Origin of the sequence: Mesorhizobium sp. M0317, from assembly GCF_040321555.1 — a bacterium.
Taxonomy (GTDB): Bacteria; Pseudomonadota; Alphaproteobacteria; order Rhizobiales; family Rhizobiaceae; genus Mesorhizobium.
Genome location: NZ_JAMYRV010000005.1, coordinates 1 through 57671 on the forward strand (window position 1 = coordinate 1; position 57671 = coordinate 57671).

General features: G+C 63.7%; 51 protein-coding genes and 2 pseudogenes (1 of these 53 running past the window's edge). 25 read left to right on the forward strand and 28 right to left on the reverse strand.

The genetic code is table 11. The annotated features are described in order from the left end of the window. The first annotated feature begins 273 nt into the window (after positions 1–273). From NKI88_RS06370 to NKI88_RS06380, 3 genes are all read left to right on the forward strand, one after another. A complete protein-coding gene (locus tag NKI88_RS06370; protein WP_023742180.1) occupies positions 274–1143 on the forward strand; it encodes a carbohydrate ABC transporter permease in 870 nt (289 codons plus the stop codon). Next, entirely contained in the window at positions 1140–1964 is an 825-nt protein-coding gene (locus NKI88_RS06375; RefSeq protein ID WP_023668609.1) for a carbohydrate ABC transporter permease, read from the forward strand. Before NKI88_RS06370 ends, NKI88_RS06375 begins: the two co-directional genes overlap by 4 nt. Positions 1965–2035: 71 nt before the next feature. Further along, positions 2036–3511 (forward strand): M81 family metallopeptidase, encoded by a 1476-nt coding sequence (locus NKI88_RS06380; RefSeq protein ID WP_352654255.1) that lies wholly within the window; start codon positions 2036–2038, stop codon positions 3509–3511. A 159-nt stretch (positions 3512–3670) separates the two neighbouring features. Here the strand turns inward: NKI88_RS06380 and NKI88_RS06385 are convergent, their stop codons facing one another. From NKI88_RS06385 to NKI88_RS06410, 6 genes are all read right to left on the reverse strand, one after another. Beyond that, complete coding sequence (locus NKI88_RS06385) at positions 3671–5725, reverse strand: M3 family metallopeptidase (RefSeq protein ID WP_352654257.1); 2055 nt, start codon at positions 5723–5725, stop codon at positions 3671–3673. 88 nt (positions 5726–5813) lie between these two features. Beyond that, on the reverse strand, positions 5814–6227 hold the full coding sequence (locus tag NKI88_RS06390) for a hypothetical protein (protein WP_023688839.1): 414 nt from the start codon (positions 6225–6227) through the stop codon (positions 5814–5816). Between the two features lie 67 nt (positions 6228–6294). Beyond that, positions 6295–6939, reverse strand: a complete 645-nt coding sequence (locus NKI88_RS06395; RefSeq protein WP_023668613.1) for a carbonic anhydrase — start codon at positions 6937–6939, stop codon at positions 6295–6297. 147 nt (positions 6940–7086) lie between these two features. Beyond that, positions 7087–7851 (reverse strand): DUF429 domain-containing protein, encoded by a 765-nt coding sequence (locus NKI88_RS06400; protein ID WP_352654259.1) that lies wholly within the window; start codon positions 7849–7851, stop codon positions 7087–7089. After that, complete coding sequence (pdxY, locus tag NKI88_RS06405) at positions 7848–8732, reverse strand: pyridoxal kinase PdxY (RefSeq protein ID WP_023668615.1); 885 nt, start codon at positions 8730–8732, stop codon at positions 7848–7850. The genes NKI88_RS06400 and pdxY overlap by 4 nt, the downstream gene beginning before the upstream one ends. A gap of 122 nt (positions 8733–8854) precedes the next feature. After that, positions 8855–9106, reverse strand: a complete 252-nt coding sequence (locus NKI88_RS06410; protein ID WP_023822002.1) for a hypothetical protein — start codon at positions 9104–9106, stop codon at positions 8855–8857. A 163-nt stretch (positions 9107–9269) separates the two neighbouring features. Here NKI88_RS06410 and NKI88_RS06415 point away from each other — a divergent pair, with 163 nt between their 5' ends. From NKI88_RS06415 to ppa, 7 genes and pseudogenes are all read left to right on the forward strand, one after another. Then, on the forward strand, positions 9270–9902 hold the full coding sequence (locus NKI88_RS06415) for a LemA family protein (RefSeq protein WP_023681434.1): 633 nt from the start codon (positions 9270–9272) through the stop codon (positions 9900–9902). A gap of 167 nt (positions 9903–10069) precedes the next feature. Beyond that, positions 10070–10912, forward strand: a complete 843-nt coding sequence (locus tag NKI88_RS06420) for a TPM domain-containing protein (protein ID WP_352654261.1) — start codon at positions 10070–10072, stop codon at positions 10910–10912. A gap of 49 nt (positions 10913–10961) precedes the next feature. Next, a pseudogene (locus tag NKI88_RS06425) lies at positions 10962–11417 on the forward strand (TPM domain-containing protein); the annotation flags it as partial. 35 nt (positions 11418–11452) lie between these two features. After that, on the forward strand, positions 11453–12343 hold the full coding sequence (locus NKI88_RS06430; protein ID WP_502909434.1) for a TPM domain-containing protein: 891 nt from the start codon (positions 11453–11455) through the stop codon (positions 12341–12343). A 6-nt stretch (positions 12344–12349) separates the two neighbouring features. Beyond that, positions 12350–12988 (forward strand): TPM domain-containing protein, encoded by a 639-nt coding sequence (locus NKI88_RS06435; protein ID WP_023822005.1) that lies wholly within the window; start codon positions 12350–12352, stop codon positions 12986–12988. A 168-nt stretch (positions 12989–13156) separates the two neighbouring features. Beyond that, complete coding sequence (locus tag NKI88_RS06440) at positions 13157–13663, forward strand: GNAT family N-acetyltransferase (RefSeq protein WP_113191959.1); 507 nt, start codon at positions 13157–13159, stop codon at positions 13661–13663. 123 nt (positions 13664–13786) lie between these two features. Beyond that, positions 13787–14320 carry an inorganic diphosphatase gene (gene ppa, locus NKI88_RS06445; RefSeq protein WP_023668623.1) on the forward strand — a complete coding sequence of 178 codons (534 nt, stop codon included), beginning with the start codon at positions 13787–13789 and terminating at the stop codon, positions 14318–14320. Positions 14321–14539: 219 nt separating this feature from the next. Here ppa and NKI88_RS06450 read toward each other — a convergent pair whose 3' ends face one another. After that, positions 14540–15136, reverse strand: a complete 597-nt coding sequence (locus tag NKI88_RS06450; protein WP_023700187.1) for a hypothetical protein — start codon at positions 15134–15136, stop codon at positions 14540–14542. Positions 15137–15391: 255 nt separating this feature from the next. Continuing rightward, complete coding sequence (locus NKI88_RS06455; protein ID WP_352654264.1) at positions 15392–16009, reverse strand: TetR/AcrR family transcriptional regulator; 618 nt, start codon at positions 16007–16009, stop codon at positions 15392–15394. A 73-nt stretch (positions 16010–16082) separates the two neighbouring features. Between NKI88_RS06455 and NKI88_RS06460 the strand changes: the two genes are divergently transcribed. Further along, positions 16083–17366, forward strand: a complete 1284-nt coding sequence (locus tag NKI88_RS06460; protein ID WP_023835196.1) for an MFS transporter — start codon at positions 16083–16085, stop codon at positions 17364–17366. Between the two features lie 263 nt (positions 17367–17629). Beyond that, the gene (locus NKI88_RS06465; protein WP_352654266.1) at positions 17630–19204 is read left to right on the forward strand and encodes an alkaline phosphatase D family protein; all 1575 of its coding nucleotides are present in this window, start codon (positions 17630–17632) and stop codon (positions 19202–19204) included. A 47-nt stretch (positions 19205–19251) separates the two neighbouring features. Here the strand turns inward: NKI88_RS06465 and NKI88_RS06470 are convergent, their stop codons facing one another. Beyond that, on the reverse strand, positions 19252–19530 hold the full coding sequence (locus tag NKI88_RS06470; protein ID WP_245260088.1) for a hypothetical protein: 279 nt from the start codon (positions 19528–19530) through the stop codon (positions 19252–19254). A 197-nt stretch (positions 19531–19727) separates the two neighbouring features. Here NKI88_RS06470 and typA point away from each other — a divergent pair, with 197 nt between their 5' ends. Then, positions 19728–21557, forward strand: a complete 1830-nt coding sequence (gene typA, locus NKI88_RS06475) for a translational GTPase TypA (RefSeq protein WP_023681424.1) — start codon at positions 19728–19730, stop codon at positions 21555–21557. A gap of 55 nt (positions 21558–21612) precedes the next feature. Here typA and NKI88_RS06480 read toward each other — a convergent pair whose 3' ends face one another. Together NKI88_RS06480 and NKI88_RS06485 are read right to left on the reverse strand one after the other, a co-directional pair. After that, positions 21613–22236 carry a DUF1062 domain-containing protein gene (locus NKI88_RS06480; protein ID WP_352654268.1) on the reverse strand — a complete coding sequence of 208 codons (624 nt, stop codon included), beginning with the start codon at positions 22234–22236 and terminating at the stop codon, positions 21613–21615. Between the two features lie 340 nt (positions 22237–22576). Continuing rightward, positions 22577–23611: an L-idonate 5-dehydrogenase gene (locus NKI88_RS06485; RefSeq protein ID WP_352654270.1), complete on the reverse strand. Its 1035-nt coding sequence runs from the start codon at positions 23609–23611 to the stop codon at positions 22577–22579. A 141-nt stretch (positions 23612–23752) separates the two neighbouring features. Between NKI88_RS06485 and NKI88_RS06490 the strand changes: the two genes are divergently transcribed. Continuing rightward, positions 23753–24367: a LysE family translocator gene (locus NKI88_RS06490; RefSeq protein WP_023818262.1), complete on the forward strand. Its 615-nt coding sequence runs from the start codon at positions 23753–23755 to the stop codon at positions 24365–24367. 25 nt (positions 24368–24392) lie between these two features. Here NKI88_RS06490 and NKI88_RS06495 read toward each other — a convergent pair whose 3' ends face one another. Further along, positions 24393–24833: a hypothetical protein gene (locus NKI88_RS06495; protein ID WP_352654272.1), complete on the reverse strand. Its 441-nt coding sequence runs from the start codon at positions 24831–24833 to the stop codon at positions 24393–24395. 3 nt (positions 24834–24836) lie between these two features. Then, entirely contained in the window at positions 24837–25400 is a 564-nt protein-coding gene (locus NKI88_RS06500; protein WP_352654274.1) for a peroxidase-related enzyme, read from the reverse strand. A 131-nt stretch (positions 25401–25531) separates the two neighbouring features. Here NKI88_RS06500 and NKI88_RS06505 point away from each other — a divergent pair, with 131 nt between their 5' ends. Next, positions 25532–30322: an NAD-glutamate dehydrogenase gene (locus tag NKI88_RS06505; protein ID WP_352654276.1), complete on the forward strand. Its 4791-nt coding sequence runs from the start codon at positions 25532–25534 to the stop codon at positions 30320–30322. A gap of 262 nt (positions 30323–30584) precedes the next feature. Beyond that, positions 30585–31964, forward strand: coding sequence for an MFS transporter (locus NKI88_RS06510; RefSeq protein WP_023726112.1), 1380 nt, complete (start codon positions 30585–30587; stop codon positions 31962–31964). Positions 31965–32008: 44 nt separating this feature from the next. On the opposite strand, the gene purH is transcribed toward NKI88_RS06510, so the two are convergent. From purH to NKI88_RS06525, 3 genes and pseudogenes are all read right to left on the reverse strand, one after another. After that, positions 32009–33625, reverse strand: coding sequence for a bifunctional phosphoribosylaminoimidazolecarboxamide formyltransferase/IMP cyclohydrolase (purH, locus tag NKI88_RS06515; RefSeq protein WP_023737927.1), 1617 nt, complete (start codon positions 33623–33625; stop codon positions 32009–32011). 106 nt (positions 33626–33731) lie between these two features. Continuing rightward, entirely contained in the window at positions 33732–35456 is a 1725-nt protein-coding gene (locus tag NKI88_RS06520) for a heparinase II/III family protein (protein ID WP_023732954.1), read from the reverse strand. 217 nt (positions 35457–35673) lie between these two features. Next, positions 35674–36512 (reverse strand): annotated as a pseudogene (locus tag NKI88_RS06525) (helix-turn-helix transcriptional regulator). A gap of 93 nt (positions 36513–36605) precedes the next feature. On the opposite strand from NKI88_RS06525, the gene NKI88_RS06530 reads away from it, so the two are divergent. Further along, on the forward strand, positions 36606–37544 hold the full coding sequence (locus NKI88_RS06530; protein ID WP_352654278.1) for a phytanoyl-CoA dioxygenase family protein: 939 nt from the start codon (positions 36606–36608) through the stop codon (positions 37542–37544). 19 nt (positions 37545–37563) lie between these two features. Here NKI88_RS06530 and NKI88_RS06535 read toward each other — a convergent pair whose 3' ends face one another. Continuing rightward, positions 37564–38949, reverse strand: a complete 1386-nt coding sequence (locus NKI88_RS06535; RefSeq protein WP_352654280.1) for an RsmB/NOP family class I SAM-dependent RNA methyltransferase — start codon at positions 38947–38949, stop codon at positions 37564–37566. Further along, complete coding sequence (htpX, locus tag NKI88_RS06540) at positions 38940–39965, reverse strand: zinc metalloprotease HtpX (RefSeq protein WP_023700198.1); 1026 nt, start codon at positions 39963–39965, stop codon at positions 38940–38942. Before htpX ends, NKI88_RS06535 begins: the two co-directional genes overlap by 10 nt. Before the next feature lie 105 nt (positions 39966–40070). Between htpX and NKI88_RS06545 the strand changes: the two genes are divergently transcribed. Further along, entirely contained in the window at positions 40071–40277 is a 207-nt protein-coding gene (locus tag NKI88_RS06545) for a DUF1674 domain-containing protein (protein WP_023668643.1), read from the forward strand. 111 nt (positions 40278–40388) lie between these two features. Here the strand turns inward: NKI88_RS06545 and NKI88_RS06550 are convergent, their stop codons facing one another. Continuing rightward, the gene (locus tag NKI88_RS06550; protein ID WP_352654282.1) at positions 40389–41054 is read right to left on the reverse strand and encodes an HAD-IA family hydrolase; all 666 of its coding nucleotides are present in this window, start codon (positions 41052–41054) and stop codon (positions 40389–40391) included. Positions 41055–41223: 169 nt separating this feature from the next. On the opposite strand from NKI88_RS06550, the gene NKI88_RS06555 reads away from it, so the two are divergent. Both NKI88_RS06555 and NKI88_RS06560 read left to right on the forward strand, forming a co-directional pair. Then, entirely contained in the window at positions 41224–42093 is an 870-nt protein-coding gene (locus tag NKI88_RS06555) for a transglutaminase-like domain-containing protein (protein WP_023815283.1), read from the forward strand. A 388-nt stretch (positions 42094–42481) separates the two neighbouring features. Further along, on the forward strand, positions 42482–43750 hold the full coding sequence (locus NKI88_RS06560) for a class I SAM-dependent methyltransferase (protein ID WP_023815282.1): 1269 nt from the start codon (positions 42482–42484) through the stop codon (positions 43748–43750). A gap of 66 nt (positions 43751–43816) precedes the next feature. Here NKI88_RS06560 and NKI88_RS06565 read toward each other — a convergent pair whose 3' ends face one another. Together NKI88_RS06565 and acs are read right to left on the reverse strand one after the other, a co-directional pair. Then, on the reverse strand, positions 43817–44554 hold the full coding sequence (locus NKI88_RS06565) for an MOSC domain-containing protein (protein ID WP_023693192.1): 738 nt from the start codon (positions 44552–44554) through the stop codon (positions 43817–43819). A 9-nt stretch (positions 44555–44563) separates the two neighbouring features. After that, positions 44564–46519 carry an acetate--CoA ligase gene (acs, locus tag NKI88_RS06570; RefSeq protein ID WP_023693191.1) on the reverse strand — a complete coding sequence of 652 codons (1956 nt, stop codon included), beginning with the start codon at positions 46517–46519 and terminating at the stop codon, positions 44564–44566. 305 nt (positions 46520–46824) lie between these two features. Here acs and NKI88_RS06575 point away from each other — a divergent pair, with 305 nt between their 5' ends. Next, on the forward strand, positions 46825–47097 hold the full coding sequence (locus tag NKI88_RS06575; protein ID WP_023668649.1) for an usg protein: 273 nt from the start codon (positions 46825–46827) through the stop codon (positions 47095–47097). 184 nt (positions 47098–47281) lie between these two features. On the opposite strand, the gene NKI88_RS06580 is transcribed toward NKI88_RS06575, so the two are convergent. Both NKI88_RS06580 and NKI88_RS06585 read right to left on the reverse strand, forming a co-directional pair. Then, complete coding sequence (locus NKI88_RS06580; protein WP_023736831.1) at positions 47282–48316, reverse strand: aldo/keto reductase; 1035 nt, start codon at positions 48314–48316, stop codon at positions 47282–47284. Positions 48317–48359: 43 nt separating this feature from the next. Further along, complete coding sequence (locus tag NKI88_RS06585; protein ID WP_023749346.1) at positions 48360–49541, reverse strand: MFS transporter; 1182 nt, start codon at positions 49539–49541, stop codon at positions 48360–48362. Positions 49542–49668: 127 nt separating this feature from the next. Between NKI88_RS06585 and NKI88_RS06590 the strand changes: the two genes are divergently transcribed. Beyond that, positions 49669–50577 (forward strand): LysR family transcriptional regulator, encoded by a 909-nt coding sequence (locus NKI88_RS06590; RefSeq protein WP_023736833.1) that lies wholly within the window; start codon positions 49669–49671, stop codon positions 50575–50577. Positions 50578–50628: 51 nt separating this feature from the next. Here NKI88_RS06590 and NKI88_RS06595 read toward each other — a convergent pair whose 3' ends face one another. The 4 genes from NKI88_RS06595 to NKI88_RS06610 form a co-directional block, all read right to left on the reverse strand. Then, on the reverse strand, positions 50629–51678 hold the full coding sequence (locus NKI88_RS06595; protein ID WP_023736834.1) for an aldo/keto reductase: 1050 nt from the start codon (positions 51676–51678) through the stop codon (positions 50629–50631). 132 nt (positions 51679–51810) lie between these two features. After that, positions 51811–52212 (reverse strand): type II toxin-antitoxin system VapC family toxin, encoded by a 402-nt coding sequence (locus NKI88_RS06600; protein WP_023728699.1) that lies wholly within the window; start codon positions 52210–52212, stop codon positions 51811–51813. Next, positions 52212–52466 (reverse strand): type II toxin-antitoxin system Phd/YefM family antitoxin, encoded by a 255-nt coding sequence (locus NKI88_RS06605; protein WP_023684084.1) that lies wholly within the window; start codon positions 52464–52466, stop codon positions 52212–52214. Before NKI88_RS06605 ends, NKI88_RS06600 begins: the two co-directional genes overlap by 1 nt. An 89-nt stretch (positions 52467–52555) precedes the next feature. Beyond that, positions 52556–53218, reverse strand: a complete 663-nt coding sequence (locus tag NKI88_RS06610; RefSeq protein ID WP_352654286.1) for a YggS family pyridoxal phosphate-dependent enzyme — start codon at positions 53216–53218, stop codon at positions 52556–52558. 148 nt (positions 53219–53366) lie between these two features. Between NKI88_RS06610 and leuS the strand changes: the two genes are divergently transcribed. Next, positions 53367–55994, forward strand: coding sequence for a leucine--tRNA ligase (gene leuS, locus NKI88_RS06615; protein WP_352654288.1), 2628 nt, complete (start codon positions 53367–53369; stop codon positions 55992–55994). Next, entirely contained in the window at positions 55981–56577 is a 597-nt protein-coding gene (locus tag NKI88_RS06620) for an LPS assembly lipoprotein LptE (RefSeq protein ID WP_352654290.1), read from the forward strand. The genes leuS and NKI88_RS06620 overlap by 14 nt, the downstream gene beginning before the upstream one ends. An 89-nt stretch (positions 56578–56666) precedes the next feature. Here the strand turns inward: NKI88_RS06620 and fsa are convergent, their stop codons facing one another. Then, positions 56667–57323 carry a fructose-6-phosphate aldolase gene (gene fsa / locus NKI88_RS06625; protein WP_023688874.1) on the reverse strand — a complete coding sequence of 219 codons (657 nt, stop codon included), beginning with the start codon at positions 57321–57323 and terminating at the stop codon, positions 56667–56669. A gap of 90 nt (positions 57324–57413) precedes the next feature. Between fsa and NKI88_RS06630 the strand changes: the two genes are divergently transcribed. After that, positions 57414–57671, forward strand: the 5' portion of a protein-coding gene (locus NKI88_RS06630) for a primosomal protein N' (protein ID WP_352654292.1). The gene runs 1926 nt beyond the window's last position; only the first 258 of its 2184 coding nucleotides appear in the window; it begins with the start codon at positions 57414–57416; its stop codon lies beyond the right edge, outside the window.

Below are 57671 nucleotides of genomic sequence, written 5' to 3' on the forward strand. Positions count from 1 at the left end.
CAAAAGAACACGCCGCCGGCGGCCCCATGGGGCGACATCCCCGCCGCCCACCCCCACTCGGTCTAGCTCCCCCCCACACCTCTCCCCCGATCGACGGGGGAGAGGAATGGCTCCCTTCCGCAACCGTTGCGGAGGATGGGCAGGCAGGTGAGGGGCAGCGCAAACGTCCGCAGGAGATTCAAACCCTGAAGCGCTGCCTTAGACCGATATGCGAGATTGATCCGAGCTGGCGCGCCAGCGCCACTTATGTCCAACACGGTACGAATCCGGCCGATGCAAAATCGTTACCTGCCCTATTTATTGACCTTCCCCAGCCTGTTTCTGGCCGCAGTCGTCATCTTCTGGCCGGTCTGGGACCTGATCCAGATATCGACGCATGATGTCAGCCGTTTTGGGCAGCTGCGGGACTTCAACGATTTCGCCAATTATTTCGCCTTCCTCGCCGATCCCGATTTCCTGGCGGCACTCTGGCGCACCGGCCTGTGGACCGTGCTGGTGGTCGGCGGCGCGCTGCTGTTGTCCGTCCCCGTGGCGATGATCCTCAACACCGATTTCTACGGCCGCGGCATTGCCCGCGTCATCATCATGCTGCCCTGGGCGGTGTCGCTGACGATGACGGCGGTGGTCTGGCGCTGGGCGCTCAACGGCGAAAGCGGGATGCTGAACTCGGCGCTGATCGGGCTCGGCCTGATCCATGAAAACATCCAGTGGCTGGCGCGCGCCGAGACGGCATTCCCGATGCAGGTGCTGATCGGCATATTGGTGACGGTACCGTTCACCACGACCATCTTCCTCGGCGGCCTGTCGTCGATCCCCGACGACCTCTACGAGGCGGCGGCCCTGGAGGGGGCGACGCCGCTGCAGCAGTTCCGCGAGATCACCTTTCCGCTGCTGAAGCCGTTCATCAACATCGCCATCGTGCTCAACACCATCTACGTCTTCAATTCCTTCCCGATCATCTGGGTGATGACGCAGGGCGGGCCGGCCAACTCGACCGACATATTGGTCACCCATCTCTACAAGCTGGCCTTCCGCATCGGCAAACTGGGTGAAGCATCGGCGGTGTCGCTGCTGATGTTCGCCATCCTTTTGATCTTCACCATGATCTATGTGCGGCTTGCCATGCGGGAGCAGCGCACATGACGCCCAAGCTGAAGCGTACGATCATCGCCTGGCTGCTGCTTTCGCCGCTGCTCGTGGTGACGATCTTCCCCTTCGCGGTAATGTTTTTGACCGCGGTCAAGCCGCGGCAGGAGGTGCTGTCGCCGACCTGGTGGCCAAGCGAATTCCACTGGTCGAATTTTGCCGACATGTGGGTGGCGACCGGCTTTGGCCAGGCGCTGGCCAATTCGCTCTATGTCTCTGTTATCGCCACCGTCGGCGCCATCCTGATCTCGGTGCCGGCCGCCTATGCCATGTCGCGGTTTCGCTTTGCCGGCTATGGCGCCTTCCGCCAGTTCCTGCTGATCTCGCAGATGATCTCGCCGATCGTGCTGGTGCTCGGCCTGTTCCGGCTGATGGCGGCCTGGGGTCTGATCGAATCCACGACCGCGCTCGGCGTCATCTACATGGCTTTCAACGTCGCCTTCACCGTGTGGATGCTGCAAAGCTATTTCGACACCATCCCGCGCGATCTCGAGGAAGCAGCGTGGATGGAAGGCGCCGGCCGCTGGCTGACCTTGCGAAAAGTGTTTCTGCCGCTTTGCCTGCCGGCAATCGCGGTGACCGCCATCTTCACCTTCATCAACGCATGGAATGAGTTCGTCGTTGCGCTCACAATGCTGCGCAGCCAGGAAAGTTACACGCTGCCGATCCAGGTGTTCTCGCTGGTCGCCGGCCGCTACACGATCGAATGGCACCATGTAATGGCGGCGACGCTGCTGGCGACGCTGCCGGTGGCAATCCTGTTCATCTGGCTGCAGCGCTATCTCGTCCGCGGGCTGGCGCTCGGGGCCGTAAAATAGCAATTCCAGGAAAAGTGTGGAGCGGTTTTCCGTCCGGAATTGCGAAAAACAAATAGCCGTACGGAGTTTTCATGCGCATCTTCACCGCCTCGCTGGCGACCGAAACCAACACCTTCTCGCCGGTGCCGACCGACCGGGCGTCGTTCGAGATGGCGTTCTATGCCGGGCCGGGCAAGCATCCTGATACACCGACCTTGTGCTCCTCGCCGATGGTCGCGCTGCGCCGGCGTGCGGCTGCCGAAGGGCTGACCGTCATCGAAGGCACCGCCACCTGGGCGGAGCCGGGCGGGCTGGTGCAGCGGCAGACCTATGAGGCGTTGCGTGACGAGATTCTCGGCCAGTTGAAGGCAGCCTTGCCGGTCGACGCCGTCATCCTCGGCCTGCACGGCGCCATGGTGGCGCAAGGCTATGACGATTGCGAAGGCGATCTGCTGGAACGGGTTCGCGCAATCGTCGGGCCCGACGTGGTGATCGCGGTCGAGCTCGACCCGCACAGTCATCTGACGCCGAAGCGCGTGGCGGCATGCAATGTCATGGCCTATTTCCTCGAATTCCCGCACACCGACTTCTATGAGCGCGGCGAACATGTCGTCGAGCTTGCATTGGCGGCGGCGCGCAGCGAGATCAAGCCGGTGATCTCGACCTTCGACTGCCGCATGATCCAGGTGCTGCCGACCAGCCGCGAGCCGATGCGCTCCTTCGTCGACCGCATCAAGGCGCTGCACGGCAAGGACGGCGTGCTGTCGGTCTCGGTCATCCATGGCTTCATGGCCGCGGACGTGCCGGAAATGGGCACGCGCATCCTGGTCGTCACTGACAATGACAAGGCCAAGGGCGATGCGCTGGCGGAGAGGCTAGGGCACGAGCTTTACGCCATCCGCGAAAGGACGGCGATGACGATGCTGAACACCGAGGACGGCATCGCGCGGGCACTGGCCGTGCGCAAGGAAAATCCCGGCAAGCCGGTTGTGATTGCCGACATCTGGGACAATCCCGGCGGTGGCGTCGCCGGCGACGGTACCGTTGTGCTGCGCGCAATGTTGGAACAGGGCGTTGACAATTTTGGCGTGGCGACGATCTGGGACCCGATCGCTGTCACCTTTTGCCAGGCGGCAGGCGAAGGCGCCGTCATCGACCTGCGCTTCGGCGGCAAGGCCGGGCCGCTGGCCGGCGAACCGATCGATGCGCGCGTCAAGGTGTTGAAAGCCGTCCCCGAGGGCTGGCAGAGCTTCGGGCCGAGCCGGGTGACGCTCGGACCAACGGCGCTGGTGCGGCTCGAAGGCACCGAAATCGACATCATCCTCAACACCAACCGCACGCAGACCTTCGAGCCGGATGTCTTCTCCAACATCGGTGTCGATCCGTTGTCGAAGGACATATTGCTGATCAAGTCGACCAACCATTTCTACGCCGGCTTTGAACCGATCGCGGCGGAGATCATCTATGTCTCGGCGCCGAGCTCGTATCCGAGCAATCCGGCGGTGACGGATTACAAGAAATTGACGCGGCCGGTGTGGCCCAGGGTGGCGGATCCTTGGGCAGTATAGGCTCACCTTCTCCCCTTGTGGGAGAAGGTGTCGCCGCAGGCGACGGATGAGGGGTGTTCCAGCGGAGTGAGGCGTCGGCGTTCCCTGGAACACCCCTCATCCGTCTCGGCGCTTCGCGCCGATCCACCTTCTCCCACAGGGGGAGAAGGGAAAGCCGCGCTACACCAATCCCCGCTTCACCATCATCGCTTCCGGCGAAGGCATCTTGCCGCGGAACGCCGTGTACAGCTCCTCCGGATCCTTCGACCCGCCGGCGGCATAGATATTCTTCCGCAGCCGTTCCGCCAGCGCCGGGTTGAAGGGATCGCCAGTCTCCTCGAAGGCGGCGAAGGCGTCGGCGTCGAGCACTTCCGACCACATGTAGGAATAGTAGCCGGCTGAATAACCGTCGCCGGAGAAGATATGGCCGAAATGCGGGGTGCGATGACGCATGGCGATGGTGTCGGGCATATCAAGCTTTTCCAGCGTTTCGGCTTCGAAACGCAGCGGTTCCGCCGGCGCATCCGGCCGCGCGTGATACGCCATGTCGATCAGCGCCGACGCTGTGAACTCGACCGTGGCGAAACCGGCCCCGAACGTGCGGGCGGCCAGCATCTTGTCGAGCAGCGACTTCGGCATCGGCTTGCCGGTCTTGACATGCAGCGCATGCTTTTCCAGCACCGCGGGCACCGTCAGCCAGTGCTCGTAGAGCTGCGAAGGCAGTTCGACGAAATCGCGGGAAACCGACGTGCCCGCCACCGACGGCCAGGTGACGTCGGTCAGCATGCCGTGCAAAGCATGGCCGAATTCGTGGAACAGGGTCTTGGCCTCATCGACCGACAGCAGCGCCGCTTCCCCCGCCGGCGGCTTGGCGAAGTTCATGATGTTGTAGATCACCGGCTTGGAGCCATCCCCAAGCTTGTAGCCAGACTTCAGCGCGCTCATCCAGGCGCCAGAACGCTTCGAGGATCGGGCGAAATAGTCGGCGAGGAACAGGCCGCGCTCGCTGCCATCGGCGTTCTTCACCACGAAGACGCGCGCGTCGGGATGCCAGGCGGCGATGCCCTTCTTCTCCTCGAAAGTGATGCCGAACAGTTTTGTGGCGACGTCGAAGCAGGCGTCGATGACCCGGTCGAGTTGCAGATAGGGTTTCAGTTCCGCCTCGTCGAAGTCGAATTTTTCGGCGCGCAATTTCTCCTGGTAGAAGCGCCAGTCCCAGGCGGCGAATTTTTCGTTGCTGCCTGCCTTGGTCGCCAGCCGCTCCAGCTCCTTCTGGTCGGCGGCGGCCTTCTCCAGCGCTTTCTCCCAGACCGGGTCGAGGAGGTCGTGCACAGCCTTCGGCGTCTTGGCCATGGTGTCGTCGAGTTTCAGCGCGGCGAACGAGGCATAGCCGAGCAGCTTGGCCTTTTCGGCGCGCAATTTCAGCATGTCGCGCACCACTGCGGTGTTGTCGCTGGCGCCACCGTTCTGGCCGCGCATGGTGAAAGCGCGGAAGGCGGTCTCGCGCAGGTCGCGGCGTTCGGAGAAGGTCGTGAACGGCTCATAGATAGAGCGCGACAAGGTGACTGCGTAGCGGCCTTTCTGGCCGCGCGTCTCGGCGGCTTCGGCCATCGAACTCTTCACGAAGTCCGGCAGGCCCGCAAGATCAGCCTCGTCGAGGAAAAGCGCCCAGTCGCGCTCGTCGGCCAGCACATTCTGGCCGAAGGTCGTGCCGAGCGAGGACAGCTCCTCGCTGATGTTGGCCAGCCGCTTCTTGCCGTCGGCGTCGAGTTTTGCGCCCGATCGCACAAAGCCTTTCCAGGTCTTCTCCAGCACCCGCAGCGTCTCGACGTCGAGTTTTAGCGTCTCCCGGCGCTGGTAGAGGTCGTCGATGCGGGCAAACAGTTTCTCGTTCATCGAGATCGCCGAGAAATGCCGCGACATCTTCGGCGAGATCTCACGCTCCAGCGCCTGGATCGCATCGTTGGTGTGGGCGCCGGCCCGGCACCAGAAGATCGACGAGACATGGTCGAGCGGCTCACCGGCGAGCTCGAGGGCTGCCAGCGTATTCTCGATGGTCGGCGCATCCTTGTTGCCGGCGATCGCATCGATTTCGGCCTCATGTGCCTTCAGCGCCGCGTCGAACACCGAGGAGAAATCGTCGTCGCCGATGCTGGCAAAATCCGGCAGGCCGAGCGGCCCTTGCCATTTGGTCAGCGGATGGGCGGCGAGATCGACGGTTTTCGTGGACGGCATGGGGGATCTTTCGATGATTGGCGGAGCTTGCTGACCGATGTAGGGCGATGACTGGCGCGGCGCAACAGCGCGGCCATTCAAGCCCGCGTCAGAAGCCGTCGCAATTTTCCGCGATTGCCGCTTGCGAACTGGCGGTGATGCGGTTGCCGGTGACGGCGAACGTCTCCTGCATCAGCATGTCATTGTTGGGGAAATCATAGCAGGCGATGACAGTTGTGACGCCGGCCTCGCTCTTTTCGACGCGATGCCGGATTGCGGCTCCGGCGACCGCGCCCTTCCATTCGTCGATCGACGCGATGAACTCCTGCTTCGACTGTACGACGCCGAGATCGTCGAGCTTGATGCGGACATCGTCGGCGAGCAGGTCCGACAATTCGGTGCGATCGGCGACCAGCAGCGCCGAATACCAGCGGTCGATAATGGCGCCGTCATCGGAGCGGGCAGGGACGAGCGAAATCAGCAGCGCCGCTACGGCGAAAGCGATCGCAGGCCAAACCCGCATTCTTGCCTCCTCTTATTTGACCATGCCCTTATCCGAAAACCGGTTCCCACTTTTCGGGATCATGGGTCTACGTCAAATCCGGCCGCTCGAAGTCGCCGGTGTCCTTGTTCATCACCCAGAGCTCGCCGGTCGAGATGTCGAACCAGGCGCCATGCAGCGACAGCCGCCCCTTGCCTTCGAGGATGGAGACGCAAGGGAAGGTCCTGAGATTGGCGATCGAATAGCGGATGGAAATCCGCTCCAGCGCCGTCTGCCGTTCGGTTGTCGTCATGAACGTGCTGGACGAAACGGTTTCGGCCGCCGGCGCGATCAGGCTCATCCATTTGCCGATGAAGTCGCCGGGCGACAGCGGCGCCGAATTGGTGTCGAGCGCGGCGCGGATGCCGCCGCAGCGGCCATGGCCCATCACCACGATGTTTTTCACCTTCAGGCTCTGCACGGCGAATTCGAGCGCGGCCGAGGTCGAGTGGAACTCGCCGTCCGGCGCATAGGGCGGCACCAGATTGCCGACATTGCGCAGGACGAACAGTTCGCCCGGACCGGCGTCGAAGATCGCCTCGGGGGCAGAGCGGGAATCGCAGCAGGCAACGATCATGGTTTCGGGCGCCTGCCCCTCGCGGGCAAGCTCGCGATAGCGTCCGCTCTCGGTGAGATAGCGGCCATTCATGAAGTTGCGGTAGCCGGTCCAAAGATGTTCGGGGAGATGGGGCATGGGCTAGGGATGAAGCCTTTCGGGGTTAGCGACGGCAGCTCATTTCAAGTTAGAAAGGCTCTAACGGCAAATGCCCGTCGCGGGCAATGCCGAATTGCGGATGGCTTCGTCGCAAATCGCCATGCCGCACGCATGGCGCCGCTTGCCTCACGCCCAGATCGCCAGGGGAATGCCGAAACGGTCGGCAAGCGGCGGGTCGGGAAACGGCGTTGCCTCCCCGCCGGCAATGCGTCCGGCAATCAGCATCATCGCTGCGGCGTCGAGGAAATCGTCGGCGGCAGCACCGCGTTGCGGCGGCTGGTCAAGGAAAGCTCTGGTATAGCCGTGCTGGCAGAGCAGTGCCTTGCGTTCTTCCATCCCGGCCGGATTGACGGCGCCCTTGATCTTCTTCGGCAGTGTCATCGGTTTTTCGCCGTTCAGCCGGCAGAAGGCCACTTCGGGATGCGATTCGAAGACGCGGCGGCGCAGTTGCGGACGTGCGATCAGCAGCGCGTCGATCTCGCGTATCTTGGCAAAGATGCCGAAGGCCTGGATCGAGACGCCGCGTGGCGGATCGGAGGTCGCCTTGGCCACCTCGCTGGCGCGCCGATGTGCCTCATACCAGGCCTCGACCGTGGTGAAGCCGCTGGTGTCGGCGTAGAGGGCCGGGCGGGACGGGATAGAGAAGACGCTGGATTGCCGTGCTCCGAGCATTGGCCGTACCAAGGTCTCCGGCCCGCGCCCGCCTCTTTGCGAGACGTCCGGCAGGCCGATCGGCATGTCGACGACCACTGTCGCATCGGCGGGCAAGGCGTCGAGCAGGGTCGCAAAGCTGGGAAAGACGCGGACTGACGGCGCGGCATCCAGATCGCGGCGGACGGCGATCCAGCCGGCCTTGCAGCCGTCGACGCCGACGACCACGGTCGAGGTCACGCCCGGCGGTCCCGCCCCGGATGAGTGAGGTGGCGCAGTTGCACCATCGCCATCGGATGCGACAGGCTCTGGGCATCGGTTTCAAGCTGCAACTCGTCGCCGCCACGCTTGGCGGTTCGCGCCAGGATTTCGTAGACGGCGGCGGTGGTCGATTGCAGCGCCTTGATCGGCGGCTGCCCCGACAGGATGCGGGCGAGGTAGACGGCCGCAGTCAGGTCACCGAGGCCATTCGGCGGCTTGTCGATGAGGCGGTGTTCGGCCAGCAGCGCCTGGGTGCCGTCAAGCAGCAGATTGCCGGTGCCGCCGGTCATCATCGACTGTGCCGACGTCACCAGCATTGTTGACGGTCCGGCATGGAGGGCGGCCGAGATCACCGATTTCAGATCGGGCAAAGGCGCGCCGGCCATCCACTCCAGCTCATAGCGGTTGGGGGTGGCGATGTCGGCGATCGGCATCAGCCGGTCGCGCATCGCGGCGGCCGTCGGCTCGGGCACATAGAGCCCGCCGGAATCGCCCATCACCGGATCGCATATATAAATCGCGTCCGGCGTCTTGGCCTTGACCGCCGCAACCAGCGAGGCGACGGCCTCGGCCTGGCCGGCCTCGCCAAGATAGCCCGACAGCACCGCGCCAACCTCACCCAGCCAGGGCGCGCGCTCGAGATCGGCCATCAGCGCCTTGAACTGGTCGAGCGGCGGCACGATGCGCGTGGCGCGGCCATGGCCCGGATGCCAGGGCAGGATGACCGTCGGTACCGCCCACACCGGAAAGCCCAGCGTCTCCAGCGCAAACACGGCGGCGCGGTTACCGACCGAGCCGCGGGCGACATGGCTGGAAATGACGATGACCGCGCGCGGCGCGTCGGCTTTTTCGCTGTTCATGGAAAATCCTAGATACGGATAATTTTTCGTTGAATCGTCATCCTGATCTATCTCTTTGGTTGGAGCATGATCTCCGGACAAAACGGTAGAGAAAACCGGTTCCCACTTTTCAGGATCATGCTCTAGCTGCCCCGGGAGACGTAGTACACGAGCCAGATCAAAAGGCCGAGGGCGACGATGAGCCCAAGTGTGCGGCCGATGCGGGTGCCCCAGACCTCGATCGGATCGGATGGGTCGGCCTCGGCTGCGGTAACATGATCGCGCGCGCCTTTCGCTGCCCGTGACACCAGCGATGCGCCGCCAAGGCCGCCCTCGTTCGCCACGCGCTCAATAATGCGGCGCGATTCGCTGTCATCGTCGCGGCGTTCCGCCATGATCCTGTCCTGTTTGCCGGCAACCATATCGTGTTCGCGCGATCAATCACAGGGCCTCGCCGGCGCATGAATGCGCGCCAGGAATGCGCGCCAGCGGCAGACATTTTCTTGAGCGCGGATTGTGCTAATGCTTCGCATGCAACTTCTGTCGAGGGACCTCACCATGTTTGCCCAGCGCCTTGCCTTCCCTTTCCGCAGTCTGCCGGCCGTGCTGATGATGGCCGTCGTGCTGCCTCTGCTCGCCGGCTGCGGCTTCAACACCATCCCGACGGCGGAGGAAAACGCCAAGGCGGCATGGAGCGAGGTGCTGAACCAGTATCAGCGTCGGTCCGACCTCATTCCCAATTTGGTCGAGACGGTGAAGGGCTATGCCTCGCATGAAAAGGACACGCTCGATGCGGTGGTCGAGGCGCGCGCCAAGGCAACGCAGATCACGGTGACGCCGGAAACGCTGAAGGACCCCGAAGCGCTCAAGAAGTTCCAGGATGCGCAATCAGGGCTGACCAGCGCGCTGTCGCGGCTGATCGCGGTGTCGGAGGCCTATCCCGACCTCAAGGCCAACCAGAATTTCCTGGCGCTGCAGGCGCAGCTCGAAGGCACCGAGAACCGTATCGCCGTGGCGCGGCGCGACTACATCCTGGCGGTCAAGGATTACAATCTGACGCTGAGGACCTTTCCGTCGGTGCTATGGGCAACCTTCTGGTTCCGCAGCAACGAGCCCTTCGCCAACTTCACCGTCGAAGAAGACAAGATGCAGCCGCCGAAGGTCGATTTCGGCACGAAGCAGGGCGGGTGATGACGTCTGGGTGAGCTTGGCCTTTGCCAGCCTTGCGTTCCTTCACACCCCCCTCTGTCCTGCCGGACATCTCCCCCGCAAGGGGGGAGATCGGCTGTCATTTTGGCTTTCGCCAACCGCCAACGTTTGAAGGGATGGGTCGACGAGGAAGCTGCCAATCTCCCCCCTTGCGGGGCAGATGCCCGGCAGAACAGAGGGGGCCGCGAAGGAACGCCAACCTTGGTGTTCTTCTCGCCTTTCTGGCCGTCTTCCTGCCCCTCACCGCCTCCGCCGCCGATCTCCCAGCCCTCACCGGCCGCGTCGTCGACAATGCCGGGATCATCGATGCAGGCACCAAAGCCGCGCTCACCCAGAAACTCGCCGACTTCGAGACCAGAGGCTCCGACCAGATCGTCGTCGCCACCATCCCCAGCCTCGACGGCGAGGAGATCGAGCCTTACGCCAACCGGCTGTTCCGCTTCTGGAAGCTCGGCCAGGCCAAGGAAAACAACGGCGTGCTGCTGCTGGTGGCGCCGAACGACCGCAAGATGCGCATCGAGGTCGGCTATGGGCTGGAAGGCACGCTGACCGATTTGCACACCAAGCTGATCATCGAAAACGACATGGTGCCGGCGTTCCGCGCCGGCGATTTCTCCGGGGGCATTTCCAAGGCCGTCGACGACATGGTGATGGTGCTGGAAGGCAATCCGGAGGAATTGGAGGCGCGCGGCGAGCGCAACCAGAAGCCGCCCATCAATACCGACAATCTGTTCTTCGCCGTCTTCATCAGCATCTGGGCGATCATCTTCTTCGGCAGCATGGCCGCCTCCATCCTGCCGCCGATCTTCGGCCAAAAACTCGGTCCCGGCCGCTATCGCTGGCTCGGCATGACATTCGAGCCGCACAAGCGGTCATCCAGCGGCGGCTGGTCTTCGGGCGGGGGCGGCTGGTCGTCGGGTTCAAGCGGTGGTGGCGGCTTTTCCGGCGGCGGCGGTTCGTCCGGCGGCGGCGGCTCCTCGGGAAGCTGGTGACGAGATGACAACACGCATCGCCAATCCCTGGCATGGGCGCTTCGCCACGATGACCGGCGCTGCCTTGCTGGTCTTGCTCGTCAGCGTCGCGGCGCTGGCAGCGGAGCTGCCCGCCCTCGCGGGACGCGTGGTAGACAATGCCGACATCATCGATGCCGCGACCGAGGCGGCGCTCACCCAAAGACTGGCCGATTTCGAGACCAAAGGCTCCGACCAGATCGTCGTCGCGACGGTTCCCAGCCTCGACGGCGAGGAGATCGAGCCTTACGCCACCCGGCTGTTCAACGCCTGGAAGCTCGGCCAGAAGGCCAAGAACAATGGCGTGCTTCTGCTGGTGGCCGTGAACGACCGCAAGATGCGCATCGAGGTCGGCTACGGGCTGGAAGCCACGCTCACCAACCAGCACGCCACACGGATCATTGAAGGCATGGTGCCGGCCTTCCGCGCCGGGGATTTCTCCGGCGGTATTTCCAAAGCGGTCGACGACATGATCATGGTGATTGAGGACAGTCATGGTGGTTGAGGGGAGCTGGTGACGGCATGACAGTAGGCGTCTTCAATCCGCCAAAACCTGGCCGCGCAGCCGCGACGATCGGCATCGCCCTGTTGACGATGCTCACCATGCTGTTTGTAGCCTTGGCGGCAGACCTGCCGGCACTCACCGGGCGGGTGGTCGACAATGCCGGTATTATCGACGCCGCGACCAAGGCGGCACTGACGCAGAAGCTCGCGGATTTTGAGACCAAAGGCTCCGACCAGATCGTCGTCGCCACCATCCCCAGCCTGGACGGCGAGGAGATCGAACCCTACGCCAACCGGCTGTTCCGCTTCTGGAAACTCGGCCAGGCCGGCGAAAACAACGGCGTGCTTCTGCTGGTGGCCAAGAACGACCACAAGATGCGCATCGAGGTCGGCTACGGGCTGGAAGGCACGCTGACCGATTTGCACACCAAACTGATCATCGAAAACGACATGGTGCCGGCGTTCCGCGCCGGTGATTTCTCCGGCGGCATTTCCAAGGCCGTCGACGACATGGTCATGGTGCTGGAAGGCAACCCGGAAGAGCTGGAGGCGCGCAGCAAGCGCAATCCGGCCGACCGCAGCACGCCCATCGATCCCGTCGTCGCGGTCTTCCTGATCCTGTGGGCGGCGATGTTCTTCGGCGGCCTGGCGATGGCCTTCCTGCCGCCGATCTTCGGCACCAAGCTGTCGCCGGGCGTGTATAAATGGCTGGGCATGACCTTTCGCTACGGCCAGGGGCCGAGCGGATCGTCCTCGGGCTCCAGCAGCTGGACAACAAGTTCGTCGTCGGGCAGCGGATGGTCATCGGGAAGTTCGGGCAGCAGCTGGTCTTCGGGCTCAAGCAGCGGCGGCGGGTTTTCAGGCGGCGGTGGTTCGTCTGGCGGTGGCGGGTCTTCAGGGAGCTGGTGAGAGAAGATGGCAACACGACCGATCAGCCCACAGGACCATGAGCGCATCGCCACCGCGATCCGCGCGGCCGAGGCCAAAACCGACGGCGAGATCTACTGCGTCGTTGCGCATGCCAGCGACGGCTATTTCTTTCCCGCCGCCTTCATGGCGACATCAGGCATGCTGATTGCCAGCCTCGCCGTCGCTTATGGGCTGGAAGCCTGGTGGCTGTCGATCCGGCTGCCGCATTTCGTCATTGTCCAACTGCTGGCACTGGCCTCGGTGTTGGTGCTTTTGTGGGCGCAGCCTGGCTTGCGCATCCATCTGGTGCCGCGCCGGCAGCGTTATCAGGCGGCACATCACAATGCGCTCAGGCAGTTCCTCGCCCGCAATGTCCACCGCACCACGGCGCGCACCGGCGTGTTGGTCTTCGTGTCGATCGCCGAGCGTTATGCCGAAGTGGTCGCCGATTCGGGCATCGACAGCAAGGTCGGCCAGCATGTCTGGGACGGCGTGGTGCGCGATCTCCTGCAGCATGCCGGTCACGACCGGCTCGCCGACGGCTTCGTCAAGGCGATCGGGCAGGTCGGCGCGGTGCTGGCCGAGCATTTCCCGGTGACGTCGGGCGACGCCAATGAACTGGACGATCATCTGGTCGAGATCTGAAAAGCCAGCAAGCGCTACCCGGACGGACGCCTGATCGCGCCGGCTGGGTGCGTTTTCCAGGCAGGCTTTGCCCATTGTCAGCAGCGTCGCGATCCGCTGTGAGAAAGCGGTCGGCGGGCTGACCTCGACTCTTGCAAATGGCCGATGCGGGTTTATGGTTAACAAATCATGAATACGCTGAGCATCGACATCAGGAAAGCCGAACCGCGCGACGCTGGCGCCATTGCGGACGTGCACCAGCAGGCTTGGGAGGGCGCCTATTCCGGCATCATCCCGCATCGCTCGCTGACCTCGATGATCAACCGCCGCGGCGCCGATTGGTGGGCCAACGCCATCCGCCGCGCCGCCACCGTTCTGGTGGTCGAGATCGGCGGCACCATCGCCGGCTATGCCACGATCGGCAAGAACCGCGCCCGCGAGCTGAAGCAACAGGGCGAAATCTACGAACTTTATTTGCGTCCGGAATATCAGGGCATCGGGCTCGGCAGCCGGCTGTTCAAGGCGGCGCGGGCGCGGCTTGCCGACCACGGGCTGAAGGGAATGGTGGTGTGGGCGCTGGAAGACAACCAGAACGCACTTTCCTTCTATGCCGGCGCGGGTGGCCGTGACGTCGCCGAAGGCGTCGAGGTTTTCGAGCAGAGGGCGCTGAAGAAGGTCGCCTTCGTCTGGGAATGACCGGTCTCGGTTACAAATCATCATAAACCGTGCGCTTCCGTTAGCGCTTCGCACCAATCGCCGCATTGCACCATGCCGCGCCGCCCGCTATCGATCTTGGACATCGAGAGAGGGATTTAAGCCATGCGAATCGAAGCCATTGCCATCGGAAAGAACCCGCCCGAGGACATCAACGTCATCATCGAGGTGCCGATCGGCGGCGAGCCGATCAAGTACGAGATGGACAAGGAGGCCGGCACGCTGTTCGTCGACCGTTTCCTGCACACCTCGATGCGCTACCCCGGCAATTACGGTTTCGTGCCGCACACGCTCTCGGGCGACGGCGACCCGATTGACGTTCTGGTCTGCAACACCCGCGCGCTGGTGCCGGGCTGCGTCATCAATGTGCGGCCGATCGGCGTGCTGGTGATGGAAGACAATGCCGGCCAGGACGAGAAGGTCATTGCCGTGCCGTCGCCGAAGCTGACGCTGCGCTACGAAAACGTCACCGAATACACGCAGCTGCCCGAGATCACCCGCGACCAGGTCCAGCACTTCTTCGAGCACTACAAGGATCTCGAGCCCGGCAAATGGGTCAAGATCGAAGGCTGGCACGATTCCAAATACGCCAAGAAGATGATTGTCGACGCGATCGCACGGGCGAAGGCGGCAAAGTAGCGCCGAGAGAGGCCTGCGTCTCGTTCAAGTAAGCGGCAAACGCCAGCGCGAGGCACCCCCCTCTGGCCTGCCGGCCATCTCCCCCTCAAGGGGGGAGTCGCAACGGCTTTCGTCAATTTTCAGCGCCGAAAGAAAAGCGCCGCCAGCGAAGCTGCCAATCTCCCCCCTTGAGGGGGAGATGCCCGGCAGGGCAGAGGGGGGTGCCTTGCACCCACGTGACTAGTTATCCACCCGACCAAACGCCGGCACGTTGCCGATGACGGTGTGCTTGTCCTTGCCACAGGCGAAACTCTTCGCCTTTTCGTCGGCCAGCTTGCGCGCCTGGTCATTGGCCTGCGGGTTGCCGGTGGCCAGCACGAGGCCGATGGTGCAGCCGTCGCGGGCTTCCATCTGGGCGACCTTGGCGACGAGCAGCACTTCGGTCGGCTTGTTCTCGTCCTCGGGATTGCTGATCGAGCGGCGGTGGATGACGGCAAAGGGAACGGCAACGTCGCCCTTGGTCTCGATGCGCCACTCGACCTTGGCGCCGGACGAGTTGAAGCCGGAAAAGCTCTCCCAGACCGAGGTCATGTCGCCGCCGGGCGGAAATCCGTAGAACAGCGATTCACGGGCGTCGTCATAGGCGATCAGCACGGGATAGCCACGATAGCCGGAGCAGGCGAGTTCGGCCCATTCGCCGTCGCCTTCCTGCGCCTGCGCATAGGTGACGCAGTCCTTTTGCGAGTCGAGGTCGGTGTAGACGCTTGATATGCCGTCGGCATGGGCGGTTTGGGATAGGGCGGCGAGGGCGAATGGAACAAGCAGCAGGGTTCGCATGCGGACGTCTCCCGTGAAGTTCGCCCCAGCCTATCGCCAAATCTGCGGCCGGCCTAGCGTGCCAATCTCAACGTTGGCGCCGCCCAAATCGCCCTGCCGGGCAATTCTCCCCCTGAACGGGAGAAAGTGGCCGGCTGCGCCGCTGGCGACAACCTTGCAACGCTGGCAATTGGCGAAATCGTGATGAGAGCGTTCCTCGCCCCATTTCCGGGAAAGGATGCCGGCAGGTGAGGGGCGGCGCCAACGTTCGAAATGTTATTTCTTCAAGCTCGCCTCGATCAGCAGGTCGGCGTTGTGGGCGACCGCTGCCGCCGGGCCTCCGAGGCCGAAGAGCTGGCCACTGATATAGGCGCCTTCGATCAACAGCAGCAGGCCGTCGCCGAGCGTGTCAGGGTCTTTAGCGCCCATCGCTGCGGCCATGGCGCGCAGGCGGTGGCGCAACTCCTGCTTGTTGGCCTCGCTGACGACACGCGCCGGATGGCCATGTTCGGGATATTCCACCGCCGCGTTGGTCATGCCGCAGCCGCGATAGTCCGGCCTTTGCGTGCGCTTGCCGACGCGAGTCAGAAAAGCCCTGAGCTGTGCCCGCGGGTCGTCGGGATGGGCAGCCACGGCTTCGTCGAAACGCTCCCAATACTCACGGTCATATTGCCTGAGATAGGAAGCGGCGAGCTCGTCCTTGGAGGGAAAGCTGCGGTAGAGGCTGGGCTTGGTGACGCCGGCGCGCTTGACGATTTCGTCGACGCCGATCGCCCGGATGCCGCGGCGGTAGAACAGGTCGTAGGCCACGTCGAGGATTTTCTTGGCAGCCTTGGGCGGTGCGGCTGCATGACCGTCCTTGATGGTCAGTTCAATATTTTTGTCCGTTGGCATGGTATGACTCGATTGACGTGTTACCGATCGGTACGTATACATGTCCTCACCCTGCAACGTACCGGTCAGTAACATGATAGCTCAATCCCGTCCCTTTGGCCAGCGCTACGCTTTCGTCGTGGTTGGCGTCATCTTCCTTTGCCTGTTGATCGCGGCCGGGCTTCGTTCCGCACCCTCGGTGATGATGCTGCCGTTGGATAAAAGCTTCGGCTGGGGGCGCGATACGGTTTCGATTGCCGCTGCGATCGGCATCTTCCTTTACGGCCTGACCGGGCCGTTTGCCGCCGCATTGATGGAGCGTATCGGCTTGCGCCGCACGCTGCTTGCCTCGCTTGTGATCATGTCGGGCTCGACCGCGCTCAGCCTACTGATGACCGAGCCCTGGCACCTGTTCCTCACCTGGGGCGTGTTTTCCGGCATCGGCTCCGGCGCGGTCGCCACCGTGCTCGGCGCCACCATCGTCAACCGCTGGTTCAAGACCAATCGCGGCTTGGTGATGGGGCTGATGTCGGCCTCCAGCGCCACCGGCCTGTTGGTGTTCCTGCCGCTGCTGGCATCGCTCGCCCAGTCGGGCGGCTGGCAGCCCGTCGCTACCGCCGTCTCGATCGCCACCGCCTGTCTTCTGCCGCTGGTCTGGCTGTTGGTTCCGGAGCGTCCCGCTTCGATCGGCATGGTGCGCTATGGCGCCGGGGCGGATGACGTGCCGCCGGTATCGCCGGCATCGCAAGGCAATTTCCTGGCGCATACGCTGAACACGCTACGCCGCGCCGCCGGCACCCGCGTCTTCTGGTATCTGTTCGCCACGTTCTTCATCTGCGGCTTCACCACCAACGGGCTGGTCGGCACGCATCTGATCTCCTTCTGCGGCGACATGGGCATCCCCGAGGTACAGGCCGCAGGCCTGCTGTCACTGATGGGTATTTTCGACCTGATCGGTACGACGCTCTCGGGCTGGCTCACCGACCGTTTCGACCCGCGCAAGCTGCTCGGCGTCTACTACGGCATTCGCGGTCTGGCGCTGATCTATCTGCCCTATTCCGGCTTCTCGGCGACCAGCCTGATCATCTTCGCCGTGCTCTACGGTCTCGACTGGATCGCCACCGTGCCGCCGACGCTCAGGCTCGCCAACGAGGCGTTCGGCGACCGCAGCGGCCCGATCGTGTTCGGCTGGATCGTCGCCGGCCACCAGGTGGGTGCGGCCACTGCCGCCGCCTTCGGCGGCACCATGCGCGAGCTGCAGGGCAATTACGAACTGGCCTTCTTGATCGCCGGCATGACGGCGATCGTGGCTGCGTGTCTGTCGCTGCTGATCAATACGAGCAGGCCGGCGTTCGATCCGGAGCCGCAAGCGGCGTAAGGCGCGGTACTAATCTCCCCCCTCAGGGGGGAGATGGCCGCGAAGCGGCCAGAGGGGGTCCGTGCGACCGGACTCAGCCTCTTGCGCATAGGAGGTCGGCGCTCCAAGCGAGGCGACCCCCTTCTGTCGCCTTCGGCGACATCTCCCCCCTCAAGGGCGGAGATCACCTGTCGATTGTTATCAAAGTTTCATCTTCCCGAGATGTGGCTGAAACATTGAAGCTGGAGCTTGCTGGCACCGTTCGAAGCCATCAGGAGACAGCCATGAACAAGATCTCGTTGACCCGCCGCGCTCTCGTCACCTCTGCCAGCGCCGCCGGTCTGCTCGGCGCATCGGGGCTCGCTTTGCCCTATTATTCGCGCGCCAGCCAGCGCCCGGCCTTCACCCATGGCGTCCAGTCCGGCGATGTCGATGCCTCGAGCGGCATGGTGTGGACGCGCACCGACCGGCCTTCGCGCGTCATGTTCGAAGTGTCGTCGACGGAAAACTTCGCCAATGCGACGCGGCTGGCGCCGCTCGATACCTCGCCGGCCAGCGACTTCACGGTCAAGCGCCTGCTTACCGACCTCGCCTCCGACCAGGATATCTTCTACCGGATGACTGCCGCCGACCTGTCGGATATCAACGCCGTTTCCGAACCGATCGTCGGCCGTTTCCGCACAGCACCCGCCTCGAAGCGCGACATAAAATTCGCCTGGTCGGGCGACACGGCCGGCCAGGGCTGGGGAATCGATGAGACCGGCATGAAAACCTACGCCACCATCGCCAGGCACACGCCGGATTTCTTCCTGCATTCCGGCGACACCATCTATGCCGATGGCGCCATGAAGGACGAGGTAGACCTGCCTGGCGGCGGCAAGTGGAAAAACGTCGTCCTGATCGACGGCAAGCGCAAGGTGGCCGAGACGCTGGATGAGTACCGCGACCAGTGGAAATACAACATGATGGACAAAAACGTTCTGGCCTTGAGCGCCATCTGCCCGACCTTCTACCAGTGGGACGATCACGAGGTGCTGAACAACTGGTCGGATTCGAAGAATCTCGGCGCCGACAGCCGCTACACCGAAAAATCCATCCATGTGCTCGCGGCGCGTGCGGCGCGCGCCTTCCATGAGATGACGACGATCCGCTACGAGCCGTCCGAGCCCGGCCGCGTCTACCGCAAGATCGCGCATGGGCCGCTGCTCGACGTGTTCTTCCTCGACATGCGCTCCTATCGCGGCCCGAACGGCCCCGACATGCAGGAGGACATGACGCCGCAGTCACGCATGCTGGGCGAACAGCAGACGAAATGGCTGAAGCGCGAGCTGACGAATTCCAGGGCGACCTGGAAGATCATTGCCGCCGACATGCCGCTCGGCCTCGTCGTCTGGGACGACGGCGCCAAGAAGGTCGGCGCGGAAGCCATCAGCAATGGCGACAATGGCCTGCCCAAAGGCCGCGAGCTCGAGATCGCCGACCTGTTGCGCTACATCAAGACTGCCGGCATCACCAACACGGTCTGGTTGACCGCCGATGTCCACTACACGGCGGCGCACTATTACAACCCCGACAAGGCGCGGTTCCAGGATTTCAATCCTTTCTGGGAATTCGTCTCGGGCCCGATCCACGCCGGTACCTTCGGTCCCAATGATTTCGACATGACCTTCGGCCCGGAGCTGAAATTCATCAAGGCGCCGACCACCGAACAGGGCCAGAACCTGCCACCCTCGGCCGGCCTGCAGTTCTTTGGCCTGGTGGACATTTCAGGGGCGACAGAGCAGCTGACCGTGCGGCTGATGGATCGCGACGACATCGAGCTTTACAAGGTGACGCTCGATCCGGTGCGGTCGGCGTAAGCCTTTGGGTCGGCGCGAAGGATCGCTACGCCTGGAATGGGCAGCCGTCAGTCCGGGTAGCAAACCGTCGGAATCTTCGGCCAAACCGCGCTGTCGCAACCTGCAACCTGCTGCCTCTGCTTGAAAGAGGCGCTGACCGGGCCAGTGACCATTGGGTCGACGCCATCAGGGGCGTCGGCAAACATCTGCTCGGCCGTCCGGTCGGACGACGAAGCCGGATTGGCTTCCTTCACCGTGGCGGCCGATTGAGCGGCATTGGCCGCCAGCACGGCAGCGAATGCGACCGAAGCGATGAGGGGCCAAAATCGGTTGAGTTTGTCGGTCATGAATTTCGAACTACCCGGGCCCAGAAAGGTTCCCGCCTTGGTTAACAAAACCATCTCACACCGAGATGCTTAAGATTTGATGAGTATTTGGTGGTGCGCCTCCTCTTTCGCAATTGCGAAAAACCCTGTATGAGCCGCGCAACCGAAAGAGGCGGCGCCTTTTGGCCTGCTGCCTGCAACGCTCCCGAGACCACAAAATGAAAATTCGTAATATCGCGATCATCGCGCACGTCGACCATGGAAAAACCACCCTCGTCGACCAATTGCTGCGGCAATCCGGTTCCTTCCGCGACAATCAGCGCGTCGCCGAGCGCGCCATGGATTCCAACGACCTCGAAAAGGAACGCGGCATCACCATCCTGGCCAAGGCGACCTCGGTCGACTGGAAGGACACCCGCATCAACATCGTAGACACCCCCGGCCACGCCGATTTCGGAGGTGAGGTCGAGCGCATCCTGTCGATGGTGGATTCGGCGATCGTGCTGGTCGACGCCGCCGAAGGCCCCATGCCGCAGACCAAGTTCGTCGTCGGCAAGGCGCTCAAGGTCGGCCTGAAGCCGATCGTCGTCATCAACAAGATCGACCGTCCGGACGCCCGCCACGTCGAAGTGGTCAACGAGGTGTTCGACCTGTTTGCAGCGCTTGACGCCACCGACGAGCAGCTCGACTTCCCGATCCTCTACGGTTCTGGCCGCGATGGCTGGGTCTCGGAAAATCCGGAAGGCCCGAAGGACCAGGGCCTGGCGCCGCTGTTCGACCTCGTAATCAAGCATGTGCCGGAGCCGACCGTTCATCCCGGCCCGTTCCGCATGATCGGCACCATCCTGGAGGCCAATCCGTTCCTCGGCCGCATCATTACCGGCCGTATCGAGAGCGGCACGCTGAAGTCCAACCAGGCGGTCAAGGTGCTCCACCATGACGGCACGCAGATCGAAACCGGGCGCATCTCCAAGATCCTCGCGTTCCGTGGCCTCGAGCGCCAGCCGATCGAAGAGGCGCAGGCGGGTGACATCGTCGCCATTGCCGGCCTGTCCAAAGGCACCGTCGCCGACACGTTCTGCGACCTGGCGGTGACCGAGGCGTTGCATGCGCAACCGATCGATCCGCCAACCGTGACCATGTCTTTCCTGGTCAACGATTCGCCGCTCGCCGGCACTGAAGGCGACAAGGTGACCAGCCGCGTCATCCGCGACCGCCTGCTGCGCGAAGCCGAAGGCAATGTCGCGCTCAAGATCGAGGAATCGCCCGACAAGGATTCGTTCTTCGTTTCCGGCCGCGGCGAATTGCAGCTGGCCGTGCTGATCGAGACGATGCGCCGCGAAGGCTTTGAAATCGCCGTGTCGCGTCCGCGCGTCGTCATGCAGAAGGGCGAGAACGGTGAATTGCTGGAGCCGGTCGAGGAAGTCGTCATCGACGTCGACGAGGAGCACGCCGGCATCGTCGTGCAGAAGATGTCGGAGCGCAAGGCCGAGATGGTCGAGCTGCGGCCTTCGGGCGGCAACCGTCAGCGCATCGTCTTCCACGCGCCGACGCGCGGACTGATCGGCTACCAGTCGGAACTGTTGACCGACACGCGCGGCACCGCCGTGATGAACCGGCTGTTCCACGCCTACCAGCCCTACAAGGGCGAACTGCCGGGCCGCACCAACGGCGTGCTGATCTCCAACGAACAGGGCGAGGCAGTGGCCTATGCCATGTGGAACCTCGAAGACCGCGGCCCGATGGTCATCGACCCGGGCGTCAAGGTCTATCAGGGCATGATCATCGGCATCCATAGCCGTGACAACGACCTCGAAGTGAACGTGCTGAAGGGCAAGAAGCTGACCAACATCCGCGCCGCCGGCAAGGACGAGGCGGTGAAGCTGACGCCGCCGATCCGCATGACGCTGGAGCGCGCGCTGGCCTGGATCCAGGACGACGAGCTGGTCGAGGTGACGCCGAAGACCATCCGCCTGCGCAAGCTCTATCTCGACCCGAACGAGCGCAAGCGCTTCGAGAAGTCGGCCAAGGTTGTGGGCGCGGCGTAATCGTCTGATTGTCTAAATTCGAGAGGGGCGAAGCACCGGTGCTTCGCCCCTTTTGTCATTCACCCACGGCAGCCGAAATGATGGCTTCACGATCCGGCTCGTCGGCCAGGTCAATGCGAATCGCCGTGCCGTCGCGGGCCGGCTTGCGCAAAGCTCTGGCGCCTTCGGGAACAACAACCAGCAATCGTTTCTCCTCCAGCGCCTGAAGCCGCGACCGCGAGATGCCGAGTTCGCCGGCGAGCAAGCGGTCGAGCCGCAGCGATGTCGGCATTTCCAGCCCAAGCCTGATTTCAAGCGTCGTTGCGTCCCTCTCGCCGAGGCTTCGCTTTTGAACCGCGACATCCGAAAATTCCTCGACGCGTCCGACCCGGTTTCGCAACGCCACGACATCGAAGGCATGGCGGCGGGCGAGGGCCGGATCGTTGCTTTCGAGCGCTGCCAGCAGCGCGGGTTCGATGTCGCGGCGGTTGCAGCGTTCGAAAATGCCGAAATTCCACGAATTGTCGCAGTCGATGCAGCGATAGATCAGCCAGACATCAATGCGTTTGCCATTGGCGTTGACGCGGAATTTGTCGCTGCAGCGATAGGCTTTCACGGCGCTGCAGCGGTTGCAGTGGACCAGGGGTCGAGGCGCGATTTCGGGCGTGATTGCCCAGTGGATAGCGAGATGTTGGGACAAGCCGGAAGACCTTCCAGTGTGGAAGTTCTTCAGGTCGGCAATGGCGAGATGCCCATGCGGGCACGGCGTGGCGAGAGCTAGCTATGTCGGAAATCAGCTGTCACGGGCGGCAAAGCGCGCGACAACGGTTCAGCGGTGCCAAACCGGTCTCGAACCGCCGCCTGAGGAACACGTGAAATGGAGCAGGCACCGCTTAATGCGGCGCCCTGCCAAGCGTGATCAGGGGAGTTGGCGAGACCGGCGGTTACTGAGGCAAAATGAAGCTCGAAATGAATGTCGGGACGGTTCTTCTAGCGGCAAGATGCCGAGCGGGCAAGGTTCATAGGGTGTCTCGCCCTGCTCAGGCGAAGGCGATCTGTACCTTCATCGATTTGTTGCGGTCGCCGGCGATCTCGAAGGCCGCAACCGCCTCGTCCATCGGATAGATGCCGGTCAGCAGCGGCTTGACGTCGACGCGGCGGTTGTTGATCAGATCGACGGCCAGCGCGAACTCGTCGTGGAAACGGAAGGAGCCGCGCATTTCGATCTCCTTGGCGACGATGAGATTCTGAGGCAGCGACATGTCGCCGCCTAGGCCGAGCTGCACGAGCACCCCGCGCGGCTTCAGCACATCGAGCCCGGCTCGCACCGCGCGCTCATCGCCGGAGCATTCGAACATGACGTCGAAACTGCCCTTCTCGACATTGTAGCCAGCGAGCTTGTCGGCATCTGTGGCGACATTGATGGTGCGGTCGGCGCCGATCTCGTTGGCCTTGGCCAGAACCGCGTCCATGACATCGGTGACGACGATCTCACGCGCGCCGTGGACACGTGCGGCAAGGATGCTGAGCGCACCGATCGGCCCGCAGCCGGTGACCAAGACCCGCTTGCCGAGCAGCGAGCCGGCGCGGTTGACGGCATGCAGCGTTACCGCGAACGGCTCGGCAAAGGCGGCTTCGTTGATGGAGACATGGTCGGCGATCTTGTGGCACTGCCAGGCCTCGGCGGCGAGGCACTGGCGGAAGGCGCCCTGTATATGTGGCATCGGCATGGCGCTGCCGTAGAATCGCATGTTGAGGCATTGGTTCTGCACGCCCTGCAGGCAGTACCGGCACGCATTGCAGGGCCGGCTGGGCGAAATCGCAACGCGGTCGCCGACGACAAGGCTGGAAACGCCGGCGCCAAGTGCCTTCACCGTGCCGGCGACCTCATGGCCGAGGATCATCGGCTCGCGCAGGCGCACCACGCCGAAGCCGCCATGATTGTAGTAGTGCAGGTCCGAGCCGCAGATGCCGCCGGCCTCGACCGATATTTCGACCTGTCCGGCGCCAGGCGTGCCCGGATCGGTCTCTTCGATGCGCAGGTCTTTTGCGGCGTGGATGACGATTGATTTCACGGCCGCGATCCTTTCTCAAACCGCTGGTACGGGCAAGTCCGATCTCCGAAATGTGTCGCGTTCGTTGGCCCATCAGCCCGAGGGGTGCCAAATCGCCACCGATCGGATATCATTTGCCATCCAACGCTCGAAGGCTCCGCCATGCACCTCACCTCGCTGCTGATCTTCGCCGCCGCTCTCTTCGTTGCCGCCGGCTCGCCCGGCCCATCGATCGCGGCACTGGTTGCCCGCGTCATCTCGAAGGGCTTTCGTGACGTGTTTCCGTTCCTGCTCGCCATGTGGATCGGCGAGGCCATCTGGCTGTCGCTGGCGGTGTTCGGGCTGGCGGTCGTGGCGCAGACCTTCCATTTCGCCTTCGTCGTCGTGAAATGGATCGGCGTCGCTTACCTCACCTACCTCGCCTTCAAGATGTGGACCGCACCTGTCGACGCAAAAGAAGGCGAGATGCCGCGCGAGGATTCGGCGACAAAGCTGTTCTTTGCCGGCATGGCGGTGACGCTCGGCAATCCCAAGATCATGATGTTCTATCTGGCGCTGCTGCCGACGATCATCGACCTCGCTTCGGTGAGTGTCATCGGCTGGGTCGAACTGACGGCGACGATGGCGGTGGTTCTGATCGCCATCGATCTCGCCTGGGTCGTCGCGGCCTCACAGGCGCGCAAACTGTTGAAGAGCAAGCGTGCGATGAAGATCGCCAACCGCATCAGCGCCACGACGATGGCCGGCGCTGCCGGGGCCATCGCGGCGCGATCCTGACCGCCTTTCTATGGGAACCTCAAAGCTAGACTTTGTCCAATAGATCCATGCTATCAGACGTGCCAACTTTCCAGCCGGCGAAGCATCCCAAAACGCCACAGGCCGCGCATCGTACGCCAACATACAGCCAGCGAACGCCGTCACGTTCCGGGTAGATGGAAAACCCGACGCCGATGTTTGCAGCTTCGGAGCCGCACTCGGTGCACGCCCATCGTTCCGGCTGGGCTTCGTCCCAAAGTTCCGCACTGTCGCAGATAAGATGCTCGGATCCGCAGACCGTGCACGTTCGTCGCGCCACACCCTCGTCATCGTCGGCATCGAGGAGAAACGAGATGGAACCGCACTTGCAGCGGGCGAGCCTGAAGTCATGAACCTCGGCGTTGTCGGCGCCATAGGCTTCCAAGTATTCTCCGATGTCAGTGGGCTCGCTGCCAACCCACCACTTGCCTGACGTATCTATCGTCATTGGTCACCTCGCCATGGCGTGGTATTCGTCGTTCGGGCGCATGTCGATGGCCGCCGCCACGCGGTTCGACATGTTGAAGAAGGCGGCGGTCGAGGCGATGTCCCAGATGTCGCGGTTGGTGAAGCCGGCGTTGCGCAGTGCTGCCCTGTCCGCCTCGACGATCTTTGCCTGCTCTTCCGTCAGCTTGACGGCGAATTCGAGCATCGCCGTCTGCTTCGGTGAAAGATTGGCGGCGCGGAAATTCATCACCATCATCTCGCCGAAGGACGGGTCGCCGGAGAGCTGGCGCACCGCCGCGCCATGCGCCGTCAGGCAATAATAGCAATGGTTGATCGATGAGACGACGACCGCGATCATCTCGCGTTCCAGCTTCGACAGGCCGGATTCACCCAGCATCAGATCATTGTAGGTGTCGGTAAAGGCGCGCAGCTTCTTCTCGTCGAAGGCATAGGCAAGAAGCACGTTGGGAACCAGGCCGAGCTTTTCCTCGCATTTGGCGAAATAGGCTTTTGTCGCCTCGCTCAGTTCCGCGATACCGAGGTCAAGTGCGCTGATTTTGCCGGACATGGGGTCTCCCTCCTAGTTCACCGCCGCCTGACCGTCGAATTCCTGTAATTCTTATCGAGCCGTCAAACCTTTGTCGCCAAACAGCGGTCATCTGCTACCATAGTCGTAAAAGCATGTGACGGGAGGACAACATGGCGAGCGTGAAATCCGCAGCTAAGCCGAAGAAAACAGCCACTGCCGGGGTGAAACCCGACGGGAAGCCGGCCAGGCTCGCTGACTATCTGCTGGCCCGCGCGCCGGCCGAAGACATTGCCGCCTATGACGCCGCCGACCTGGAGCGCGCCGCCGACCTGGCAGGACGTGCGGTCGCCGCCCACAAAAAGGGCCAAAGTGTCGTCGCCGTCGATGCCGGGTCGGGCGTCTCCCGCGAGGGCCGCCCGATGACGATCATCACCGTCGTCAACGACAACATGCCGTTCCTGTTCGATTCGATCCTCGGCGAGATCACAGAAACTGCCGGCGAACCGACTTTGGTCACCCATCCGGTCATCGTCGTGCGTCACGGCAAGGCCGGCGTCGACGAGATCCTCGGCGACGGCAGCGCCCTCAAGGACGATGGCAATCACGACCGCCTGAGCGTCGTCCATGTCCATATTCCGCGCCTGACGGCGGAGCAGGCCGACGCGCTGGCCGACCGCCTGCACAAGATGCTCAACCAGGTGCGCGCCGCCGTCAGCGACTGGAAGCCGATGCTCGCCCGTCTCGACCAGGCGATTTCCGAATTCCGCTATTCCGCCGTGCCACTCGACAAGAAGAGCGTTGCCGAGGCCATCGCCTTCCTGGAATGGCTGGGCGACGACAATTTCACTTTCCTTGGCATGCGCGAGTTCAAATATTCCGGTGGCGCCGAGAGCGGCAATCTGGAGCGCGCCGACAAGCCCGGTCTCGGCATCCTCGCCGACCCGGATGTGTTGGTGCTCAGGCGCGGCACCGAGGCGGTGACGACGACGCCTGAAATCCGCGCCTTCCTGCATGGGCCGGAGCCGCTAATCGTCACCAAGGCCAACGCCAAGTCGCTGGTGCACCGCCGCATCTATCTCGATTATATCGGCGTCAAAACCTATACCGCCAAGGGCACGCTTGCCGGCGAGTTGCGCATGGTCGGCCTGTTCACCTCGACCGCCTACACGCGCTCGGTGATGAAAATCCCGTATCTGAGGTCAAAGGCCGAGACCATCATCGCCAAGTCCGGCTTCGACCGGCACGACCATTCCGGCAAGGCACTGATCAACGTTCTGGAGAGCTATCCGCGCGACGAGTTGTTCCAGGTCCCGGTGCCGGTCCTGAAAAAGCACGCCGCCGCCATTCTCGGCCTGGTCGAGCGGCCGCGGGTGCGGGCGCTGGTGCGCGCCGACCAGTTCGACCGCTTCGTCTCGATCCTCGTCTTCGTGCCGCGCGACCGCTATGACAGCGTCGTGCGCGAGAAGATCGGCACCTATCTCAAGACCGTCTTCGAGGGCCGTTTGTCGGCTTATTACCCGGCGTTTCCGGAGGGCGGGCTGGCGCGTGTGCATTTCATCATCGGCCGCTCGGGCGGCAAGACGCCGAAGGTCGAGCAGGCGGCGATCGAAGCGGCGATCCGCGATATCGTGCGAACCTGGGACGACGCGCTGGCCGAAGCCGCGGAAGCCGTCGGCGGCGATCCATCGCTGAAGGCGATCGCCGCGCGTCTGCCTGAGAGCTATCGCGATTCCTTCAGCGCGGCCATCGCGCTGAAGGATGCGGGGCGCATCGCCGGCATCAGCACCGCCAACCCGATCGCCATCGACTATTACCGCCATGCCGAGCAGAAACCGCATCAGGCAGCGCTGAAGATCTACCACCACGGCAGCCCGGTAGCGCTGTCGCGTCGCGTGCCGGTGCTGGAAAACATCGGCTTCCGCGTCATCAGCGAGCGCACCTTCGAGGTTGGCGAGGACGGCGGCGACACCGTCTTCGTCCACGACATGGAGCTGGAGAACAGCTACGGCAAGCCGATCGACCTCAGCGATGGCGGCGCGCTGTTCGAGGACGCGTTCCTGTCGGTCTGGCGCGGCGACATCGACAATGACAGCTATAACGGGCTTGCCCAGACCGCCGGCCTGTGGTCGGGCGAAGTCAGCATTCTGCGCGCCTATGGCCGCTACCTGCAGCAAGCCGGTATCCCGCAGAGCCAGGATTTCATCGCGGCCGCGCTCAACCGCTATCCCGACATTGCGCGCGGCCTGCATGCACTGTTCGTCGCTCGTCTCGGCCCGACCGCCGAGACGGAAGGCGTCGTCGCCGCCAAGCACCTCAAGGCCAAGATCAAGGACGCGCTGGAGGAAGTCCCTAACATCGATGACGACACCATCATCCGCCGCTATCTCAACCTGATCGAAGCCTCGTTGCGCACCAATCATTTCGTTGCGGGAACGAAGGCGCGGGGCCAGTCACTGGCGATCAAGCTGGACTCGCAAGCGGTCGATGGCCTGCCGGCGCCGCGGCCGTGGCGCGAGATCTTCGTCTATGGGTCCGAGGTCGAAGGCGTGCATCTGCGCTTCGGCCCGGTTGCGCGCGGCGGCCTGCGCTGGTCAGACCGCGCCCAGGATTACCGCACCGAGGTGCTCGGCCTGGTCAAGGCGCAGCAGGTCAAGAACGCCGTCATAGTGCCGGTCGGCGCCAAGGGCGGCTTCTATCCGAAGAAGCTGCCGATGAGCGCCGGCCGCGACGCCATCTTCGAGGCCGGCACCTCGGCCTACAAGAATTTCGTTTCCAGCCTGTTGTCGATTACCGACAATATCGGGCTGGACGGTGTCATCCCGCCGGCCGGCGTTGTCAGGCGCGACCCCGACGATCCCTATTTCGTCGTCGCCGCCGACAAGGGCACGGCGACCTTTTCCGACACCGCCAACGCCATCAGCGAAAGCCACGGCTTCTGGCTCGACGACGCCTTCGCCAGCGGCGGCTCGGCCGGTTACGACCACAAGAAGATGGGCATCACCGCCAAAGGCGCCTGGGAAGCGGTCAAGCGGCATTTCCGAGAGATCAACCGCGACATCCAGGCCACACCCTTCACCGTCGTCGGCGTCGGCGACATGTCGGGCGACGTGTTCGGCAACGGCATGCTGCTGTCGCCGCAGACCAGGCTGATCGCCGCCTTCGACCATCGCGACATCTTCATCGATCCCGATCCAGACAGAGTGGCGTCGATGGCCGAGCGCGAGCGCATGTTCGCGCTGCCGCGTTCGTCCTGGCAGGACTATGACAAGACCAAACTGTCGGAAGGCGGCGTCATCGTCTCGCGCAGCCAGAAGTCGATCACGCTGCCTGCGGCAGCGGCGGCGGCGATTGGCCTCGCCAAGACCACCGCGACACCGGCCGAGATCATGACCGCCATCCTCAAGGCGAATGTCGATCTGTTGTGGTTCGGCGGCATCGGCACGTATTTACGGGCCTCGGGCGAAACCAATGCCGAAGTCGGCGACCGCGCCAATGACGCCATCCGCATCACCGCGCTCGATGTGCGGGCCAAAGTGATCGGTGAGGGCGCCAATCTCGGCGTCACGCAGCGTGCCCGCATCGAATTCGGCATGAATGGCGGTCGCTGCAACTCCGATGCCATCGACAATTCCGGCGGCGTCAACTGCTCCGACGTCGAGGTCAACATCAAGATCGCGCTGGCGTCCGCCATGCGCAAGGGGTCGCTGACCCGGCCGGCGCGCAACAAGCTGCTGGCCGAGATGACCGACGAGGTCGCCGGCCTCGTGCTGTCCAACAATTACGAACAGACGCTGGCGCTCTCCATCGCCCGCAAGCGCGGCCTTGCCGACATCGCGCACCAGAGCCGGTTCATGGCGGCGCTGGAGGCTCGGGGCCTGCTCGACCGCGCTGTCGAGACGCTGCCGTCGCCGGCCGCCCTTGCCGAGCGCGAGGCGCGTGGCGAGCCGCTGACCCGGGCGGAGCTTGGCGTGCTGCTCGCCTATGCCAAGATCGTGCTGTTTTCCGACATCGTCGCCAGCGACGTGCCGGACGACGCGCATTTCGACCGCGACCTGATGGGCTATTTCCCCGATCGGATGGCGAAGAAATATGCGGCCGAGATCCATGGCCACCGGCTGCGCCGCGAAATCATCGCCCGCGTCGTCGCCAACGATCTCGTCAATCGCGGCGGACCGTCATTCGTCAACCGGCTGCAGGAAGCCACGGGGCGCAGCGCGGCCGACGTGGTGCGCACCTTCGCCGTGGTGCGCGACGGCTTCGCCCTGCCGGCGCTCTATCGGGAGATCGATGCGCTGGACAGCCACATCGACGGCCAGGCGCAGCTCGATCTCTACCAGTCCGTCAGCCGGCTTATCTTCGTGACCAGCGGCTGGTACCTGAAGAACGATGCCGGCACCGCAGCGCTCGGCCAGCGCATTGCCGAACTGCAAGAGGCGCGCATGGCGCTGGAGCCGAAGCTGCTCTCGCTGCTACCGGCCTTCTCGCGCGAGCGGGTCGAGGAGCGGCGGCACGGCCTCTTCAAGGCCGGCGCCCCGGAAAAGCTCGCCGGGCAGCTGGCAATGGCCGATGTGGCGGGACTGATCCCCGACATCGCACTGACGGCGCGCACGGCCAATGCCGACGTCGTCGCCTCGGCCAAGGCGTTCTTCGCCGTCAGCGATGCCTTCCGCATTCCGCGCGTCGAAGAGGCGGCGCGTTCTATCACGCCGTCGGACTATTACGACCAGCTGGCGCTGTCGCGCGCCACCGACACGATCGGCGCGGCGCGGCGCGGCATCGCGGTGGCGGCTCTCGCCAGCCATACCGGGACGGCGGATCCTGTGGCGGCCTGGCTGGAAGCCGGCGGCGAGCGCGTGGCGCGCATTCGCGAGCGGCTGCAAGCGCTGACCGAAGGCGGGGATATCACCGTGTCCAGGCTGTCGGTGGCTTCGGGGCTGATGAGCGATCTGACGGGGATGTGAGGCTCGGGACTTTACCCTCCCCCTTGTGGGGAGGGTCGCTGCGAAGCAGCGGGGTGGGGTGCGGCACCGACCCCCACCCGGACCTTCGGTCCGACCTCGCCACAAGGGGGAGGTAGGGGCGCGGCGCCTTTCTTCGCGTCTCTATGCAGGTAGACAGCGGCGACATCCAGGTGAGGGGCAGCGCGAATCTTTGGCGGTTTGCATGAGCATTCGAAACATGCAGACATGGCGTCCGACAAGCGCGGTGTCCGGGGGAATCATCATGGCGGCGGTAGATGCAGTGCAGCGGGCATCGGGACGCGGCATCTGGGGGTGGATGTTCTTCGACTGGGCGGCGCAGCCGTTTTTCACCGTCGTCACCACCTTCATCTTCGGCCCTTATTTCGTCTCGCGCATGGCGAGCGATCCGGTCTCAGGCCAGGCGGCCTGGGGCTACGGCATCGCTGTTGCGGGCCTGGTCATTGCCGTTTTGTCGCCCATCCTCGGCTCGATTGCCGACCAGACCGGGCCGCGCAAGCCGTGGATTGCGTTCTTCGCCTCGATCAAAATCATCAGCCTTTGCCTGCTATGGTTTGCCGCTCCCGGCTCGAATCTTTTCCTGGTGGTGCTGTTCTTTTCTCTCGCTTCGGTCGCGGCGGAATTCTCGACCGTGTTCAATGATTCGATGATGCCGCGCCTGGTGCCGAAGAGCGAGATCGGCCACGTCTCCAACATTGCCTGGGGCCTTGGTTATCTCGGCGGCATGATCGCGCTGATCTTTGTCGTCGCTTGTCTGGCGGCTTCGCCGGAGACCGGCAAGACGATCATCGGGGTCGACCCGCTCTTTGGGCTCGACCCGAAACTCGGCGAGGACGCGCGCGCCACCGGGCCGCTGTCGGCTGGCTGGTATTTCCTGTTCATCCTGCCGATGTTCTTCTTTACGCCGGACGCCATCAAAGGCATTCCGATCGGGCCGGCGGTGCACGAGGGGCTGTCGGAACTGAAGTCGACGCTGACTGAAGTGCGCCGGCGCAAAGGCATCTTCCGCTTCCTTGTCGCCCGCATGATTTATCAGGACGGCGTCAATGCGCTGCTCGCTTTGGGCGGCACCTTTGCGGCAGCGATGTTCCACTGGTCGATCACCGAGATCGGCATGTTCGGCATCATCCTCAACGTCGTCGCCATCGTCGGCTGCCTGGTTGCCGCATGGCTGGACACCGCGCTTGGCTCCAAGACCATCGTGATGATTTCGCTCGCCCTGCTCAGCATCGCCACCATCGGCATCGTTTCGACCGGGCCAGGCTACACGTTGTTCGGCGCCTGGATGATGCCGGGAGCCGATAGTGGCGGCCTGTTCGGCACGGCGGCGGAAAAGGCCTACGTTTTCTATGGCCTGCTGATCGGGCTGGCGTTCGGACCGGTGCAGGCGTCGTCACGCTCCTACATGGCGCGCAGCGTGACCGCAGCCGAATCCGGCCGCTATTTCGGCATCTATGCGCTGGCCGGAAGGGCGACGAGTTTCCTGGCGCCGTTCATGGTGGCGTCGATCACGCTCGCCAGCGGCTCGGCGCGGCTCGGCATGGCGGCCATCGTGCTGTTCCTGGGCGTGGGGATCGCGATATTGATCTGGACGCCGTACCCGGCGGATCAGCCGGTGGAATAGCGCCGCACTTTTCCTTCTCCCCTTGTGGGAAAAGGCAGAGGCGCTCAATGCCTGAAATGCCTCACGCCGGTAAACACCATGGCGATGCCATGCGCGTCGGCAGCGGCGATGACGTCTTCGTCGCGCATTGAACCACCGGGCTGGATGACGGCAGTGGCGCCGGCTTCGATGGCTGAGATCAGCCCGTCGGCGAAAGGGAAGAAAGCGTCGGAGGCGACCACCGAGCCCTTGGTCAACGGCTCCGCGAGGCCAGCTGCTTCCGCCGCGTCGAGCGCCTTGCGGGCGGCGATGCGCGAGGAATCGACGCGGCTCATCTGGCCGGCGCCGATGCCAACCGTGGCGCCGTCCTTGGCGTAAACGATGGCGTTCGACTTGACGTGCTTGGCGATGCGGAAAGCGAATTTGAGGTCGGCCATCTCGGCCGCCGTCGGCGCGCGCCTGGTCACCACCTTGAGCTCGAGATCGTCGACCACCGCGTTGTCGCGGCCCTGGACGAGCATGCCGCCAGCGACGGATTTCACAGTGATGCCGCCGGCGTGCGGATCGGGCAGACCGCCGGTGACCAGCAGTCGCAAATTCTTTTTGGCGGCGATGATGCGGACAGCGTCCTCCGACGCGTCCGGCGCAATGATCACCTCGGTGAAGGTTTTTACGATCTCCTGAGCCGCTTCGGTATCGAGGATGCGGTTCATGGCAACGATACCGCCAAAGGCCGAAACCGGGTCGCAGGCCAGCGCTCTCGCATAGGCAGCAGCCAGCGAAGCGTCCTCGGCGACGCCGCACGGGTTGGCGTGCTTGATGATGGCAACGGCGGCGCAGCGGTTGGGATCGAACTCGCCGACCAGCTCGAAGGCGGCATCGGTGTCGTTGATGTTGTTGTAGGACAGCTGCTTGCCCTGCAACTGGCGAGCCGTGGCGACCCCGGGCCGCTTGTCGCCATTGACGTAGAAGCCGGCGCTCTGATGCGGGTTCTCGCCATAGCGCATGACGCTTTCCAGCCTGCCGCCGAAGGCGCGCCAGGTCGGGTGCTCGATCTCAAGCGTTTCGGCGAACCAGCCGGAGATCGCCGCATCGTAGCTGGCGGTGCGGGCAAAGGCCTTGGCCGCCAGCTTCTGGCGGAAATCCAGCGACAGCGAGCCGATGTTCATCTCCAGCGCGTTCAGCACCGAGGCGTAGTCGCCGGGATCGGTGACGATGGCGACATAGGCGTGATTCTTGGCCGAAGCGCGGATCATCGCCGGGCCGCCAATGTCGATGTTCTCGACAACAGCGGCATAGTCGGCGCCGGAACGGCGGACCTCCTCGAACGGGTAGAGATTGCAGACGAGCAGATCGATCGGCTCGATGCGGTGATCGTGCATCGCCTTGGCGTGTTCGGGATCGTCGCGCACGCCGAGCAGTGCGCCATGCACCGACGGGTGCAGCGTCTTGACGCGGCCGTCCATGATCTCGGGAAAGCCTGTCAGTTCCGAGACGTCACGCACCGCCAGCCCCGCCTCGGCGATCGCCTTTGCCGTACCTCCGGTCGAGACCAGCTCGACGCCGGCCGCGACCAGCCCTTTGGCGAAGTCGGTCAGGCCGGTCTTGTCGAAGACGGAAAGCAGGGCGCGGCGGACCGGAACGAGGTCGGGTGCCGGAATGTTCTTGGCGGCGACGGCCATGGGCTGGCGGCCTTTCAGGGCTGATTGGAGAGCGTTGCCGGGCCGTAGCACATGAGGTCAGGAAATCAAGCCGGAAGCTCGATCAAGCCGGCGCCGGCAACGACGCTCAGCTGTTCTCGGGATAGCCGGCGATGCCGGTGCGCGTGAGCTGCCAATGCACCTCGGCGATCTCCGAGGCCTTGAAGGCGAGCACGATCTGGCGGCTGCGGCGCGGGCCGCCAAGGCCGGCGAAATAGATCGATTCCTCGACCTCCGGCACCACTTCGGTGCAGGTGAACACCCAGGTGTCGGCCTGGTCGGCGGTCAGCACCAGGCGGTCATGCTCGTCCTGCAAAAGGTTGATATCAGGGTGGATGTGGAAGCGCACCACGACGAAGTCGCGGCCATTGTTGCGGATCGCCGCACCGCCCGGGCGGAGGAAGCGATCCCTGCCGGCGAGCACATTGCCCTCGCTCGACAGTTTCAGCTCGCGCTCATGCAGGAAGCCAAAGCGTTGCATATAGCCGTCATGGCGGGCGATGAAGCCTTGCGTGCCCTTCTGGTCGATGCGCTTGCAAGGCACATGCTGCGGGCCGCCGAGCAAGGGTGAGCCGAGCAGGTCGTTGACGCGCAGCGAATGGGAAAACCGCGCCGACGAGGTGTCGTTGATGGTGGCGGTCGAATGCGCCGCAGTGGCACGGGCCAGCGGCCGGAACTCGGCAGCGCCATAGGTGTCGATGCCGGCATTGACGATATAATGCTGGCGACCGGACGAGAGTTCGAAGGCCAGGCACCCGGCATGCGCGGCGTTGGACACATCGACGGCCGGCGACGGGCCGGTATCGGCAATCACCGTAACGCCGCCCATACACAGCCGCTCATAGCCGGAATGCGGCGCGTGCAGCAGCGGCGCGCCGGCGGTGTCGTCGTGGCGCAAGATGGTGGCAATGCGGTCGTGGATGGTCGCGCCCATGCCGTTGAAGCGGGCCAGGCTGCCATCCTGATGGCGGAAGAAACGGAGCGCCGGCAGCATGCGGTCGATGGCGCCCATCAGGGCTGCCGGTGGCGTTTCGGCCTGATTGGCATAGGTCTGACGCAGCGGCAGGAGATCGGCGAGCAGTTCGAGAACCGCCATCGGGTTGCGCGAAATATGGCCGCCGTCGGGAAGGATCTGGCGGTCGAGTTCTTCCGCCAGGTTGCGGGTGGCGCCGCGCAGTGCCGAGGCCGGCGCCGGCAGCGACAGCGCGGCGAAGGCAAGCGCGATGCGAGCGCGCAGCCTGTCCTTGCCGTCCGGCATTTCGCGCGCCATCGAGCGGAGATAGCGGATCTGCACGGCGAGCGATTTCAGGAAGGCGCGATAGAACGGAAATTCGGCCCCTTGTAGGACAACCGAGGAGTGTTGCAACCAGGCAATGACTCGCTTGGCGGTGGTGCCGGGCTCCCAAGCTATGCCGGAAATCTGGTTGCCATGCATGGCGATCCAGTCGGAGACAAGCGCGCGTGCATTGGCGGCGGCCAGCTCGGTGCCGGCGGCGCGCATATGGCGCAGCCAACGAAAGCCGTGCAGCGTCTTCACCCAGCCGCGATTGGCGACATCGATCTGGAATGGCGATTTGCCGCCGGTCTCGACGAGGTGTCCCGACAGCGGATAGCGGCCATAGTAGATCTCGAGCGCGATCTGCGGATCGGCGAGCCTGAGGTCGGGCGGTGCAATCAGGACGCGTTCGGGCGTGCGCCCGGAATAGCGCCAGCGATAAACTGGCCCCGCGCGAAGGCGCCGGCGCGTCTTGCGCCAAAACTCCTTAGCGACAAGCGTCCACAGACGTGTCGTGCTGCCGGCAGCCAGTGCCAAAACCCCTCCTCGTCGCCTGGAGATAGAGCATGCTGTCGCCCGAAAACCGCGTCACACTTTTCGGCATCATGTTCCGGTACCCCAGCACAAGCTTATATGATTCAAGAACTTATGCGAAGTCGAATTCCGCCGACGTGAAGCGCCTCACGCTGCCGGCCACCGACCCACCCCGAAAAAAGTCAAGTGCTTCGCGGGGTTAAGCCTGGCAATCCGGCACTCACTTGCGGTTGTGGCGAGACCGAAATTCGCTGGGCGAACAGCTTTCGCGGCGCGAAACAGACGGGAGAAATAGAAGGCGTCGTGGATGCCGACGGCGGCCGCAATGGACTCGATGGGCGAATCGGAGGCGGCCAGCATCTGTTTGGCGCGGTCGAGCCTCGTGCGCAGTTGGAAGGCCTTGGGCGACATGCCGGCTGCCCGCGCAAATCTGCGCCGCAAGGTTGCCGGCGACATCGAGAATTTCGCGGCGAAGGCATCGAGATCCACCGGGTCGCACGCGCAGCGGCGCAATTCGTCGATGATGGGCTGCATGTCGGCATGCTGGAAGCCGGGATTTCGTTGACGGTTGTTCCAATCCATTGCCTGGCGGGCAGCACGCACGACGATGCGATGCATCGTGGCGGCGGCTTCTGCCTGGCTCAGCATCGTATCGAGCGACAGCTCACCATGCAGCCTGTCGAACAGCCGCTGCATTTTGCCGAGGTCGCGCAAGGGGACGACAGGGGCGTCCTCGGCAATCAGCCGCAGCCGGGTGAAATCGCGTATCAAGGCGCCGTCGAAGAGCGCCCAGCGTTCGAGCCAGCCCGATGCGTCCGGCCCGTAGGAATGCATCCTCCCGGGAAGCAGCCAGAACAGGGCCGGCGCTTGGATCGTCTGCATGCCGGCAGTCTTGGTTTCAAGCCAGCCTTGACCGTTCTCAATCAGCACCACGGCGAATTCCGGCAATTTGCGCGCTTGGATCGCCTGCGTGACGCGATGCCGACCAATCCCTGTAACCGACAGGCCGCCGGCCGCGGTCGGTGCGGATCTGTAGAGCGCGTAAGAGAGATCGTTCATGAGCGAAAAGTCCATGGCTTCGTTCCGTCCATGGGCGAGCGTGCGAACAGTATGGCATTTCCAGCTAAGGATGGAAAATCGCAGGTGGCTGAAATGTCAAGCTCAACAGGTGGCACGCAACGACGGATTCCTGTTGCGTCAATCGATCTGAACGCCAACGGCAAGACATTATCGATGGCGCCGAACCGGTTGGGTCATCTCGTGCCAACCGACGCCGGGGTCGGCATCGATGCCATTCGCGGCCTCCTTGCCGAGCAAGGCTATGTCTGGCTGAAAGGTATGCTGCCGCGCCGCGACGTCATCGATTTTCGCGGCTGGGTGTTTTCATATCTGGCCGACACCGGCTTGCTGCAGCCCGGGTCCGATCCCGCGCTTGGCCTGGCGGCGGCCGCCGGCACGTTCGACCGTCAGCTCGCCGATCGCCGGTTGATGGCGCTGGTTCGCTCCACCGCCTATGAAGGGTTCTGCGCACAGCCCCTGATGGCCCGGCTGATGGATGCGTTCGTCGGCGGGCTGTCCTATTTGCACAAGCGCAAGATCATGCGTTTCACCCAACCGGGCACCACTGTGGCGACGCCGGCGCATTACGACCTCGTCTATCTGCGCGGCGGCACCAGCCGCATCGTCACTGCCTGGATCCCGATCGGCGACGTTCCCGTCGACATGGGCGGCCTGGTCTATCTCGAGGGATCGCACGCCATCGGCCTCGACATGGAGGCCCGGTTCGCCAGGGAAAATGCCGGGCTGAGCCCGCAGGAGCGCATCAGCGCCTACAACAGGAACATGAGCGAGGGCGGCTGGGTGTCGAAGGACCTGCCCGACATGGCGGAGCGGTTCGATACACGCTGGCTGATCGCGGATTTCGAGGCCGGCGATGTCGTCCTCCACTCGCCCTACATGATCCACGCCTCGACGACCAACCAGAGCGCGGAGGGGCGTATCCGGCTCTCCACCGATATCCGCTACCAGAATGTCGATGATGAGATCGATGCAAGGTGGGGGAAGCACTGGTCCTTGGACGACATGCTTTAGGCATGTCGTCGCGTCGGAGTCAGGCCAGTCGTCGCATGCGGGCGGCGAAGAAGCCGTCCAGGCCGGAAACCCCTGGCGAACCAAGGTCAAGATCGGAGGGTGTGGTGCGCAGCGTGCCTTGCGGGGTCAGGAAGGCGTCGATGCCGGCGATTTCGCCGGGCTGCAGCGGATCGTCGGCGACGGTCTTGCTGCCGGCCAGAAAGGCGCGATACAGATCCTCGCCTTCGATCGGGTCCAGCGAACAGTTGGAAAAAACAATCCGGCCGCCTGGTTTGACCAAAGTGACGGCGCGGGCGAGCAGCTTTGCTTGCAGATCGGCTAGCTTTTCGACGTCGGCTGCCGTCTTGGTCCATGGCACGTCCGGGTGGCGCCGAACCGTGCCGGTGGAAGAGCAGGGCGCGTCGAGCAGGACGGCGTCGAAAAGCTCCGCCGGCTGGTATTTCAGCAGATCGGCCTGCACGATCTCGGCGGACAGCCCAAGCCGTTCGAGGTTCTGCGTCAGCCGCGCCAGCCGGTTCTTCGAGGTGTCCAAGGCGGTGACTTTGGCGCCGGCAAGGATAAGCTGAGCGGTCTTGCCGCCGGGGGCGGCGCAGAGGTCGGCGACGCGTAATCCTTTGACATCGCCGAACAGCCGCGCCGGAAAACTGGCGGCGGCGTCCTGGACCCACCATGCGCCTTCGCTGAAGCCCGGCAGTTCGGTGACGGAGGCGTTGAGCTTTTCCACTCGCACCGTGCCGGTCGGCAGCACGATGCCGCCGAGCTTTTCGGCCCACAGTTCGGGATCGGCCTTGACCGTGAAATCCACCGGCGCCTCAACGCGATGCGCCGCCAGGATCTGTCTGGTCATCTCAGTGCCATAGGCAGCCTTCAGCCGGTCGGAGAACCATTTTGGCGCCTCATCGGTGGCGGCAAGAGCTGCCGGCAGTTCGGTCTCCTTGGCGCGCACCAAAGTGCGCAGCACGCCGTTAACGAGGCCGGAAAAGCGCTGCGTGCGTGGGTCCGACTTGGCGTGGGTCACAGCCAAATCGACGGCGGCGCTGTCGGGGATGTCGAGGAACAGGATCTGCGCCGCCGCAACATGCAGGATGTGCGACAGCGCTGTGGCGTTGGGCGGCAGCGGCTTTTCAAGGCGGCGGGCGAGGAGCCCGGCAATGGTCATGCGGTAGCGCAGCGCGGTTACCAGTATGGCGCGCACCAGGCCGCGGTCGCGCAAGTCGAGCACCTTGTATTGCGGATGGCCGTTCTCGTGGTCCGTCAGCCCGTCGAGCGGCGTTTTGGCGTCGATAACGGCGGCCAGCAGCCGCGCCGCGGCCTTGCGCGCGGCGAGGCCGGCGACGAATTCGTCCGAGCTGTTTTCGCGATCGCCTGAATGTGCGGGCCGGGATCTGGCGCCGCTCACGACCACGGACCTTTGGGTCCGGTCGGATTGCGGCCCCACGGATTGGCTTTCGGCTTGGCCGGTTTGGTCGGCTGCGTGGGGCGTGCTGCCTTACCCCACGGACCTTGCTCGGCATCGGCCGGCAATTCTTCGATCGGCTCTGGCGTCGGCGCCTGGCGCGGCGCCGGCTGGCGGCCTGCCATGTCGCGCGCCATCGCCTGCAGCGCGGCGATGCGGTTGTCGGTGTTCGGGTGGGTCGAAAACAGGCTGTCCATTCGCTCGCCGTGAAGAGGATTAATGATGAAGAGATGCGCGGTCGCGGGATTGCGTTCGGCATCCGGGTTGCGGATGCGTTCGGCGCCGCGGGCGATCTTGTCAAGCGCTGATGCCAGCCAAAGCGGATTTCCAACGATTTCGGCGCCGCGCCGGTCGGCCTCGTATTCGCGGGTGCGGCTGACCGCCATCTGCACGATCATGGCGGCGAAGGGCGCGACCAGCATCGCCACCAGCACGCCGACAAAGCCGAACGGGTTGTTGTTGTCGCGGCTGCCGCCGAAGAAGAAGGCGAAATTGCCGAGCATCGAGATGGCGCCGGCGAGTGTCGCGACAATGGTCATGGTCAGCGTGTCTCGATGCTGGATGTGGGCCAGCTCATGCGCCATGACTGCCGCCACCTCCTCATGCGACAGGCGCTCCAGCAGCCCGGTCGAGGCCGCGACCGCGGCGTTCTCGGGATTGCGGCCGGTGGCGAAGGCGTTCGGCTGCGGATTGTCGATCAGATAGGTCTTGGGCATCGGCAGGCCGGCCTGCTTGGCCAACGCCTCGACGATGGCGTGGAATTCGGGCGCGTTCTTCGCGTTGACCTCGACGGCGCGGTTCATCGACAACACCATCTTGTCGGCATTCCAGTAGCTGAACAGATTGGTGCCCGCGGCGACCAGGAAGGCGATCATCATGCCGCCGGTGCCGCCGATCAGAAAGCCGACGCCCATGAACAGCGCCGTCATCGCGGCCAGAAGCATGGTGGTGCGTAGCGTGCTCATCATCTGCTCCCTGTGCGGCCGTGGCAAAAAAAGGTCGATCGGGGTGAACTCATGGCTATATGATGGGAAACGCCGCCCTTCGTTTCAATCCGCCCGGACTATCGCATGACCGACCAACCCAGCAAAGCCGATGCCGACCGGGAGAAGGACCTGACGCCGGCGGCCAGCCGAGCGCTGGCTGAAGCCGAGGCGCGCCGTGAAGCGTATCGCCAGAAGGAAGCTGCGCTGCCGAAGGAAATCGGCGGCCGCGGCGGCAAGGAACCCGGCCGCTACGGCGACTGGGAAGTGAAGGGCCTGGCTACGGACTTCTAAGGATATGCGGGATTCAGGTGATGCCGGCCTGCGAACAACCGGTTCCTGCGCTTCCGGTACTCACGGGCCGAGTCCGCTCCGTTCCGGTTCGCGACATATCCGAGCCTTGTCCTAAGCCGCGCTGCGCTGTGCCCCCAACGTCATCCAGCCGCTGTCATCGATCGCGATGGAGACGGTTTCGTAGCCGCCAATCGAGTTGTGCTGAGTCGTCATTGGATGCTGGTGAGTGGCGCTGATCACCATCACCGACGCGCCCGCTGCTTCCGCCGCCGCGATGCCGGCCGGCGCATCCTCGAAGACCAGGCAATCGCCGATGTCGACGCCGAGCCGTTTTGCCGCCAGCAGGAAACAGTCGGGCGCCGGTTTGCCGTGCGACACATCCTCGGCCGCGACCACCAAGGCGGGAACCGGGATGCCGGCGGCCCGCATGCGCAGCAGCGCCAACGGGCGCGGCGCGGAGGTGACGATCGCCCAGCGCTCGGCCGGCAGCGCGTTGAGAAACCGTACTGCGCCGGCGATCGGCAGCACGCCTTCGACGTCGTCCGCCTCCGCCTGCAACAGCACAAACGCCTCATGCACCGGGTCGACGCCGGGAAGCGCCAGCCTGGTGATGGTCTCGACCGCCCGCACGCCATGGATCGTCGGCAGGAAGGCTTCGACGTCGAGACCGTGCTTAAGCGCCCACGCCGCCCAGACGCGCTCGGCCGAAGCGATCGAATTGAGCACCGTGCCATCCATATCGAACAGGAACGCGGCGAATCTTCTGCCTGCAAACATCAGATTTTCCACGGGTTTCGGGAGGGTCAAAACATGTCGGGCGACCGTAACGTCGCCACGCTTGCCTGGGAAGCCGCGGGAGAGCCTTTTCGATAGTTCCAGGGAACCATGGTCCCGCCTCTGGCGTTTTGAGCATACTGTTTTCCACGGGATCGAAGGGGCAATCATAGTGCTGATCCGGCTCGGCTACGAAATCGCCATTGAATGCGTCGGCGCCACGCCGGTCATCTCGCTGCTTGATATCCACAGGGATCGTCAGGCCGACATCAAACGGCAGACGCGCGTGCTGACGTCGCCTTCAGTGCCGAGCAAGGTCTATCACGATCTGTTCGGCAATACCTGCCGCCGCTTCACCGTACCCGCCGGCAGTTTCCGCATTCTCTATGACGGAGCCGTCGAGGACAGCGGCGAGCCTGACGCGGTCAACACGCTGGCCAAGGAAGTGCCGGTGGCGGAACTGCCGGACGATGTGCTCGGCTACCTCCTCGGCAGCCGCTATTGCGAGACCGATCATCTGAGCAGTCTGGCCTGGCAGCTTTTCGGCCATGTTCCCTCTGGCTGGGCGCGGGTGCAGGCGATCGTCGACTATGTCCACAACCGGCTGTCCTTCGGCTATGGCTATGCGCGGTCGACGCGCACCGCGGCCCAGGCGCATGAGGAGCAGGTTGGCGTATGCCGCGACTTCGCCCATCTGGCGATCACGCTCTGCCGTTGCATGAACATCCCGGCCCGCTACGTGAACGGCTATCTCGGCGACATCGGCGTGCCGGCAGATCCGGCGCCGATGGATTTTTCAGCCTGGATGGAAGTGTTCCTCGAGGGCAAATGGTATACGTTCGACCCCCGTCATAATCGTCCGAGGATAGGCCGCGTCGTCATCGCGCGCGGTCGTGATGCCACGGACGTGCCGCTGCTGCACAGCTTCGGGCCGCATCAGCTCTCGCTGTTCAAGGTCTGGACCTATGAGCAGGAAGGCAATCTGTTCAACCCGCCCTATCACGGCGTCGACAAGACCGTCAGCGCGCGGATGCTGGCGTGACCGGATGTCTGATCCGCTTCGACACACAATCCGGAAATGGAAAAGGCCGCCGCTTCTTGACGAAGCCGGCGGCCTTCCGTGTTTCCGTCCGTGGCGCGGCCAATGGCGGCGACCGAGGTCACCCGCCGCGCTTATCGCGCCTTAACGGGAAGACTGCTTCCCGAAAGTGCAATCCGCTGAGGCCACGTTCTGGAAAACGAAATCACTCGACATCGGATCACCTCCTTTCGATTTGTTGAACACGTACAGATGATGGGGTGCGTTGCAGCAAAAAACAAGATGCCGATTTGAAATAGCTGGCGAGCCGCCTTTTGCGCCGGGTTGCGAAGAGCCGCGAGGGCGGGCAAAATCCATGCAAGGTGGATTGTCAGGACTCGGGAGGATTGCCATGGAGGCAGCCGAGAAGGCCGCGCGCATCGTGCGAACGGTGATCGAAACGCTGAAGCCGGGTTTTGCGGTCAAGCTGTGGACCGGCGAGCGAATCGGTCCCGCCACCGGGCCCGTGCTCACCATCAACGACCAGGACATCGTCTGGCAGGTGGTGAAGCGGCCATCGTTGTCGACGCTGATCGAGATGTGGATCTCCAAGACGATAGACATCGAAAATGGGACGATTTTCGATTTCTACGCACTGCCGTCGCAAGGCAAGCTCAGGACCAAGCTCAAGTCGCTGCCGAAGCTGGCGATCCTGCGCGACCTGCCGGCGGTGCTCCTGTCACGCAAGCAGATGAGTGCACGCACCGATCTGTCGGGTCGCAACCCCTATGTCAGCGGGTCGAGCCAGGAGGCGATCCAGCATCACTACGACATTTCGAATGCCTTTTACCGGCTCTTCCTCGACGAGCGCATGGTCTACAGCTGCGGCTACTTCAAGGATTTCGCCGATGGCATCGACCAGGCGCAGGCCGACAAGCTCGACCATATCTGCCGCAAGCTCAGGCTGAAATCGGGCGAAAAGCTGCTCGACATCGGCTGCGGCTGGGGCGCCATGCTGATCCATGCGGCCAAAAATTACGGCGTCGTCGGCCATGGCGTGTCGCTGTCGCAGGCGCAGACCGATCTCGCCCGCGAGCGCATCCGCGCCGAAGGGCTGCAGGACCGCATCACCATCGAGATCAAATCCTATGCGGAACTCAAAGGCTCCTTCGACAAGATATCCTCGATCGGCATGTTCGAGCATCTCGGCCTCGCCAACCACGCCAGCTATTTCAAGACCATCCATCGCTTGCTGAAGCCCGGCGGCATCTATCTGCACCACGCCATCACCAGGCGAAGCAAGGGCGACTTGAAGAAAACCTTGCGCAAGGGGCCGGAGTTCAAGGCGCTGCTCAAATACATTTTCCCCGGCGGGGAACTCGACACGATCGGCATGACGCTGGGCAATCTGGAGGCGCATGGCTTCCTGGTCTACGACGTCGAGAATCTGCGCGAGCACTATGCGCGCACCTGCCGGCTGTGGGCCCAGCGGCTACAGGCTCGCTTCGACGAGGCGGTCGCCGAAGTCGGCGAGGCCAAGGCACGGCTGTGGCTGCTTTATCTCACCGGCTGCTCGATCACCTTCGAGCGCGCCTCGGCGCAGATTTTTCAGACCGTCGTCACCAAACGCGCACGCGGCCTGAGCGGGCTGCCGCCGACACGGGCGGATCTGTATCGGTAGAGATAGGATTCGGGGCCGAACCCCACGCTTTCCAAGGTCTGCGATTCGCTGCCTCGCGGTAGAGGCCTACACGAACCGCATCGGCGCGCCGATCTCGACGCCGGCAGGCCTGTCCACAGTGCAATAGACGCCGAGATTATGGGCGTTGTGGCGGACCAGATTGCGCAGGATGCCGGGATCGTGGTCGAAGCCGTCCTGGCTGATGATGGTGAAGCCGCAGCGGCGGCACGGCTCCGAGACGGTCACCAGCAGGTCGCCGATGGCAAGCTTGCGGCCAATCCATTCGGTCTCGGGAAACGAGCTCTCGACCGCCGCCATGTCGACGACAATGTTGGGGCGGAAGCGGCGCGGATCGGGAATGCCTTCGGGGTGCAGCGCCTTTAGCCGCGCCAGCGATGCGGTGGTCAAGAGATGGATCGGCGCTTTGCGGTAGCGCGCCGCGGTGAGCGGGCCGGTGTAGCCGGGGGCGTTGTCCTGGCTGAACGGCCGGATCGAGGCGGCGAAGCCGAGATAGGCCGAGATGGCTTGGTCGCATTCCACACCCGGCACTGCCAGCCAGTCGCCGTCGGGAACGGCGATCTCCAGCTCGCGATCGTTGGTGAGCCGGGTGCAGATGCGCGGCACCTTGTGCCACTTGGCGTCGCGGTCGGGCCGCGCGATCTCATTGTCCGAGACATCGACAAGGCCGAACAGCCGGTCGCCGTCGATGGTTTCAAGGCCGACCGAAATGGCGTCCTGGCGTTCGCCGGCAAGCGAACTTGCGGGGTAACGCCAGAGCTCCGTGACTGCGCCCAGTGCAGCCATCAAATCCCCTCAGCCCTTCTTGTTCTGGCGGTTGGCGATCAGATCATCGACCACGGCCGGATCGGCCAGTGTCGAGGTATCGCCGAGCGCGGAAAAATCGTCCTCGGCGATCTTGCGCAGGATACGGCGCATGATCTTGCCGGAGCGGGTTTTCGGCAGTCCGGGTGCGAACTGCAGCTTGTCGGGCGAGGCGATGGCGCCGATCTCCTTGCGGACATGGGCCACGAGCTCCTTGCGCAGTTCCTCGCTCGGCTCCACGCCTTTCATCAAGGTAACGTAGCTGTAGATGCCCTGGCCCTTGATGTCGTGGGGATAGCCGACGACAGCTGCTTCCGACACCTTCTCATGGCTGACGAGCGCCGATTCGACCTCGGCCGTTCCCATGCGGTGGCCGGAAACGTTGATGACGTCGTCGACGCGGCCGGTGATCCAGTAATAGCCATCGGCGTCGCGGCGACAGCCGTCACCGGTGAAGTATTTGCCCTTGTAGGTGGAGAAATAGGTCTGCACGAAGCGGTCATGATCGCCATAGACGGTGCGCATCTGGCCGGGCCAGGAATCGGCGATGCAGAGATTGCCGTCGGCCGCCCCTTCCAGCACCCTACCTTCGCCGTCGACCAGCTGCGGCCTGATGCCGAAGAAGGGCCGCGTCGCCGAACCAGCCTTGAGGTCGGTGGCGCCGGGCAGCGGCGTGATCAGGATGCCGCCGGTCTCGGTCTGCCACCATGTGTCGACGATCGGCACCTTGCCGTTGCCGACGATGTTGAAATACCACTCCCAGGCTTCCGGATTGATCGGTTCGCCGACTGAGCCCAGCACGCGCAGCGACTTGCGCGAGGTCTTCTTCACCGGTTCGTCGCCGGCGCCCATCAGCGCGCGCAGTGCCGTCGGCGCAGTGTAGAAGATGTTGACCTTGTGCTTGTCGATGACTTCCCAGAAGCGCGACTGCGAGGGGTAATTCGGCACGCCCTCGAACATCAGCGTGGTGGCGCCGTTGGCGAGCGGGCCATAGACGATGTAGCTGTGGCCGGTGACCCAACCGACATCGGCGGTGCACCAGTAGATATCGCCATCATGGTAGTCGAAGACATATTGGTGGGTCATCGAGACATAGACGAGATAGCCGGCGGTGGTGTGCAGCACGCCCTTCGGCTTGCCGGTCGAGCCTGAGGTATAGAGGATGAACAGCGGATCCTCGGCCTTCATCTTCTCCGGCTTGCAGTCGCCTTTCACCGTGGCGATCTCGTCATGGTACCAGATGTCGCGTCCCTGAACCCAGCCGGTCTTGCCGCCGGTGCGGCGCACGACGACCACCTTATCGACCTTGGTGCCGGCCTTGGCGGCGATTTCGATCGCTCTGTCGGTGTTTTCCTTCAGCGGGATCGGCTTGCCGCCGCGCAGGCCCTCGTCGGCCGTGATGACGAAGGTCGACTTGCAGTCATCGATGCGGCCGGCCAGCGCGTCCGGTGAAAAGCCGCCGAAGACGATCGAGTGGATGGCGCCGATGCGGGTGCAAGCCAGCATCGCGTAGGCCGCTTCCGGGATCATCGGCATGTAGATGGTGACGCGGTCGCCCTTCCTGACGCCGTGCTTCTTCATCACATTGGCGAGCCGGCAGACATGCTCGTAGAGCTCGTTATAGGTGATCTTCTTGTCGTCGTAGGGATTGTCGCCTTCCCAGATGATGGCTGTCTGGTTGCCGCGCTTCTTCAAATGGCGGTCGATGCAGTTGTAGGAGACGTTGGTTTCGCCGTCCTCGAACCATTTGATCGAGACCTTGCCCTCGAAGGAGGTGTTCTTGACCTTGCTGAACGGCTTGAACCAGTCGATGCGCTTGCCGTGCTTGCCCCAGAACTTGTCCGGATTCTTCACGCTGTCGGCATACCATTTGAGGTAGGTGTCGTTGTCGATCAGCGCATTCTTCTTCCACGCCGGCTGGACGCGGTGGATCTTCACCTCGGACATGTCTTCACTTTCCTCCCAAACCACCCCGCCGGCTTGACCACAGCCAGGATCACGGCGACGCAGCCGCGAATTCGGCGGCATTATTAACAGTTCCGCGCTGACGGCAACATTAGACGTTGGATTCGCGTGGCGGGATGCCGCAGCTCCCGTTTCGGTTGCATCAGCACTCGGCAGCGGTCGCTGCTAACTGCATGTTTTCGTGCATAAAGCCCGACTGGGATCAGGAAAATCATAGACAGTTAAGGAACGGCGCGCACAATTCGGTGTTGGGAGGAATGGAGAATCAACTAGGCCAAGGGGCTGTCATGCGCGATCATTCCGAAATGGACCTGATGCTCAAGGGGTATGGCCTGACCACGGCCAAGATTCTGTACCATTTTCCCGACCACCCGCATCTGCTGCAGAGCTTCATCTGGCAGGATTACGATCTGGCGCCGAAGTTTCCGGTGCTGATCAAGTTCATCGAGTTCTGGAAGGCCAGGCTCGACGGGCCGCTGCATTCGATCAGCTACACGCACCAGAAGCTGATCGCGCCGAACGAATGGCGGAAGGTGGATGGGGAGTTCGTGCTGCACTGAGCGGCAGTATAGCTGATCTCCCCCCTTGAGGGGGAGATGGCCGCAAAGCGGCCAGAGGGGGTCGGTTCGACCGGACGCGACCCTCCTGCGGCAGATGGGGGCTAGCGCTCCACGCGCGGCGACCCCCTCTGTCGCCTTCGGCGACATCTCCCCCTCGAGGGGGGAGATTTGGCAGCGTCGGCGATCACACCGCAGGCGGGTTCAGCCGGGCGAAACCTTCCTGGCGGAGATAGGGGAAGTACGGGTAGGGCGCGGTCACTTCGCTTGCCATGTCGAGCTTTTTGACCTGCTCCGGCGTCAACGCCCAGCCGACGGCGCCGAGGTTCTGGCGCAGCTGTTCCTCGTTGCGGGCGCCGATGATGACGGAGGACACGGTCGGGCGCCGCAACAGCCAGTTGATGGCGATCTGCGGCACGGTCTTGCCGGTCTCTTCAGCCATCGCATCAAGCGCATCCATGACCCGGTAGAGATGTTCGTCCGCGACCGGCGGGCCGAAATCGGCGGTGTCGTGCAGCCGGCTCTTTTCCGGCAGGGGCTGGCCGCGGCGGATCTCGCCGGTCAGGCGGCCCCAGCCGAGCGGGCTCCACACCAGCGCGCCGATGCCCTGGTCGATACCGAGCGGCATCAGCTCCCATTCATAGTCGCGACCGACCAGCGAGTAGTAGACCTGATGCGCGGCGTAGCGCGGGTAGCCATGCTTGTCGGCTTCCGCCAGCGATTTCATCACCTGCCAGCCGGAGAAGTTGGAGACGCCGACATAGCGCAGCTTGCCGGCGCGCACGAGGTCGTCCAGCGTCGACAACACCTCCTCGATCGGCGTGCCGGCATCGAAGGCGTGCAGCTGCAACAGGTCGATGTAATCGGTGCCCATGCGCTTCAGGGCGGCGTCGACGGCTTTGATCAGCCGCGAGCGCGACGAGCCGTAGTCGGCCGGTCTGTCGCCCATCGGCAGCGAAGTCTTGGTCGAGATCAGCACCGCGTCGCGGCGGCCTTTGATGGCTTCGCCAAGCACTTCCTCGGAGGCGCCGTTCGAATAAACATCGGCGGTGTCGAACAGATTGACGCCGGCCTCGAGGCAGATGTCGATCAGCCGCCGCGCTTCCTTGGCATCGCTGTTGCCCCAGGCCCCGAACAGCGGCCCGGAGCCGCCGAAAGTGCCGGCGCCGAAAGAGAGTGCGGGCACTTTCAGGCCCGATGCGCCGAGACGTCGATAATCCATTTTATGCTCCTTGATGATGTCGAAGAAGGATTGCGCGTGATGCTCATGACTGGGCGCAGACCGGCGCCCCGATTGTGGGGGCGCGATCGAGGCGCAGCGCCAGGGCAGCGACGCCAAGAGCCGCGACCGGCAGCAAAGCGGCGATCCAGGTTAGTGAGCCGAGGCCGAGGCCATGGGCAATCACCGCGCCGCCAAGCCAAGCGCCGGCGGCATTGCCGAGGTTGAAGGCGGCGATGTTGAAGGACGAGGCGAGGCTCTGGCCCGCGCCTTGCGCCTTTTCCAGCACCCACATCTGCAGCGGCGCCACGGTGGCGAAGGCGGCGGCACCAAGCAGGCCGACATAGATGACGGCCAGGATTTGGCTGTGGACGGCGAAGGTCATTGTGGCCAGCACCAACGCCAGCACCACGAGGCTGCCGAGCACCGCCGGCACCAACCAGCGGTCGGCGACCTTGCCGCCAAGCAGATTGCCGGCGATAAGACCGCCGCCGAAGACGAGCAGGATCGGCGACACGGCGGCTTCCCTGAAGCCGGTGATCTCGGTGAGCAGCGGGGCGATGTAGGTGAAGACGGCGAAGACGCCGGCGTAGCCGAGCACGGTGGTGGCGAGGCCGAGCAGCACCGGCGTGCGGCGCAGCACGGCGAGATCGGCGCGCAGGTTGGTCTTCTCGGGCGCCGTCTGGCTGCGTGGTACCAGAAGCAGGATCACTGCGAAGGCAGCGAGACCGACCAGAGCTACCGCCCAGAAGGTGGCGCGCCAGCCGAAGGTCTGGCCGAGCCAGGTGCCGAAGGGCACGCCGAGGATGTTGGCGATAGTCAGGCCGGTGAACATCAGCGCGATCGCCGAGGCTTTCTTGTTGGGTGCGACCAGGCCGGTGGCAACCACCGAGCCGACGCCAAAGAAAGTGCCATGGGCAAGGGCGGTGATGATGCGGGCGCCCATCAGCGTCCAGTAGTCGGGGGCGATCGCACAGGCGAGGTTGCCGAGCGTGAAGATCGCCATAAGGGCCAGAAGGACGGTCTTGCGGGGCCAGTTGCCGGTGGCGATGGTCAAAAGCGGCGCGCCGATGACGACGCCCAACGCGTAGCCCGAAATCAACTGGCCGGCGGCCGAGATCGAGACTCCGAGATCTTTGCTGACATCGATCAGCAGCCCCATGATGACGAATTCGGTGACACCGATGCCGAAGGCGCCGGCAGCGAGGGCGTAGAGAGCAAGAGGCATGGCGGTTTCCAGTTCGAACTCGAATGAGCGCGCTGTCCAGACCCGCGCCCCGACCGCAGAGATCGTGTTGCCATGCCTTGTGAACCAGACTTGCTTTGGGCATATTTCCTGTGAAATAGATTCACAAATGGCCAGACCCGATATCAACCGTTCCGGCGAGATCGAAGTGTTCGTCCGCGTCGTCGAGGCGAGCAGCTTCTCGGCTGCGGCTCGTTCGCTGCGTATGACACCGTCGGCGGTGAGCAAGCTGATCGCGCGACTGGAGGCAAGGCTCGGCGCGCGGCTGGTCACCCGCTCCACGCGCAAGCTGCAGCTGACGCCGGAAGGGACGGCGTTCTATGACAGCGGGGTGCGCATCCTGGCCGATATGGCGGCGGCCGAGCGCGAGGCGGCCGTGGGTGCCGCGCCGCGCGGACGGCTGCGCGTCAACTCCTATGTGCCCTTCGGGGTGCATCGGCTGATCCCGCTGCTGCCTGAGTTCCTCGAACGCTATCCCGAGATTTCGGTCGATCTGGTGCTTACCGACAGCGTCATCGATCTGATGGCTGAACGTGCCGACGTCGCCATCCGCGCCGGGCCGCTCGGCGAGTCGCGGCTGGTGGCGCGCAAGCTCGGGCAAACCCGGATGACAGTCGTTGCCGCACCGTCCTATCTCAAGACGCATGGCACGCCGCTGATGCCGGCCGATCTCGACCGGCACAATCGCATGGCTTTCGGCTTTGTCCGGCATGTCGATAGCTGGTCGTTTGTCGATGCAACCGGGAACGCCGTCATGGTGCCGATCACCGGAAACACGCTGGTCGGCGATGGCGAGTCGATGCGGCTGATGGCTGTTGGCGGCGCCGGCATCGCCCGGCTGGCGCACTGGCATGTGGCCGATGACATCGCGGCGGGCCGGCTGACGGCGCTGCTGGAGGATTTCAATCCGGGCGACGAGGAGCCCACCCACGCCGTCTATGTCGGCCAGGGCCGGCATTTGCCCGCACGGGTGCGGGCGTTTCTCGACTTTCTGGTCGAGAGCGTGCGGATGAGCTGAAAAGACGTTGGGGAGCCAGATGACCCCCCAAGCATCAGGCGACAGCGATGACTACTTCTTCGGGGCGAACGGAGCCGGGCGACGGCCGGCGCCCTGGCGCTCCAGCATCCAGCCGGGATATTCGGCCGGCAGCGCACTGACTTCGTCCAGTTTGGCAAGATCGTCGGCGTCGAGCTTCAGCTCGGCCGCGGCAAGGTTCTGCTCGAGCTGCTCCATGCGGCTGGCGCCGATGATGACGCTCATGACGAAAGGTTTGGCCAGGACATAACCGAGCGCGACCGTAGCGACGCTGACATCGTGCTTTTTGGCGATGTCGCGCATGACTGCGACGGCTGCCCAGGCGCGGTCCTCATTGACCGGCGGGAAGTTGAAGGCGGCGCGGCGGCCTTCGCCATTGCCGGGCGCGCCCGGTCCGTACTTGCCGGACAGCAGGCCACCGGCCATCGGCGACCAGACCATGAGGCCGAGCTTCTCCTCGTTGATCAGCGGCACGATCTCGCGCTCGAGGTCGCGGCCGGCGATCGAATAATAGGACTGGATGGTCTCGAAGCGGGAAAATCCCTTGCGCTCGGCTATGCCGAGGGCCTTAGAGATGCGCCAAGCCGCCCAGTTGGAGACGCCGACATAGCGGACCTTACCGCTGGCAACGAGATCGTCGAGCGCCCGCAGCGTCTCGTCGATGGGGGTCACCGTGTCGGTGCCGTGCAGCTGGTAAAGATCGATATGGTCGAGCTGCAGCCGCTCCAGGCTGCCCTCGACCGAATCCATGATGTGGCCGCGCGAAGAGCCGCGCTCGTTCGGGCCCTGGCCCATGGCGCCATGCACCTTGGTGGCAATGACGACGTCTGAGCGCTTGACGCCAAGATCCTTGAGCGACTGGCCAAGCAGGCGTTCGGACTGGCCGAATGAATAGACGTCGGCCGTGTCGAAGAAATTGACGCCGGCGGCGACGGAACGGGCAACGATGTCGTTGACGCCCTTCTGGTCGAGGCTGGCGATCAGGCCCCATTGGGCATTCTCGCCGGCGGCGCCGAAGGTCATGGTGCCGAGGCACAGTTCGGAGACGAACATCCCCGTATTTCCGAGTTGATTGTAGCGCATGGTGGCTCCAGCAGATTGGTGATGACGCCAAGCAAATAGGAACGGCGCGTTTCGTTTCCAGTCGTGGCGCAATGATGGACCGGCTCTGGCTCAACCTGCGGCCGACCCCAACACCGGATCAACACAGGCGGGTCAGGCTTCCCAAGGGTTGAACATTGTGACGCCAGTATCGTCGAAATCGGCGACGTTGCGTGTGACCAGTATGAGGTCGTGGAAGAGCGCCGTCGCGGCTATAAGCCCATCTGCGTCGCCGCGCGTGCGGATCGCGGAGATGCGACCCCATTGGGCAGCGATGCTCTCGTCTATGCCGAGAATTCGGTTTTCGTAGCTGTGGCGCAGACCGTGGAACCACGCTGCTAAATGGTTTGCAGTGTCGGGGTCGTTTCGCCGCTTCATTTCGATTCCGCGTGCGATTTCACCGAGCGTGATGACGCTTAGAAACAGAGACTGGCGCTCTTGCTTGATTATCCAATCCGCCACTGGCCCCTCTCGCTTTCGCGCACCCGACACGACGTTCGTGTCCAGAAGAAACATCAGAGGTCCACGTCTCTGCCGGGCCCCTTGGAGCGGCGATTGACCTCTTCGACGAAGTCGTCGTCCCACTCGGGACCGGAAAGAAGGTATTCCGCAAGTGAGGGCTTAGAGCCGACGAGCCTTTCGTATTCTTCAGCGGCCAACACGACAGCAGCGGGCTTTCCACGCAAGGTGATGGTCTGCGGGCCCTTTTCACGAGCCTGCTGAACCAGCTTCGAGAGATTGTTTTTTGCGTCCTGCAGATGCCAGTTCATGGAAGATACCTAGCTAGCTTGGCTAGATATAGCATTGCTGCAGCGATGCAGCAACAAATGCTACTGTTAGGGCCGCGAGATCACCGAGGTTATCGGCCGCCAAAAATCGCCGAGCCGACGCGGACGCTGTTGGCGCCGAAGGCTATGGCGGTCTCGAAGTCGCCGGACATGCCCATCGACAGTTTTGCGACCCCGGCTTCCTTGCTGAGCTTTTCCAGCAAGGCGAAATGCGGGCCGGGGTTTTCGTCGGCCGGCGGGATGCACATCAGGCCTTCGATGGCGAGGCCATGGACATCGCGGCAGCGGGCGACGAAGGCGACGGCGTCGCGCGGCTCGATGCCGGCCTTTTGCGGCTCAGAGCCGGTATTGACCTGGACGTAGAGTTTCGGCGTGCGGCCCTGGCGCACGATTTCCTTGGCGAGTTCGGCGGCGATCTTTTCGCGGTCGACGGTCTCGATGACGTCGGCGAGCGCGACGGCTTCCTTCGCCTTGTTCGACTGCAGCGGGCCGATCAGATGCAGTTCGATATCAGGGAATTCCGCTTTCAAGGCCGGCCATTTGCCTTGCGCTTCCTGCACGCGGTTTTCGCCGAAGACGCGCTGGCCAGCCTCGATGACCGGGCGGATGACGTCGGCCTCAAAAGTCTTCGACACCGCAACCAGCGTCACCGAACCGGCGTCGCGGCCGGCCTCGCGCTCGGCGGCAGCGATCCTCGTCTTGACGGCGAAAAACTGTTCGACGGCGCTGGCCATGTCCATATCCTGCCTGTCTTTAATCGTCTTGGCCGGCTCGCCGCAGTTGACGGGTCCGGCAATCCATGGTGAACACCGCGACGACATTTACCTTGGCCACCGGGCCTTGTCCGGCGGTCTGCGCCTGCTTTTAAGTGAAAATCATCCGATGGCAACCGAACGATACAATCCGCGCGCGTCAGAGCCCAAATGGCAGAAGGCCTGGGCCGAAAAGAAGCTGTTCGAAGCGCATAACAACGATCCAAAGCCGAAATACTACGTGCTGGAGATGTTCCCCTATCCCTCGGGGAAGATCCATATCGGCCACACCCGCAACTACACGATGGGCGACGTGGTGGCGCGCTACAAGCGGGCCAAGGGTTTCAACGTGCTGCACCCGATGGGCTGGGACGCTTTCGGCATGCCGGCCGAAAACGCGGCGATGCAGAACAAGGTCCATCCCAAGGAATGGACCTACGCCAACATCGCCGCCATGCGCGAGCAGCTCAAGATGATGGGCCTGTCGCTGGACTGGGCGCGCGAGTTCGCCACCTGCGACGTCGACTATTACCACCGCCAGCAGATGCTGTTCCTCGATTTCGTCGAGAAGGGGCTGGTGACGCGCAAATCCTCCAAGGTCAACTGGGACCCGGAGGATATGACGGTGCTCGCCAACGAGCAGGTCATCGACGGGCGCGGCTGGCGCTCGGGCGCGCTGGTCGAACAGCGTGAGTTGACGCAGTGGTTCTTCAAGATCACCGATTACGCGCAGGACTTGCTGGATTCGCTGAACGGTCTCGGCGAGTGGCCGGAAAAGGTCAAGCTGATGCAGCAGAACTGGATCGGCCGCTCGGAAGGGCTGCTGGTCCGCTGGCCGCTGGCCGCTCCGGTTGGCGATGCGAAGGAACTGGAGGTCTACACGACCAGGCCCGACACCATTTTCGGCGCGTCGTTCATGGCGGTCGCCGCCGACCATCCGCTGGCCAGGAAGGCCGCCGAGACCAATCTCGATCTGGCCAAGTTCATCGACGAAATCAGGCATATGGGCACGTCGGTGGCCGCACTGGAGACGGCCGAGAAGAAAGGTTTCGACACCGGCATCCGCGTCGTGCATCCGTTCGACGACTCGTGGACCCTGCCGGTCTACGTCGCGAATTTCGTTTTGATGGAATACGGCACCGGCGCCATATTCGGCTGCCCGTCGGGCGACCAGCGCGACCTCGATTTCGCCAACAGATACGGCCTGCCGGTGATCCCGGTGGTAATGCCGGAAGATGCCGACGCCAAGACCTTCCAGGTCACGGAAGAGGCCTATGTCGATGACGGCGTGATGATCAATTCGCGTTTCCTCGACGGCCTGAAGCCGGAGCAGGCGTTCGACGAGGTGGCAAAGCTCCTGGAGCAGAAGACCATAGGCGGGCGGCCAATGGCGGAGCGCAAGGTGAACTTCCGCTTGCGCGACTGGGGCATTTCGCGTCAGCGCTACTGGGGCTGCCCGATCCCGATGATCCATTGCGAGGATTGCGGCGTCGTGCCGGTGCCGAAGGCCGACCTGCCCGTCAAGCTGCCCGACGACATCGAGTTCGACCGTCCCGGCAATCCGCTCGACCGCCACCCGACCTGGCGGCATGTGAAGTGCCCGCAATGCGGCAAGGATGCGCGCCGCGAGACTGACACGATGGACACGTTCGTCGATTCATCCTGGTATTTCGCGCGCTTCACCGCGCCCTGGGCCAACGAGCCGACGGAGCCGAAGGCTGCCGATGACTGGCTGGCCGTCGACCAGTATATTGGCGGCATCGAGCACGCGATCCTCCATCTGCTCTATTCGCGCTTCTTCACCCGCGCCATGCGCGCGACCGGGCATCTCGACCTGGCCGAGCCGTTCAAGGGCCTGTTCACGCAAGGCATGGTGGTGCATGAGACCTACCGCGTCGGCGGAGCGTCGAACAATGGCCGCTGGCTGTCGCCGGCTGAGGTCAGGATCGAGGATGTCGGCGGCAAGCGCCGCGCCATCGAGATCGCCACCGGCGAAGAGGCGGCGATCGGCTCACTCGAAAAGATGTCGAAGTCGAAGAAGAATACGGTAAGCCCGGAAGACATCACCGACGGCTACGGCGCCGACACCGCACGCTGGTTCATGCTGTCGGATTCGCCGCCCGAGCGCGACGTCGAATGGACGGACGATGGCGCCGCCGGCGCACATCGCTTCATCCAGCGTGTCTGGCGCCTGGTGTCGATCGCCGCCGAGACGCTTGACGGCGCCAAGCCGCAGGCGGCGCCGGAGGGCGAGGCGGGGGCCGTTTCCAAGGCCGCGCACAAGATCCTGAAGGCTATCGGCGAGGATATCGAGAAGCTCGGCTTCAACCGGGCCATCGCCCGCATCTACGAACTGGCCAATGCCTTGACCGCGCCGCTAAACGACATCGCCGAGGGCAAGGCCGATGCGGCGCTCAAAGGCGCCTGCCGCGAGGCGGTGGAGATCCTGGTGCATGTGGTCGCGCCGGTCATGCCGCATCTGGCCGAAGAGTGCTGGCACACGCTGGGCGGCACTGATCTGGTCGCCGAACGGCCTTGGCCGGTCTACGATCCGGCGCTGGTCGTCGACAACGAGGTTGTGCTGCCGGTCCAGGTCAACGGCAAGATGCGCGGCTATTTGACAATTGCCCGCGACGCGGACCAAGGTGCGATCGAAAAAGCGGTTCTGGCTCTCGACTTCGTGCAGAAAGCGCTGGAAGGTAAGGCGCCCCGCAAGGTGATCATCGTGCCGCAGAGGATCGTCAATGTCGTTGTTTGACTTCAGAAGGATGGGGCCTGATCTGAAAAAGACGGCGCGCTTGCTGCGCCGCGCAGCGCTGTACGGCATGGTCGCTTCGATGGCGCTGGTTTCGGCCTGTACGGTCAGGCCGCTCTATTCCAGCGCGCCGTTGACGGCCGGCTCGACGCTCAGCGCTTCAGCGGAACTGGCGTCGGTCGCGGTCAAGCCGGTCAAGACCCGCTACGCCCAGCAGGTCCGCAACAATCTGATATTTGCCTTTGGTCAAGGCGCCGGCGAGCCGCCGGCGCCGGTCTACATGCTCGATCTCGGCGTCACCGAACTGGTCGAATCGGCCGCTGTGGTGCAGATCCAGACCGACGAAGACGAGCCGACGGCAGGCACGGTGACGCTGACCGCAAACTATGTGCTGACCGATGCCAGGACCGGCGTGGTGATCGCAACCGGCAAACGGTCGATCCCATCATCCTTCGACAAGCCGACGCAGGAGTTCGCCTCCTACCGGGCACAGCTCGACGCCGAGAACCGCGCCGCGCGTGAACTGGCTGAAATGGTGAGCCTGTCGGTCGCCCAGGACTTGGTCAGGCACGGCAAGAAGGCATGAGCATTCCCTGGCGCTGCCAACTAGACTTTTAGCAGTCCGCAACAAAAAGGCCGGTTTCCCGGCCTTTTTTCGTTTGTATCGAACCGATCTCAGCCGATCTTCTGGCCGGTCTTGGCCCAGTCGGCAGCGAACTGATCCAGGCCCTTGTCGGTCAACGGGTGCTTGACCAGCGCCTTCAGCGTCGCGGCCGGCGCGGTAACGACATCGGCGCCGATCAGGGCTGCCTGCTTGACGTGGTTCACGGTGCGAACCGAAGCGACGAGGATCTCGGTGTCGAAATCGTAATTGTCGTAGATCTGCCGGATCTCCTGGATCAGTTCCATGCCGTCCGCGCCGGTATCGTCGACGCGGCCGACGAAGGGCGAGATGAACGAGGCGCCGGCCTTGGCCGCCAGCAGCGCCTGGTTGGCCGAGAAGCACAGCGTTACATTGACCATGCGGTTCATCTCGGTGCGGATCGTCTTGCAGGCGCGGAGGCCGTCGAGCGTCAGCGGCACCTTGATGCAGACATTGTCGGCGATCTTGGCCAGGATATTGGCCTCGGCCATCATGTCCTTGTATTCGACCGCAACAACCTCGGCCGAAACCGGGCCCTTGACGATGTCGCAGATCTGCTTGGTGACCTCGGCGATCTTGCCGCCAGATTTCAGGATCAGCGAGGGATTGGTGGTCACGCCGTCGAGCAGCCCCAGGTCGTTCAGTTCCTTGATGTCCTTGATGTCAGCGGTGTCGACAAAAAATTTCATGGGGGTCTCCTGAAAGATTTCCATGTGCATGCCATGCACATTCGGGGTTGCCCTTTGATCTAGACCAAAGTCGGGGCAAGGTCACGCCCGATGATCGAAGATTCGCCCTTTGTCGCAGCCGCGCCGGTGCTGGTGCCGATGCCCGCCGAACGGCCCTACACCTACGCTGTGCCCGCCGGCATGCGCGTGGTGCCGGGCTCGATCGTGCGCGTGCCGCTCGGTCCGCGCCAGGTTGCCGGCATCGTCTGGGATGGTGCGGTCGAGAATATCGACGCCAAAAAGCTGCGCCCGATCGAACAGGTCTTCGACTGCCCGCCGATCGACCGCGGCATGCGCCGCTTTGTCGAC

Bases quoted from the DNA above. Each gene is read 5' to 3' on its own strand.
- NKI88_RS06495 (WP_352654272.1), bottom strand. From the start codon at position 24,833: ATGACGATAGATACGTCAGGCAAGTGGTGGGTTGGCAGCGAGCCCACT.
- NKI88_RS06505 (WP_352654276.1), top strand. From the start codon at position 25,532: ATGGCGAGCGTGAAATCCGCAGCTAAGCCGAAGAAAACAGCCACTGCC.
- NKI88_RS06430 (WP_502909434.1), top strand. From the start codon at position 11,453: ATGACAGTAGGCGTCTTCAATCCGCCAAAACCTGGCCGCGCAGCCGCG.
- NKI88_RS06490 (WP_023818262.1), top strand. From the start codon at position 23,753: ATGCACCTCACCTCGCTGCTGATCTTCGCCGCCGCTCTCTTCGTTGCC.
- acs (WP_023693191.1), bottom strand. From the start codon at position 46,519: ATGTCCGAGGTGAAGATCCACCGCGTCCAGCCGGCGTGGAAGAAGAAT.
- pdxY (WP_023668615.1), bottom strand. From the start codon at position 8,732: ATGAACAGCGAAAAAGCCGACGCGCCGCGCGCGGTCATCGTCATTTCC.
- NKI88_RS06600 (WP_023728699.1), bottom strand. From the start codon at position 52,212: ATGTTTCTTCTGGACACGAACGTCGTGTCGGGTGCGCGAAAGCGAGAG.
- NKI88_RS06395 (WP_023668613.1), bottom strand. From the start codon at position 6,939: ATGCCCCATCTCCCCGAACATCTTTGGACCGGCTACCGCAACTTCATG.
- NKI88_RS06565 (WP_023693192.1), bottom strand. From the start codon at position 44,554: ATGGCTGCACTGGGCGCAGTCACGGAGCTCTGGCGTTACCCCGCAAGT.
- NKI88_RS06605 (WP_023684084.1), bottom strand. From the start codon at position 52,466: ATGAACTGGCATCTGCAGGACGCAAAAAACAATCTCTCGAAGCTGGTT.
- NKI88_RS06450 (WP_023700187.1), bottom strand. From the start codon at position 15,136: ATGCGAACCCTGCTGCTTGTTCCATTCGCCCTCGCCGCCCTATCCCAA.
- NKI88_RS06415 (WP_023681434.1), top strand. From the start codon at position 9,270: ATGTTTGCCCAGCGCCTTGCCTTCCCTTTCCGCAGTCTGCCGGCCGTG.
- NKI88_RS06500 (WP_352654274.1), bottom strand. From the start codon at position 25,400: ATGTCCGGCAAAATCAGCGCACTTGACCTCGGTATCGCGGAACTGAGC.
- NKI88_RS06370 (WP_023742180.1), top strand. From the start codon at position 274: ATGCAAAATCGTTACCTGCCCTATTTATTGACCTTCCCCAGCCTGTTT.
- NKI88_RS06550 (WP_352654282.1), bottom strand. From the start codon at position 41,054: ATGTTTGCAGGCAGAAGATTCGCCGCGTTCCTGTTCGATATGGATGGC.
- NKI88_RS06465 (WP_352654266.1), top strand. From the start codon at position 17,630: ATGAACAAGATCTCGTTGACCCGCCGCGCTCTCGTCACCTCTGCCAGC.
- NKI88_RS06390 (WP_023688839.1), bottom strand. From the start codon at position 6,227: ATGCGGGTTTGGCCTGCGATCGCTTTCGCCGTAGCGGCGCTGCTGATT.
- NKI88_RS06590 (WP_023736833.1), top strand. From the start codon at position 49,669: ATGGCCAGACCCGATATCAACCGTTCCGGCGAGATCGAAGTGTTCGTC.
- NKI88_RS06610 (WP_352654286.1), bottom strand. From the start codon at position 53,218: ATGGCCAGCGCCGTCGAACAGTTTTTCGCCGTCAAGACGAGGATCGCT.
- NKI88_RS06510 (WP_023726112.1), top strand. From the start codon at position 30,585: ATGGCGGCGGTAGATGCAGTGCAGCGGGCATCGGGACGCGGCATCTGG.
- NKI88_RS06455 (WP_352654264.1), bottom strand. From the start codon at position 16,009: ATGCCAACGGACAAAAATATTGAACTGACCATCAAGGACGGTCATGCA.
- NKI88_RS06585 (WP_023749346.1), bottom strand. From the start codon at position 49,541: ATGCCTCTTGCTCTCTACGCCCTCGCTGCCGGCGCCTTCGGCATCGGT.
- leuS (WP_352654288.1), top strand. From the start codon at position 53,367: ATGGCAACCGAACGATACAATCCGCGCGCGTCAGAGCCCAAATGGCAG.
- NKI88_RS06435 (WP_023822005.1), top strand. From the start codon at position 12,350: ATGGCAACACGACCGATCAGCCCACAGGACCATGAGCGCATCGCCACC.
- NKI88_RS06375 (WP_023668609.1), top strand. From the start codon at position 1,140: ATGACGCCCAAGCTGAAGCGTACGATCATCGCCTGGCTGCTGCTTTCG.
- NKI88_RS06530 (WP_352654278.1), top strand. From the start codon at position 36,606: ATGTCAAGCTCAACAGGTGGCACGCAACGACGGATTCCTGTTGCGTCA.
- NKI88_RS06380 (WP_352654255.1), top strand. From the start codon at position 2,036: ATGCGCATCTTCACCGCCTCGCTGGCGACCGAAACCAACACCTTCTCG.
- NKI88_RS06545 (WP_023668643.1), top strand. From the start codon at position 40,071: ATGACCGACCAACCCAGCAAAGCCGATGCCGACCGGGAGAAGGACCTG.
- NKI88_RS06470 (WP_245260088.1), bottom strand. From the start codon at position 19,530: ATGACCGACAAACTCAACCGATTTTGGCCCCTCATCGCTTCGGTCGCA.
- NKI88_RS06440 (WP_113191959.1), top strand. From the start codon at position 13,157: ATGAATACGCTGAGCATCGACATCAGGAAAGCCGAACCGCGCGACGCT.
- NKI88_RS06460 (WP_023835196.1), top strand. From the start codon at position 16,083: ATGATAGCTCAATCCCGTCCCTTTGGCCAGCGCTACGCTTTCGTCGTG.
- NKI88_RS06410 (WP_023822002.1), bottom strand. From the start codon at position 9,106: ATGGCGGAACGCCGCGACGATGACAGCGAATCGCGCCGCATTATTGAG.
- fsa (WP_023688874.1), bottom strand. From the start codon at position 57,323: ATGAAATTTTTTGTCGACACCGCTGACATCAAGGACATCAAGGAACTG.
- NKI88_RS06620 (WP_352654290.1), top strand. From the start codon at position 55,981: ATGTCGTTGTTTGACTTCAGAAGGATGGGGCCTGATCTGAAAAAGACG.
- typA (WP_023681424.1), top strand. From the start codon at position 19,728: ATGAAAATTCGTAATATCGCGATCATCGCGCACGTCGACCATGGAAAA.
- NKI88_RS06385 (WP_352654257.1), bottom strand. From the start codon at position 5,725: ATGCCGTCCACGAAAACCGTCGATCTCGCCGCCCATCCGCTGACCAAA.
- NKI88_RS06575 (WP_023668649.1), top strand. From the start codon at position 46,825: ATGCGCGATCATTCCGAAATGGACCTGATGCTCAAGGGGTATGGCCTG.
- ppa (WP_023668623.1), top strand. From the start codon at position 13,787: ATGCGAATCGAAGCCATTGCCATCGGAAAGAACCCGCCCGAGGACATC.
- NKI88_RS06580 (WP_023736831.1), bottom strand. From the start codon at position 48,316: ATGGATTATCGACGTCTCGGCGCATCGGGCCTGAAAGTGCCCGCACTC.
- htpX (WP_023700198.1), bottom strand. From the start codon at position 39,965: ATGAGCACGCTACGCACCACCATGCTTCTGGCCGCGATGACGGCGCTG.
- purH (WP_023737927.1), bottom strand. From the start codon at position 33,625: ATGGCCGTCGCCGCCAAGAACATTCCGGCACCCGACCTCGTTCCGGTC.
- NKI88_RS06560 (WP_023815282.1), top strand. From the start codon at position 42,482: ATGGAGGCAGCCGAGAAGGCCGCGCGCATCGTGCGAACGGTGATCGAA.
- NKI88_RS06595 (WP_023736834.1), bottom strand. From the start codon at position 51,678: ATGCGCTACAATCAACTCGGAAATACGGGGATGTTCGTCTCCGAACTG.